Consider the following 55835-nt stretch of genomic DNA (forward strand, 5'->3'; position numbering starts at 1 on the left):
GGGGGTATTTACGGATCAGGGCCGGACCCCGCAAGGGCTTTTTTGGAGAAAGATGACATTTTTTTAGCGCCCGCGCGAAAACCCAAGAAAACAAGGGGTTTGCCGCGCCGTTTTTTCTTCACGGCGGCGCGAGGACGGACTTCTGGCCCTGGCCCCTGGCCAGAATCGAGGCGATTTGCGACTTATCCACAGACTCGGACGTAGGGTCACCCGCGGTTCCGCCCCCCGAGAATCCGGAATCGAGGCCCAGATCGCGTGAATCGGAGCGGCCGACTCCCCTGAATCGGGGCGCGCCGGCGCCAGGAATCGTCCTCAAGGGCAAAAAATCTTCGAGTCACCACCGATTCACGGGCCGGATTCGGGTGGCTGAAGGCTGATTCAGGAGTGTTGCCCCGAGTCAGGGGGCGATTCAGGCGGTGACGGCCCGCTTGCGAGGCTTCGGAATCACGCGAAGCGCCAGGATCCCCAGGATAGCGCCCATGTAGAAGAGCGGCTCCGCCTGCCAGCCCTTCGCCAGCCACACCCAGTGCAGGCCGCCCAGCAGCACGGCCGGGTAGACCAGCTTGTGCAGCTTGCGCCACCGCGCACCGAGTCGGCGGACAGAGAGGGTGTTGGAGGTCACCGCCAGCGGAATCAGCAGGACGAACCCGATGAAGCCGATGGTGATGTAGGGCCGCTTGACGATGTCGCCGAGGAGCTGGCCCCAGAGCAGCGACATGTCGAGCACAAGCCAGGTAAGGAAGTGGAGCAGGACATAGAAGAATGCCACCACCCCGACCGCACGCCGGAACTTCAGCAGGTTCAGCCCGGCCCACTTTCGGAGCGGCGTGATTGCAAGCCCCGCGATCAGCAGCTGAAGTGCAAACTCGCCCAGGCTGTGTTCCAATGCCTTGATCGGCTCCGGCCCGCTTGCCCCGGTCGCGCCTTGCCACAGCCAGAAGGCTGCCGGAAGCGGGGCCACAAGGTAGGTGATCCAGGCGGGCACCTTTCGGAGCGTGGTGTTCAGGGCGTCGATCATCGGCAGGTCAGTAGTTCTTGGCCAGGTCCATGCCGTCATAGAGCGCGGCCACGTCTTCTTCGTAGCCGTTGAACATCAGCGTGTCCTGCCGCTTGGCGAAGAGGCCACCACCGATGACCCGCTCGGAAGCCTGGCTCCAGCGCGGATGGCTCACTTGCGGGTTCACGTTGGAGTAAAACCCGTACTCGCGTGCGTTCAGCTTGTTCCAGGTCGTCGGCGGCTCGTCGGTCACCAGGCTGATCCGCACGATCGACTTGATCGACTTGAAGCCATACTTCCACGGCACAACGAGCCGGATCGGCGCGCCATTCTGGTTGGGCATCGGTTTGCCGTAGATCCCGGTTGCCATCAGCGTTAGCGGATGCAGCGCCTCATCGAGCCGCAGGCCCTCGACATAGGGGAACGGAATCACATTTCGTTTCACGCCAGGCATGTTCTCGGGCTGGACGACGGTCTCGAAGGCCACGTATCGGGCGCCCTCCTGCACACCTGCCTTGGCCAGCAGGTCTGCCAGTTCGAAGCCGTTCCACGGCACCACCATCGACCAGGCCTCGACACAGCGAAAACGATAGATCCGCTCCTCCTCGGTCAGCCCTTCGGTGAGGTCGTTCAGAGAGTAGCTGCCCGGCCGGTCCACCATGCCGTCGATCTCGATCTTCCAGTCCGAGGTGTCGAGCGCGCCTGCGTTCGCTGCCGGATCGTTCTTGCCGGTGCCGAACTCATAGTAGTTGTTGTAGCTCGCTATGTCCTCGAAGCTGTTCGGCTCAAGCTCTCCGGTCGCAGCCTGGGCCCGGCCCGCCACGGCACCGGCCATCCCGGCCGCCGTCAGACCGGCAATGATCTGGCGCCTGTTGAGCCAGATAGGCTCGGGCGTCACCTCGGCTTGCGTGAGCGTGTTCTTCCAGCGGTAGGCCATCGTCGTCTCCTTTTGTCCCCACTCACTATATAGAGTGCGAAACTTGAAACATTTTTCACGAGCCGGTTTGCTTACAGGATCGTCAGAGGCTGAAACACGGCGCGCAGCTCATTCGGGCGGCGCGTTGAAGCTGGGAAGAATTCGGTTGAACGGGATCGAGGTGCCATCGGGCTGCACCAGCCGCACATGACGCCGCCGCATCAACCGTGGCTCTGCCACGCCGACCGAATGCGCGATGGTCTCGACCTCCTTGATGACCGCCTTGGCATATTGCGCCACCTTCTTGTCCTTGTCCTCCACCACCAGGCCCTTCTGGAACCGCGGGTTATGAGTGGTAATGCCCGTCGGGCAGGTGTTCCTGTTGCATTTCAGCGCCTGGATGCAGCCGAGCGAGAACATGAAGCCCCGTGCCGACGTCACGAAGTCGGCGCCGAGCGCCAGCGCCAGGGCAACGTCGCCCGGGTTTACCATCTTGCCGCTCGCCACGAGGCGAATGCGCTCCTTCAGACCGAACTCGTCGCGCAGGTTGTTGAACACGGGCAACGCCTCGCGGATCGGCATGCCGACAAGATCCATCAAGGGCATCGGCGCCGCGCCGGTGCCACCCTCGCCACCGTCCAGCGTGATGAAGTCGGGCGCCGCCTCCTCGCCCCGCTCCTCGATCAGCCGGAACAACGGCCGCCAGACCTCGACATTGCCGATCACCGTCTTGAAGCCCACCGGCTTGCCGGTCACCTCGCGGACATGGGCGATATGGTCGAGCAGGTCGGCCCAGTCGTCGATCTCGGGGTGCCGGTTGGGCGAGATCGAATCCTCCCCCGCCCGGATGCCCCGGATCTCGGCAATCTCCGGCGTCACCTTGGCGGCGGGCAGAATGCCCCCCTTGCCCGGCTTCGCCCCCTGCGCAAGCTTCAGCTCGATCATCTTGATCTGAGGGTTCGCGCCAAGCTCCCTCAGCTTTTCGTCCGAGAGGTTCCCGTCATGGTCGCGCACACCGTATTTGGCAGTGCCGATCTGGAACACGAGGTCACAGCCCCCCTCGAAGTGGTAGGGGCTCACCCCGCCCTCCCCCGTGTTCATCCATATCCCCGCCATTTTGGCGCCCCGGCTCAGCGCCCGGACGGCAGGCTTGGAGAGTGCGCCGTAAGACATGCCGGAGATGTTGAAGATCGACGGCGCGATGTAGGGCTCGCGGCAGTACGGGCCGATCAGCATCGGCTCGGTCGAGGCAAACTGGTCATCGAGCGGCGGAAAAGCGGCGTTGACGAAGAGCGGCGTGCCGACAACGCTTATGTTGCGCGTCGACCCGAAGGCCACGGTGTTCGACGCACCCTCGCTCGCATGTTTCACCCAGTCCCGCTGCGCCCGGTTGAACGGCAGCTCCTCGCGGTCCATCGCAAAGAAATACTGCCGGAAGAACTCGCCCAGCGTCGAGAAGAGATGCCGGAACCGGCCCAGCACCGGGTAATTGCGGCGGATGGCATCCTGCGTCTGGGTGATGTCGGTGATATAGAGGACGGCAGCGCTCAGGATGATAACACCGATCGCCACCAGCAACCCGAAGGCCAGCACCTGAAGCGCCCAACCCGCCCAATCCATGAACCACATCGCCCTGCCCTCCCGGTTTTGCGGCAAGGATGCGCCGGGGCGGCTCCGGGAGGCAAGCGATCAGACCAGAATACCCAACCGCTTGCCGAGAAACGACAGCCGCCAGGCCGGACCGATCAGCAGGAACTGCACATCCTGGAAGAACTAGAGCGTCTTGCCCCCCACCTTGTGGTCCGAGAACTGGCCGAACCACGCCAGCACGTAAGCGGGCCCCCGATCTGCCAGACAGGAATATCGGTTACCGTGTCGAGCGGCAGCGTCAGCCAGTAGCACAGCCCGGCGTAGGCCGCGAAGCCCACGGTCCGGGTCGGCAAGAGGATGACTCGGTATAATAGAGAGAGCGCCAGAACGATCGTCAGCCAGTTGAGCCAGGCGATCCCCGCCATGAAGTCCGGCGCCAGAGGACGTGCCCCGTATTCCGACGGGAGCGCGTGGATCTTGCGTACCATCGCAGCCTCCTATCTGACGCGGCACCAAAGCGCCTATCGCGCCAAGCCCGGGCCCCGGCGAGGTTGGACCCGCCGCGATGGCAGGCCGATGTCGCACGCAGCTCCTGAGAGCACCGCGCCCATCGTCTTGCTTCCCATGCAAAAGGCCCCTCCCGTCCAGAAGGGGCCTCGATGCGCTTGGGCGGGCGGGCCACCTGCATCAAAGGTGCTCAGTGAACCACGGCATCATCCGGGCGGGGCCGGTTGGAGCCGGTGACCTTGTCACCGATGATCAACCCTTCGGCCCCGGCACTCACCGTCACGGTATCGCCATCGCCCACGTCACCGGCGAGCAGCATTTCGGCCAGCTCGTCCTGCAACGCGCGCTGGATCACCCGCTTCAGCGGACGGGCCCCGAATACCGGGTCATAGCCCTCGTCGGCCAACCACTTCTGCGCGCCCTCGTCCAGCTCCAGCCCGATGTTGCGCCGCGCGAGCCGCTTGCGCAGGAGGCCGAGCTGGATCTGCACGATACCATCCATGTCGCCCCGGCTCAGGCGGTCGAAGATGATGGTCTCGTCCAGGCGGTTCAGAAACTCGGGGCGGAAATGCGCCCGCACCGCATCCATCACGTCGCGCTTGGCCTGACCGGCATCGGCCCCGTCCGGCAGCTGACTAAGCGCCTGTGCACCCAGGTTGGAGGTGAGCACGATCAGCGTTTGCTTGAAGTCCACCGTGCGGCCCTGGCCGTCGGTCAGCACGCCATCATCGAGCACCTGCAGGAGCACGTTGAACACGTCCGGATGCGCCTTTTCGACCTCGTCGAACAGCACGACCTGGTAGGGACGCCGCCGAACCGCCTCGGTCAGCACGCCGCCCTCGTCGTAACCCACGTAGCCCGGAGGGGCACCGATGAGCCGGGCAACGGCGTGTTTCTCCATGAACTCGCTCATGTCGATCCGCACCATGGCGCTGTCATCGTCGAAGAGGAACTCGGCGAGCGCCTTGGTGAGCTCCGTCTTGCCCACGCCGGTCGGCCCGAGAAAAAGGAAGCTGCCCAAGGGACGTGCCTCGTCATTCAGCCCGGCACGCGCCCGACGCACGGCGTTCGAGACCGCCCGCACCGCCTGGCGTTGGCCGATGACGCGCTTACCGATCTCATCTTCCATGCGCAGCAGCTTCTCGCGCTCGCCTTCCAGCATCCGGGCAGTTGGAATGCCCGTCCAACGCTCGACGACCTCGGCAATCTGCTCCGGCCGGACGGCCTCCTCGACCATCACGTCACTTTCCGAAGCTTCGGCCTCGGCCAGCTGCTTCTCGAGGCCCGGAATGACGCCATAAGAGAGCTCACCTGCCTTGGCGAGGTTGCCCTCGCGCTTGGCCTGGTCGAGCTGGGCGCGGGCGTGGTCGAGCTGCTCCTTGATCTCACGGGCCGACTCGAGCTTGTCACGCTCGGCCTGCCACTGCGCAGTCATCTCGGCGGATTTCTCCTGCACCTCGGCCAGCTCCCTCTCGAGCTTCTCGAGACGGTCCTTGGAGGCCTGGTCGTCTTCCTTCTTCAACGCTTCGGCCTCGATCTGCATCTGCAGGATCTGCCGGTCGAGCGCGTCGAGCTCCTCGGGCTTGCTGTCCACTTCCATCCGCAAGCGCGACGCCGCCTCGTCGACAAGGTCGATCGCCTTGTCGGGCAGGAAGCGGTCGGTGATGTAGCGGTGCGACAGCGTCGCCGCAGCCACGAGGGCCGAGTCGGAGATGCGCACACCGTGGTGCAGCTCGTATTTCTCCTTGATGCCGCGCAGGATCGACACGGTATCTTCCACCGTCGGCTCCTCAACCATCACCGGCTGGAACCGCCGGGCCAGAGCGGCGTCCTTCTCGACGTGCTTGCGATACTCGTCGATTGTGGTCGCACCGATGCAGTGCAGCTCACCGCGGGCCAGCGCAGGCTTCAGCAGGTTGGAGGCGTCCATCGCGCCATCTGCCTTGCCGGCCCCCACCAGTGTATGCATCTCGTCGATGAACAGCACGATATCGCCCGCCGCGGCCTCGATCTCCTTCAGGATCGCCTTCAACCGCTCCTCGAACTCGCCGCGATACTTGGCACCGGCAATCAGCGAACCCATGTCGAGCGCCATCAGGGTCTTGCCCTTCAGGCTCTCCGGCACGTCGCCGTTGATGATGCGAATGGCGATGCCCTCGGCGATGGCGGTCTTGCCGACACCGGGCTCACCGATCAGCACAGGGTTGTTCTTGGTCCGGCGCGATAGCACCTGCATGGCACGGCGGATTTCCTCGTCGCGCCCGATGATCGGGTCGATCTTGCCGTCGCGGGCCCGTTCGGTGAGATCGAGCGCGTATTTCTTGAGGGCGTCATAGCCCTCCTCGGCACTCGCGGTATCGGCCGTGCGACCCTTGCGGATGTCATTGATCGCGCCATTGAGGTTCTGGGCCGAAACCCCGCCCGCCTCCAGCGCCTGCTTGGCGCCCGAGCGCACGACGGCCAGCGCCGTCAGAATGCGCTCCACCGGCACAAAGCTGTCGCCCGCCTTCTTGGCGATCTTGGACGCCTCGTCGAGCACCTTGCCGGTCTGGCTGTCGAGATACACCTGCCCTGCATCGCCCGAGACCCGGGGTTGCTTGGCCAGCGCCGCATCGAGCGCCTCGACCACGCGAGAGGGATTGCCGCCCGCACGTTTGATGAGGTTGGAAGCCAGGCCCTGCTCGTCGTCCATCAGGGCCTTCAAGAGATGCTCGGGCACCATCCGCTGATGGTCTTCCCGCATCGCGATAGTCTGCGCCGCCTGGATGAAACCGCGAGACCGTTCCGTGAACTCGTTCATGTTCATCGGTCATTCTCCTTTGTTAAGCGCCCAGTCATGAGGTCTGCCCGCCCGGCGGCACAGACCCGTTTCGGGCCTTCGGGTTCTATTTGGGGATGGCTGTTGCGGGTCTCAAGGGGGCCATGTTCCGACGAATCACTGTTTCGTGACGCCCTGTGGAAAACTTTCTGGAACCACCCCACATGTAGTTGCGTTCTACTATCGAACCACAGGATGAGGAGGCAGAGATGCCGATCACCGGACCACAGATCGACCACGTCATCTACGACCCGGCCCTGCGCCGCTTCGAGGCCGACGTCAGCTTCACGACCGGCACGCCACTGCGCCGCAAGGTGCATGTGTCGATCCCCGGCCACGTGCAGTGGGGGCACCAGAAGATGGTCTCCGAGCTGGTCGCCGCCGGCCAGCGGGCACTTCAGGGCCGCTAGAGTTTTTTGACGCGGGTCTGCCCGGGCCCGCCATATGGCGATGGGTTGCTGCCTGGCCCATCTCCTGTCCCGGCCCGTCTTCGCATGTCCCCTACAGCGAAGGCGGGCCTCTTTTTTTCTCAGGCGAGGTGATCGACAACCATCAGGTGCTGGGCCGTGGTGTGCACGCGGTCGAGCCAGCGGGTCACGAGGCGCGGGTCGGACGGCGCGGCGCTCACGCCCGGCGCGATCTCTCGGGCCAGCACGGCTTCGACCGCCAGCGCCACCGTGTCGCTCACCAGCCGCGCCATCGCCGATCCGCGGGCATCGCCCCAGGCATCCATCGCGTAGGTCTTGTGATAGACCGGCACGCCGTCGCTCAGCGCTTCCAGCGCCACGCACAACACCACCCGGTCGGGCTCGCCTTCGTCATAGGCGTGCTTTTCCCAGAACTCGGCGGCCATCTCCGCCAGCCGCGCATCGAGCTCGGGCTTGCCTTCCAGCCGCTCGACCTCGGAAAATACACCCTTCCAGGCCTCAGCCCAGCCGATCAGCCGCAACGTGCCGCGCACGAAATCCTTGACGGTCCAGCCCGGCTCGAAGCCGTATTCCTGCATGAAAGGCAAGCTGTCGCGGTTGGGATAAACTTCGAAGCTCTCGGGTGTGGCGAGAGGCGCATCATAGCGGCTGAGCGCATCCCACGGGCGCGAAACCCGCAGTTCCGAATGGCTGCGGATCGAGACCGAGGGCGATTTGAGCGCCTTCAGCACGCCCAGCGGCGACCAGCTGAACTTGTAGCGGAAGGCATTGGGCACTTTCGGGATGCCGCCGCAATAGCTGATGAAACTCAGCACGTTGTCGGGGCTGAAGCTGTTGGACGCCCGGTAGTCGGCCATCAGCCAATGGGCCATCAGGTGGTCGATCCCCGGGTCGAGGCCCACTTCGTTGACAAGCCGCAGACCCTTCTCCGTGGCCATCCCGTCCAGCGCCCGCATCTCGGGGCTGATGTAGGACGAGGAGACGAAGTTGGCGCCGCTCTCGAGGCAGAGCCTGGCAAGCGGCACGTGATGGTCGCCCGGCAGCATCGACACGACGACATCGCCTTCGGCCAGCACCGCTTGCAGCGCGGCCATGTCGAAAGTGCGAATGTCTTCGGTCAGGTCGCCCACCGCCGCGCGGGCCTTGGCCTCGGTGCGGTTCCAGACTGTCACGTCGTCGCGCTCGGACAGCAGCCGCCTCAAGCCGGGAATGGCCGAAAGGCCCGTGCCACACCAGTGAACCGTCATGCCATATGGTCCATGAAGGTTGCTTCTGCCCGGCCCCAGACGCCCTTGTCGGTGTCCGAGAGCCGCAGGAGGTGGGGCAGCATCTGTCCGGCAAAATCCTCGCTCGACTCCTTGGGAAGCAGCGAGGGCAGGTTGTCGATCGCCATCACGTCGAGCACCGGGGTTTCGGCCACCCGGCGCACCGGCGCGGCCCAACTGGTGACCGCGTCGTAGACGGGCACCGGGTTGAAATCGCTCGTGGGGTCGCAGGAGATATCGCCGATCGCGGTCAGCCCGCGCGGGCAGGCTGCGGCCTCTCTCGGCACGAAGATGGGCGTATTCGGCCCGGCCAGCACGCAATTGAGAAAGATGTCGCGCCGCAGGATCTCGGGAAATGGGCCACCCGCGGCGGTATCGGCAATGTCCCAACGCAGCGGCTCGATGCCGATTGCCGCACACATGTCGCCCGCCCCGGTGCCAACGCGACCCAGCGCGCCGACGATGAGCGCCTGCGGCAGGCCGAGCCCGTCGAGTTCGCCCGCGACCTCGCGCACCAGCGCCCCCTGCTCCTCCCATTCCTTAACCGGCCCGCAGATTTCGCCGCGCTGCGCGGCCGCCCAGGCCTTCAGCGTGACAGCCGCGCCGACAAAGCCGGCCCAATAGCCGAAGGCCGCCACGCGGCGGCCGGTCTCGTCGGTCAGGTACTCGAGATCATAGAGCATGCCGCCGCCCGCGCCGAAGCGCTTCAGCAGCGCTTGCCCGGCCGGCTGGCCCTTGTAGGCATGGCCAAACATGATGTGGCGATGGGCCAGCGGCGTGCCATCCTCGGGCAGTTCCTTCAGCCCGTAGATCAGTGCATCGGCGGGTGCCTCGCGCCAGCTGCCGCGCGGGGCGATCTCGGCACCGGCTTCTCGGTAGTGCGCGATCGGGATGATGCGGTCGGGGCTTTCCTCCACTGTCACGTGAATGCCCTGCGCCTTTAGCACTTCGACGCCCTCGGGCACGAGGCCCACGCGCCGTTCGTTCTCGCGCTCTTCGGCACGGACCCAGAGGTGAACCATCAGACTTCCCCGCAAGTTGCCGCCCGACATAACCGCCTTGCGCCGCCGGGCGCAATCGAGTCGCCGCTCAGAACAGCCCGCGCAGCGCCGGAAGCACCCCGGCTGCGACGAGCCCGACGAGCAGACCCAGGCCGAACCGGGCCGGCATCCGCCAGTGGACCGGAACGAAGCCGGCCAGCAGGCCGCAAACAACGGCGTAGTAGGCGAGTGAAACACCGTCCAAGCGTCAGGTCCTCCCCAGTTTCGGAACCGCGTTTCGCATGTATTGAACAGTCGTTCAAAAAATCATTTGACGCATGCCCCGTGCCTTGCCCATAGTATCGGCCAATCAACGTCGGGCCAATGGCCTGGTGCCTGGGGAGAGGCACCTTCTGGGAGGAGACATTGACGGTGACGGCAACGCCCGAGGGCGACTTGAAATCCATACCTGCGCTTCTGGCGCGAAACGCGCGCCAGTTCGGCGGCCGCCCGGCCTTCCGCGAGAAGGAGTTCGGGATCTGGCAGAGCTGGACCTGGGCCGAGACCGCCGAGGAGGTGGAGGCGCTGGCGATGGGGCTCATCGCGCTGGGGCTGAAGCCGGGCGACCACCTTGCAATCATCGGCCGCAACCGCCCTGCCCTCTACTGGTCGTTTGTCGCCACGCAGAAGTGCGGCGCTGTGCCGGTGGCGCTCTATCAGGACGCGAATGCCGAAGAGATGGCCTATGTGCTGGAGCACTGCGGCGCGCGCTTCGTGATCTGCGGCGACCAGGAGCAGGTCGACAAGGTGATCGAGGTGCAGGAGACCGTGAAGGGCATCGACCAGATCATCTACGTCGACAAGCGGGGCCTCAGAAAATACGACCACACCCACATGAACGCCTATGCCGACGTGCAGGCCGAGGGTCGGGCGGGGCACCATCGGCTCGAGCCGATCATGCGCGAGCGCGAGGCCGGGCTGGGCTATGACGACACCTGCGTGATGCTCTACACCTCCGGCACCACAGGCAAGCCCAAGGGCGTGGTGCTTTCCAACCGCAACATCATCGAGACCTCGAAGAACTCCGCCGGGTTCGACAACCTGACCGAGAAGGAAGAGATTCTCGCCTACCTGCCGCTGGCCTGGGTGGGCGATTTCATCTTCTCGGTGGGGCAGGCCATGTGGGCCGGGTTCTGCGTGAACTGCCCCGAGAGCGAAGCCACGATGATGACCGATCTGCGCGAGATCGGTCCGACCTACTACTTTGCACCGCCTCGGGTGTTCGAGACCCAGCTGACCAACGTCATGATCCGGATGGAAGATGCCGGGCGGCTGAAAAAATGGTTGTTCGACAGGTACATGGCCCATGCCCGCAAGGTCGGGCCTAAAATTCTCGACGGCAAGCCGGTGAGCGCGGCGGACCGGCTGAAGTACCGGCTGGGCGAGCTCTTCATCTACGGGCCGCTGAAGAACACCCTGGGCTTCAGCCGGGTCCGGGTGGGCTACACGGCGGGCGAGGCGATCGGGCCGGAGATCTTTGATTTCTATCGCTCTTTGGGGATCAACCTGAAGCAGCTCTACGGCCAGACGGAGGCCAGCGTCTTCATCACCCAGCAGCCCGACAACGAGGTGCGGGCCGACACCGTGGGGGTGGCCTCGCCGGGGGTGGAGCTGAAGATCGCCGAAAGCGGCGAGGTCTACTACCGCTCGCCGGGCGTTTTTGTGGAGTACTTCAAGAACGCCGAGAGCACGGCCTCGACGAAGGATGCCGAGGGCTGGGTCGCCACCGGCGATGCCGGCTTCATCGAGCCCGACACAGGCCACCTGCGCATCATCGACCGCGCCAAGGACGTGGGCAAGCTGGCCGACGGCCGGATGTTTGCCCCCAAGTACGTGGAGAACAAGCTCAAGTTCTACCCCAACATCCTCGAGGCCGTCGTGATCGGCGCCGGCCGCGACCGCTGCTGCGCCCTGATCAACATCGACCTCGGCGCGGTGGGCAACTGGGCGGAGCGCAACAACATCGCCTATGCGAGCTACCAGGAGCTGGCGGGGCACCCGGATGTGCTCAATATGATCCAGAAACACGTGGAAGAGGTTAACGCCTCGGTCGCGCAGGACGAGATGCTCTCGGGCTGCCAGATTCACCGCTTTCTGGTGCTGCACAAGCAGCTCGATGCGGATGATGGCGAGCTGACCCGTACGCAGAAGGTGCGGCGGGCGGTGATCGGCGACAAATACGCCGACCTGGTGGCCGCGCTCTATGACGGGTCGGAGTCCGTCTACACCGAGACGGAAGTGACCTACGAGGACGGCCGCAAGGGCAAGATCAAGGCCACGCTGGAGCTGCGGGACGCCAGGGTGCAGCCCGCAGGCGGCACCGCAAAGGTGGCCGCGGAATGAGTGATTTTCGGCGCGAAATCGGGGAGTTGACCCATGCTTGACGGGCAGGAGAGCACCACCACCGCCGACGGGCGCACGATTGGCGGCGTCATGATGGAGATGCGCAACATCACCCTGCGCTTTGGCGGGGTGGTGGCGATCAAGGATATCTCCTTCGACATCCGCGAGGGCGAGATCCGCGCGATCATCGGGCCGAACGGGGCCGGAAAATCCAGCATGCTCAACGTGATATCGGGGTTCTACAACCCGCAGGAGGGGGAGGTCTGGTTTCATGGCGCCAAGCGGCCTCCGATGCGGCCCTATGAGGTGGCGCGGCAGGGAATTGCCCGGACATTTCAGAACATTGCGCTGTTCGAGGGCATGTCGGTGCTCGACAACATCATGACCGGGCGTCTGGGCTTCATGAAATCCGGGATGCTGGCCCAGGCGATGTGGTGGGGCAAGGCCCAGAGAGAAGAGACGGAGAACCGGGAAGCCGTTGAAAAGATTATCGACTTTCTCGAGATCCAAGCCATTCGGAAGACCCCGGTGGGCCGCCTGCCCTACGGGCTGAAAAAGCGCGTGGAGCTCGGCCGGGCGCTGGCCGCCGAGCCCAAGCTGCTGCTGCTCGACGAGCCGATGGCAGGCATGAACGTGGAGGAGAAGGAGGACATGAGCCGCTTCATCCTCGACGTAAATGACGAATATGGAACGACAATTGCCCTGATCGAGCACGATATGGGCGTGGTCATGGACCTCTCCGACCGGGTCGTGGTGATGGATTACGGCAAGAAGATCGGGGATGGCACGCCCGACGAGGTGCGCAACAACCAGGACGTCATCGACGCCTATCTCGGAGTTGCGCATGATTAGAGAGTCCGTCGCGTTAACCGGCGCTCATGTGCGAGGACGTGGGATACACAACCCATGCACAACCCATGCACAACCCATGCATACGCGTTTTGCGCTGGCCGGACTCGTCGCGGTGTTAACCTCTCTGTACGGTGCCCCGGCGCGCGCGGCGGAGTTTTCGGACTATCTGGCCTATTGCACCGAGGCCATCGCCACCGGCGACCCGACCGGCCCGCGCCTGCCCGAGGCCGTCGAGGCCAACGAGGCGGGCGCGATGATGGCGGGTGACGGGCCGCTGCCCCACTTCCGCCTGCGCCGCGACAACCGCGGCGACTGGGTGTGCGAGGTGGGCGGCGCCTCGGCCACCGAACTGAACCGCCGGCTCGAGGACTTTCTCGACGAGGTAAACACGGTCGACCGCTACCGCTCGACCTTCGGCGAGAACCCCTATGTGGCGGCGACCGTCTGCGTCGGCCCCAATGCGGTGGCGGTGATCGTCAACGGCCCGCTCAGCGACGAGCTGAACATGGGCACCGCCGTGTTCTCGGGCGGCATGGTCAGCGCGGGGTGCGCGGCGTGAGGCTGGCGGCACTCCTCCTCGCCGCGACGGCGGCCCCGGCGGCGGCCAACCCGGCGGCGATCGGCGAGGCGCTGGCGCTCTGCATCGAGGTGGTGAAGGAGGAGAGCCCGCAACCGCTGCTGGATGCCGGGCTCGAGGTACTGACGCGGCGCGACGCGCCGCCGCAATGGTCGATCTCCGCCGTCTCGCCCGCCGGGATCGGCGAGATCCGGGCTGGAATGGACGAATACGGCGGGCAGGCGCAGACCGAGGAGTACTATTGCTACCTCCACCTCCCCGCCGCCAATGGCTCGGAGGCGATGCGCTGGGAGAAGCTCGGGCTGGGGCCGGTCATGGCGCTGACGGGCGAGGGTTTCGAGCAGTATGACGGCTCGCCGGTCGCGCCGAGGCTGAAATCCTGCGCCTGGCTGAGCAAGCCGATCTACCTGAACTTCTACCATTCGGAGAACGTCGGGGCCGTGCGCGCGCAGGTGACCGACATGGCCCCGCGCGACCGCGAGCCCTGCAAGGAGTGACCTGATGCCCGATCAGCTGTTGTTTGCCATGGAAGTCACCCTGAACGGGCTGATGGCGGGCGTGATGTATGCCCTGGTGGCGCTGGGGTTCGTGCTGATCTTCAAGGCCAGCGGCATCTTCAACTACGCGCAGGGCGTGATGGCGCTCTTCGCCGCGCTCACGCTCGTTGGCCTGCAGGACGGGCAGGTGCCGTTCAGCCACCTGATCAACGCGATCTTCGGGACCGACCTGCACCACTTCGGCTGGCACCTGCCCGCGATCGTGGCGATCGTCGGCACGGTGCTGATGATGGTGCTCTTTGCCTGGGTGGTGAACCATCTGATCCTGCGGCACCTGGTGAACCAGGAGCCGATCATCCTCTTCATGGCGACGATCGGCCTGGCCTACTTTCTGGAAGGGTTCGGCGACATGATGTGGGGCTCCGACATCAAGAAGCTCGACGTCGGCCTGCCGCAGGGGATCAACCTGTGGATCGACGAGACCACCTTCAACTGGTTCGGCTACGGGTTCTTCATCGACAACCTCGACATCGTGGCAACGATCATCGCGGCGCTGCTGGTGACGGGGCTCGTGCTGTTTTCGCAATACACCAAGCAGGGCCGGGCGCTGCGCGCCGTGGCCGACGATCACCAGGCCGCGCTGAGCGTGGGCATCAGCCTGCGGTTCATCTGGGTGCTGGTCTGGGGCATTGCCGGGTTCGTGGCGCTGGTCGCCGGCATCATGTGGGGCACCAAGTCGGGCGTGCAGTTCAGCCTGAGCCTGATCGCGCTGAAGGCCCTGCCGGTGCTGATGCTGGGCGGCTTCACCTCGATCCCCGGCGCCATCGTCGGCGGGCTCATCATCGGGGTGGGCGAAAAGCTCTTCGAGTTCCTGGTCGGGCCGCTGGTGGGCGGGGCGACGGAGAACTGGTTTGCCTATGTGCTGGCGCTCATCTTTCTCGTCTTCCGGCCGCAGGGGCTGTTTGGCGAGAAGATCATCGAGAGGGTGTGACGGATGGCCAGGGTTATCGCGGTTCTCAACGTCATCGCCTGGGGCGGGTTCTGGGCCTTCGGCTACATCGCGCTGACGACCGAGCCCACCGAGACGCGGCAGATGATGATCGCCCTGGTGCTGGCGGTGGCCGGTGCGGGCGTGGGGCTCTGGGCCTACCTGCGGCTGGTGCGCGAGAGCGAGCGGCGCGGCTATGCCCGCCCGCGGCGGCACGTTCTGCCCGAGCACGAGACACCACCGGGCACGGAGGGCGGCGCGTGAACGGCGCGGCCTACTCCTGCCCCTGCGTGGCGGCAACAAACACACCCAGGGCCACGGCCCCGAGGCCGAGCAGGATGATGGCCGCCTGGGAGGAGACCCCGAAGAACACCGCGATGGCCACCAGAAGCACGGCGGAAACGATGATATATGGCATCAGCCCGCGGATGACTTCGGTGCAGGCGGCGCAGATCCGGTCGACGCAACGGCCAAAGACCCCCTTGGGGGCCTTCTTGGGCTCTTCCTTTACTGCCGGCAGCTCTTCCAACGGGTCGATCTGGGCCTGCGGCGGCAGCGGAACGAAGCGATTCTTCGAATCCGGCATCTCTGTCCTTTCGGCAGCCCGGTTCAGGGCCGATCCACGAAATTTGAACAAAGATTGCGGCAGCCGCGGGGCGGCATTGTCTCGAAAGCAAGAAAACATCGAAGCGCGGGGCGCGCAGACTGGCCCGTTTCCGCGCGGAAGGGGAGGCCACTGATGCTTTACCGTGAGGCCGGCGACTTCAAGACCAGCTACGCCGAAGACAACCAGACCTTTCCGATCAAGTTTGACCGGTGGCGCTACTACGCGGTGCTGGCCATCGCCTTCGGGGTGATCCCTTTCCTGATCAACGACTACTGGGTGAACGCGGTCTTCCTGCCCTTCCTGATCTATTCCATCGCGGCGATCGGGCTGAACATCCTCACCGGCTACTGCGGACAGGTGAGCCTCGGCACCGGCGGGTTCATGGCGGTGGGGGCCTATGCCTGCTACAAGCTGATGACCGCCTTTCCCGAGATCAACATCTTCTTCCACGTCATTCTCGCGGGCGGGATCACGGCGGGCGTCGGCATCCTCTTCGGGCTGCCCTCGCTCAGGATCAAGGGCTTCTACCTCGCGGTGGCGACGCTGGCGGCGCAGTTCTTTCTCGTCTGGCTCTTCAACCGGGTGCCGTGGTTCTACAACTACTCGGCCTCGGGTCAGATCTCGGCGCCCGAGCGCACCGTCTTCGGGATCGAGGTGACCGGCCCCAACACGCAGGCCTGGGCGAGCTACCTGTTCTGCCTCGTCTTCGTGGTGGCGCTGGCCTGGCTCGCGCGCAACCTGACCCGCGGCACGGTGGGCCGGAAGTGGATGGCGATCCGAGACATGGACATCGCCGCCGAGATCATCGGGGTGAACCCGCTGGGCGCCAAGCTCTCGGCCTTCGCGGTCTCGTCCTTCTTCATCGGGATCGCGGGGGCGCTGTTCTTTTCGGTCTACCTCGGCGCGGTCGAGGTGGGGGAGGCCTTCGGGATCAACAAGAGCTTCCTGGTGCTGTTCATGGTCATCATCGGGGGCCTGGGCTCGATCTTCGGCTCCTTCGCGGGGGCGGCCTTTCTGGTGTTGCTGCCGGTGCTGCTGAAGAACATCCTCGTCGGCACGCTGGGCTGGCCCACGGACCTCGCGGCGCACCTGGAGTTCATGATCGTGGGCGCGCTCATCATCGTCTTCCTGATTGCCGAACCGCACGGGCTGGCGCAGCTTTGGCGCGTGGCGAAGGAGAAACTGAGGCTTTGGCCCTTCCCGCACTGAGCGGGGCGGGCGGTGGGCAGGTTGCCCACCCCGCGGATGCCCGCACCAGCGGGCGACGGGCTGGCCCACCGCACGGGCCGAAGAGGAGGAGACCGGGGCAAACCCCGGCGCAACGGAACATTGGACCAACCAAGGGAGGAGACCCCGATGAAGAAGACACTCATGACGCTGGCGCTGGGCGCGGTGATGGCCGCCGCTCCGGCGATGGCGGAGATCACCATGTCGGCGCTCAGCTACCGCACCGGCCCCTATGCCGCCAACGGCATCCCCTTTGCCGACGGCTACCAGGACTACTTCACCCTGCTCAACGAGCGGGACGGCGGCATCGGCGGCGAGAAGATCAATCTCGTCGAGTGCGAGACCGGCTACAACACCGAGAAGGGCGTGGAGTGCTACGAGGCCACCAAGGGCCAGAGCGTGCTGGTCTACCAGCCGCTCTCGACCGGCATCACCTACCAGCTGATCCCAAAGGCCACCGCCGACGGCATCCCCATGCACACCATGGGCTATGGCCGGACCTCCGCCAAGAACGGCGCGGTCTTTCCCTGGGTGTTCAACTACCCGGCCAACTACTGGGACGGCGCCTCGATCGCGATCACCCATATCCTCAACGAAGAGGGCGGTGACCTGAACGGCAAAAAGGTGGCGCTGGTCTATCACAACTCCGCCTATGGCAAGGAGCCGATCCGCACGCTGGAGGAACTGGCCAAGAAGCACGGCTACGAGCTGATCCTGCTGCCGGTGGATCACCCCGGCCAGGAGCAGAAGAGCCAGTGGCTGCAGGTGCGCCAGCAGCGCCCCGATTACGTCATCATGTATGGCTGGGGCGTTATGAACCAGGTCGCCATCCAGGAGGCCGTCAACATCCGCTTCCCGATGGACCACTTCATCGGCATCTGGTGGTCGGGTTCGGAGAATGACGTGCTGCCCGCCGGTGACGGCGCCAACGGCTACAAGGCGCTCACCTTCCACAACCTCGGCAAGGACTACCCGGTCTATGCCGATCTCCAGACCCATGTCGTCGACAAGGGCCTGGCGGCGGGTGCGGGCGACCAGCTCGGTACGGCACTCTACAATCGCGGCATGTATGCGGCGATGCTGGCCGCCGAAGCCATCAAGACCGCGCAGGAGATGACCGGTGCGACCGCCATCACCCCGGCGCAGATGCGCGACGGCATGGAGAACCTCGAGATGACCGAAGCCAAGATGGAGGCCCTCGGCCTGCCCGGCTTCGGCCCCGAGTTCAAGGTGAGCTGCGAGAACCATGGCGGCAACGGCTTTGGCGCCGTGGCCCAGTGGGATGCCGCCGCCGGGAGCTGGAGCCTGATCACCGACTACTACCAGTCGGACCAGGAGGTGATCGCGCCGCTGATCGAGGAAGACAGCGCCGCCTATGCCGCGGAAACCGGCATCGAGGCCGGCTGCATGTAGGCCAAGCTTCCCCGGCCGTGGCGCTGGCTGCGGCCGGGGATCAACTGAGTGTTCTCGGCAAGGAAATGGGGCAGGACGGCGCCCCGGATGCGAAAGGTGGATCATGTTGGATGGGCCGGACCAGGGCAGCGACACGCTTCTGGAAGTGAACAACATCGAGGTGATCTACAACCACGTGATCCTCGTGCTGAAGGGTGTGAGCCTGAAGGTGCCCAAGGGCGGGATCACCTCCCTGCTGGGCGGCAACGGCGCGGGCAAGACCACCACGCTGAAGGCCATATCCGGCCTGCTGCGCTCGGAGCGGGGCGAGATCACCAAGGGCTCGATCAGCTATCGCGGCGAGCGGCTCACCGGCGAGGACCCGGCGGCCCAGGTGAAGGCGGGCATCATCCAGGTGATGGAAGGCCGGCACTGTTTCGAGCATCTGACGGTGGAAGAGAACCTGCTGACCGGCGCCTACACGCGGCGCGACGGGCGCGGTGCCACCGAGGCCGACCTTCAGATGGTTTATGACTATTTCCCGCGGCTCAAGGAGCGGCGGAAGAGCCAGGCGGGCTATACCTCGGGCGGCGAGCAGCAGATGGTGGCCATCGGCCGCGCGCTGATGAGCCGGCCCGAGACGATCCTGCTCGACGAGCCCTCGATGGGCCTTGCGCCGCAGCTGGTGGAGCAGATCTTCGGCATCGTGAAGCGGCTGAACGAGGAGCAGGGCGTGACCTTCCTGCTCGCCGAACAGAACACCAACGTGGCCCTGCGCTTTGCCCATTACGGCTACATCCTCGAGAGCGGGCGGATCGTGATGGACGGCCCCGCCGCCGAGCTGCGCGAGAACCCGGATGTGAAGGAGTTCTACCTCGGGATGAGCGAGGAAGGCCGGAAGAGCTTCCGCGACGTGCGCAGCTATCGCCGCCGCAAGCGGTGGCTCGCCTGAGTTGGGCGACCGCGTCTGGTACATCGCGCGGCCCGGCCCGACGCCCGAGGATGCAGAGGCCCGGATCGCCGGGCTGATCTCGGCCATGAGGGACGCCGGGCTGATCGCGGGCGAGGAGGCTCCGGAGGCGATTCTCGGGCCGCCGGAAGGGCCTGTCTATTGGCCTGGTCCAAGGGCCGAAGACGGGTTGCCCGAAGGCCTCGGGCGGTTCACCGATCTCGATTGCTGCGGCGTCGAGTTCATTGCCCGACCGATCTTCAACTGGGGCCCGCTGAATGTGGATGCCTTCACCGCGCCCTGCTGCAGCGCCGAGCTTGCGGCCTCCGAGGTGATCGACCGGCTCGGCACGGCGGCGGGCGCGAACCGGGATTTTTCAGCCACGGCCATTGCCTGCCCGCGGTGTGGCGCGGCCAGCGGCGTGAACGACTGGGTCAGGGGCGGCTTCCTCCTCGCGCGCTGCGGGGTGGGACTGTGGAACTGGCAGGTTGCGACGGGCGTGCTGGAGCCGGTGCGCAGGCTGGCGCGCGCGGCCTTCGGGCCCGAGCTGGTCGAGGCCGGCTACAAGATCTGAGCCTACCGCGTGTTCGAGGCCTCGGCCTCCGCCCGCATCTCGGCGATGCGCTCCAGCGCCTCGGCGCGGGTGTTGCGGATGTTGGGCTCGAAGTCCTGGCTCTCGGAGCGCAGGCGGATATCGGCCTCGGTTTCGCTGCCGGGCGCGTAGCGCACCGATCCCAGCGAGGCGGCGAGGTTGAGCCGCTTGCCGCGCGAGGCGTAGCGGACCCAGGCGGCGGGCTCGATGCGGCAGTTCTCGTAGTTCACCAGGAAGAACCACTTGCGGTCGGTTTCGGTGATTCTCTCCTCGATATGGTCGTAGACATCATCGACATCGCGCGAATGGGCGAAGGTGAAATCCTTGAAGTCGACCTCCATCACCAGCGCGTCGGGGTCGAAGGTGATCCGGGCGCGGATCTCCTCGACGCTGTGGTTGGGCTGGTGGACAACGCGGCGCTGGCGGGCGTTCCTGAACGTCTTCAGCCGGGCAAGCGCCGCCTCCCGGTCGGGCTGCAGGTTGGCATCGAAGTTCTCGGTGCCCGCCGACCGCTCGATCTGGGCGCGGGTGATCTCGCTCACGTCGAAGCGGACGGTGCCCATGGAATAGGCCAGGTTCAGCGCCCGGCCTCGGCGGGCGAAGGCGATCCAGGCGTCGGGGTCGATCCGGTTGTCGGAGTAGTTGACGAGAAAGAACCACTTGTCCTCGCCGGTCGCGGCGATGCGCTCCTCGATCCGGTCGTAGAAGCGGTTGACCGCGCGGGAGCTGGTGAAATGGAGCCCGGAGAAATCGGCCTCCATGATCGCCTCGGCCTCGTGAAAGGTGATGCGGGCATCGAGAAACTCGTCCGACAGGCGGGCGGAGGTTGCGGTGAGCTGTGGCATAGGCCGGGGCCTTTCTTCATACAGGATCACTCGCGCGCAGGGGGAGTATGGCACGGGACGCCGAAAGAAGAACCGGGCAGAGTGCCGCAACGGCAAGGCGTTGCGGTTCTCCGCTCATCGGCCCGGGTCGGGGCCCGGGTCGGGGCCCGGGTCGCGGTGTGTCAGCGGGCGTCGGCCATCTCTTCGAGGGTGTCGAGCGCCTCTGCCACGGTGTCCCTGTTCCAGCCGCGCGAGGTCAGGTAGGTCAGCGCCGCGTCGCGCCGGGCCTGCCAGGTGGCGCTGCTGCGCACGGTGGGCGAGAGCACGCCCGCGAGCTTGAGCACGACGAGGAACGACATGCTGCCGGGCGTATGGCCGCGCGCGATGCGGCCTTTGGTGACCGGCGATTTGGTCTGCCGCTTCTCGATGCCGCCCCCGGAGCGGTTGGCGCTCTTGTCCACCACCTCGAGCCGGATGAACTGGCCCGCCGCCGCGGTGGACTTGGCGCGCAGGTGATCCACGTCGAGCCCGCCGGGAATGGAGGGGTTGGCCAACCCGTAGGCCTGCTTGATGAAGCGCAGGTAGGCGTCGCGGTAGGAGCCGTAGCTCGGCACCGCCCAGACGCTGGAGAGCGTGGGGTTGGTGGGATGGATGAAGAAGGCCGAGGAGCCCTCGACATCGGTCACGAGGCTGCCGCCCCAGACGCGGGCATTCACCTGGAGCAGGTCCCAGGGCAGGTTGACGGCGGGCGGGTTGGCGGCGGTGTGAAACTGATGGAGCAGGTGGTCGGCCCGTGTGGACACGATCTGGTGCATGGATTGGGTCATTGGAAATCACCTTTGTGAAGAACGTCTAATGCGTCTCAGTAGAGCGCATGCCGGGAGGGCGCTCAACGATTCCATGGCTGCCGCCTTGCCCGCGCGGCGCGGCTGGGGTGGAATGGGGGCCACACGCAGTGGGGAGGAACGGTGTATGACGGACGGACCGGAGTGGCGGAGCGCAGAGGCGCGGGCGGCGGCCCTGGCAGAGGCCCTGCCAAAGCAGGTGGCGCGGGCGCAGGGCTTGCCGGGATACGCCGCGCTGGCGGGCGTGGAGGCGGGCGCGATCACCGATGGCGCGGCGCTGGCCGGGCTTCCGGTGCTGCGCAAGGCCGCGCTGATGGAGGCGCAGGCGGCGCGGCGGCCTCTGGGCGGGCTGGCCACGGTGGAGCCCACCGGCTTTACCCACCTGTTCCAGTCTCCCGGCCCGATCTACGAGCCGGGCATGACCAGCGCCGATGACTGGTGGCGCTTCGGGCCGTTCCTGCGGGCGGTGGGCATCGGCGCGGGAGACGTGGTGCAGAACTGCTTTTCCTATCACCTGACCCCTGCGGGGCTGATGTTCGACAACGGCGCGCGGGCGGCGGGGGCGGCGGTGATCCCGGCGGGCACCGGGCAGACCGAGTTGCAGGTGCGAGCCGCCGCCGACCTTGGCGCCACCGCCTATGCCGGCACGCCGGATTACCTCAAGGTGATCCTCGAGAAGGCCGACGAGATGGGAGTGAAGCTGGGCTTCACCCGTGCGGCGGTCTCCGGCGGGGCGCTGTTTCCGTCGCTGCGGGAGTGGTACGGGGCGCGCGGGATCACCTGCCTGCAATGCTATGCCACCGCCGATCTGGGCAACATCGCCTACGAATCCGCGCCCGACTCGGGGATGATCGCCGCCGAGGGCGTGGTGGTCGAGATCGTGACGCCGGGCACGGGCGAGCCGGTGCCCGAGGGCGAGGTGGGCGAGGTGGTGGTGACCACGCTCAACCCCGATTACCCGCTGATCCGCTTTGCCACCGGCGACCTCTCCGCCGTGCTGCCGGGCCAGAGCGCCTGCGGGCGGACCAACATGCGGATCAAGGGCTGGATGGGCCGGGCCGACCAGACCGCCAAGATCAAGGGCATGTTCGTGCGGCCCGAGCAGGTGGCCGAGCTCGTGCGCCGCGTCGGCGCGGCCCGTGCGCGGGTGACCGTGACCCGGGCCGAGGAGCGCGACGTGATGGCGGTGGCCTTCGAAACCGAGGGTGGCCAGGAGGACACGCTCGCCGCCGCGGTGCGCGAGATCCTGAAACTTTCCGGTGAGGTCAGCATTCATCCCTTGGGAAGCCTGCCGAAAGACGGCAAGGTTATTGATGACCAGAGGTCTTATGACTGACCGGAGATCGCGCGGCAGAAGGCCCGCACTCCGAGGTTCGGGTCGCGCATGAGCGCCGCGGGACGGCGCGGGAGGTAGGCATGAAACGAGCAATCCTTCTGGTGCTGGCGCTCACCGCGCCCCCTGCGCTGGCCGACCGGGCACTGATCCTGGGTCAGCCCGAGGGGGGGCGGGGGATCTTCGGGGCGAGCCCGCCCGACCTTGCGGCGGCCTATGAGGACGCGGGCTTTACCGTGATCGGCGGAAGCCCGGCCACGGCGCAGCTGATGCGCGAGGGGCTCGCGCGGTTCCTGCAGGGGATCGAGGGCGAGCGGCGGCTGGTGATTCACCTCTCCGGGCCGATCGTGCACGCGGGCTCCGACTCCTGGCTGCTGGCCGATGACGCCGAGCGCCCGAACCTGGCCAGCGTTGCCGGTCAGGGGCTGGCGCTTTCGACCGTGCTGGAGATCGCCGCGGCGGTGCCGGGGCAGTCGGTGGTGCTCATCGGGGCCAGCGCCGCGCCCGACCAGCTCGGGCCGGGCTTGGCCGCCGGGCTGGGGCTGCTCGACGTGCCGCAGGGCGTGACCGTGATCCGCGGCCGCTCGGCGCAGGTGGGCGCCTTTGCCGTGGGGCCGCTGCTGGAGCAGGGCCGGAGCCTCGCCGCGCTGGTGGAGGGCACCGAGGCCGTGACCGGCGAGGGATATCTCTCCGACGCCACGATCTGGCGGCCCGAGGGCGAGACCAGCGAGGCCCCCGCGACCGACGACGCGCCGGTGGCCGATGCGGCAGACGTGGAGCGCGCCGTCTGGGAGAGCGCGGTGGATGCCGACAGCAAGGAGGCCTACCTGGGCTACCTCGCCCGCTACCCGCTGGGGCAGTTCGCGGCGCAGGCCCGCAAGGCGATTGCCGAGATCGAGGCAGAGCCCTACCGCGCCGAGCGCAAGGCCGAGGAGGCGCTGGAGCTGAGCCGCGACGAGCGCCGGCAGATCCAGCGCAACCTGACGGTGCTCGACTACCGGCCGCGCGGGATCGACGGCATCTTCGGCCCCGGAACGCGGGGCGCGATCAAGGCCTTCCAGGAGAAGAACGGCTTTCCGCCCTCGACCTACCTGACCCGCCAGCAGATCACCCGGCTGGCCGAGCAGGCCGAGCGCCGCACCGCCGAGCTGGAGGCCGAGGCCGAGCGCCGCCGCCTGGAGGCCGAGCGGCAGGACCGGGCCTATTGGGAGGTGACCGGGGCCGCGGGCGACGAGGCGGGGCTACGGGTGTACCTGAAGAAGTACCCCGACGGGATCTACAGCCAGATCGCGCAGGAGCAGCTCTCGATCATCGAGGAGGACAAGCGCCGTCAGGCCGCCGCGCAGGACCGCGCGGCCTGGGACGTGGCGGTGCAGGGCAACACGGTGGCGAGCTACCGCGCCTATCTCGTGGCCTATCCGCAGGGCGCCTTTGCCGAGGAGGCCCGCGCCCAGATCGACAGGCTGACCGAGGAGGCCAGCCCTGACCGGCAGGAGGCCGAGGCGCGCGAGGAGGCGCTGGGCCTGCCGCAGTTCACCCGCGTGCTGGTCGAGCGGCGCCTCGCCCAGCTCGGGCTTGAGCCGGGGCCGACCGATGGCGAATTCGACCAGCAGACCCGCCGGGCGATCCGCCGCTTCCAGCGCGACCGGGAGCTGGAGGTGACGGGCTATCTCGACGAGGCCACGGTGAGCCGCATGCTGGCCGACGCGGGCGTCAGTATCATCCGCAGGCCCTAGCGAGCCAGGCCACCCCGCTGCCCGGCGTCCGGCGCGACGGCGCGCGGCTGGCCTGCGCCGGGAGCCTGTTTGCGGAGCCAGTCGCTGGGGCTTTCGCCCGCCACCCGCAGGAACTCGCGGTTGAAGTTGGACTTGGTATTGAAGCCTGACGACAGCATGGCGTTGGTGATGCTCTCGCCGCCCATGAGCGCCCGCTGTGCCGCCTCGACCCGTGCCTTGTTGACGAATCGCGAGACGTTCTCGTCCGTCGCGCGGTTGATCGTGGTCGAAAGCACCTTGGCGGGCACGCCGAGCCTGCGGGCCAGCCTTGCGAGGGTCAGGTCGGGGTCGAGATAGGGCCGACGCTCTGCCATGTAGGCGGTGACCCGGCTCCAGACCTCGGCATCGGGCTCGGTGCCGGGGGCCTCCTGCGGGGCCTCGTCTTCGGCGCCGGTTTGCAGGTGGGACGACAGGCTGACGATGCCGATCACCAGCAGGTTGCCGACCGAAAAGAGGCTGATGATCCAGGGTTGCAGGTGGCCGTAGCCGCTGGCCTGCGCGGCGAGGATCAGCCCATCGCTCAGGGCCGAGGCCACCAGCGCCAGGCCGATGATGAGCCAGATCAGCGAGGGAATGCTGCCGTTGGACAGAACGGCGCGCGGCTGGGCGTCGGGCCCTTGCAGGGAGCGCAGAAGGAGCGCCGCGCCATACCCGAGGAAAGCGCCGGGCAAGGCCAGGTCGAGCAGGCGGGGGGCCGTGAGCAGGGCGAGGAGCGCGCCGAGGGGCACGAGCGCATGGGCGAGGTCCGCCCAGGCGGCGCGGCGCACGGCGGTGAGTTGAAAGGCGAGCCAGGCGGCGACGGGGATCAGGGTGGCGGTGATCGGCTGGAGGTGGCGCATCCCCGGCAGGGCGTAGTGCTGGGCGAGCGCGATGATGAGCGACTGCGCGGCGCAGATCGCCAGCAGGGCGGCGAGCGGGCCCAACCGCCTGTCGGACAGACAGAGCCGCAGGCAGGCGAAGAGCAGGACGAGGGCGACGAAAACGGGAATCGGGAAGGTCGGCATGGGGGCGCTGCGCTTGGTGCGGTGTCCGGCCTCGTTAGACCAAGATCGCGATCCGGGCGACCTGAAACCGGTTCGAGGTCGCGCAGGCCGGGACGCGGGGCGCAGGGTCGGGCCAGCAGACTTCAACCCGAGGAGAGACCCGATGACCCCTGCACATAAACTCGCTGCCCTGCTCCTGCCGATGATCTCGGCGGCCAGCTTCGCCACCGCCGAGCCCGCGGGGCTGACGATCGAGAGCATGTTCATGCCGCACCACGCAAAGGAGACCCGCGCGGCGATCTGGTATCCGTCGGGCGGCGGCGGCGCGGTGGAGCCTTATGCCGACAACCCGGTTTTCGTGGGCCTGGAGGTGGCAATGGGGGCGGAGATCGCGCCCGGCCGCCACCCGCTGGTGCTGCTCAGCCACGGCATGGGCGGGACCGACAGGGCGCTGGCCTGGCTGGCCTCTGACCTCGCCGCGCGGGGCGCCATCGTCGCGGTGGTGAACCACCCCGGCACCACCTGGGGCGATCACGACATGGCGCGGGGCGTGCGGCACTGGACAAGGGCCGAAGACATGCGCGCGGCCCTGGATGGGCTGCTGGAAGACCCGCGCTACGCCCCCCGGATCGACCGCAGCCGGATCATGGCGGCGGGGTTCTCCTACGGCGGGTGGACGGCGCTTTCGCTCGGGGGCCTGCGGGGCAACCATGCCGGCATCGTCGCGGCCTGCGAGACCCACGGCGCGGCGATGGAGGCCTGCGAACTGCTGCTCTCGGAGGAGGTGCGCCTGCAGGATCAGGACCCGGCTCTGTGGAACGCCTCGCGGCGTGATGCGCGCGTGACACAGGTGGTGGCGATCGACCCGGGGTTCGTCTGGGGGCTGGAGGCCGGAGACGTGGCCGGGCTGGAGGTGCCCGCGGTGATGGTGGGGCTTGGCGGCGGCGAGGACAGGATGCTGGCCACGGACTTCGACCGGAGCGGGCTGGCGGCGCTGTTGCCCGGGGTGACGGTGCTGCGCCATGACCCGGCCAATCACTTCACCATGATGCCGATCTGCAAGCCGGAGGGGGCGGCGCTGCTGCAGGCGGAAGATGACGACCCGGTCTGCACCGACCCCGAGGGCAGCGAGCGCGCTGCCCTGCACGCAGAGATCGCCGGGATGATCGCGGGAGCGCTGGGGCTCTGACCGGCGCGCCCGCCCGAAAACAAAAAAAGGCCGCCCCGAGGGGCGGCCCTTCCTGTCTAGCGCGCTGAAGCGTCTCAGCCCTGACGGGCCTTGTAGCGGCGCTGGGTCTTGTTGATGACGTAGACACGGCCTTTACGGCGGACCACGCGGCAATCCCGGTGCCGGTTTTTCAGCGAGCGGAGCGAGTTGCGAACTTTCATCGTCTCTTTCCTCTCTTGCGGCCCCTAACGCGGCAGTTGGGTGCCAAGTTCAACATGACCCTGGAAGGGTCGGCTCATATGGTGGGCGATACTGGGATCGAACCAGTGACCCCTTCGATGTCAACGAAGTGCTCTACCGCTGAGCTAATCGCCCTGTCCTCCTCGAATCGCCCCGTTCTCAAAGCAAAAGACGCGGGGCGGTCCGCGTCGGTGCGGTGCGTATAAAGTGAAGCCGCGCATGGTTCAAGGGCTTTTGGCATGGCTTGCTTTGAAGCTATAGTCGCGGCCATGAACGAGAGCCAGGCAAGGGCATACCGGATCGAGCGGCCGCGCGTGCGGACGACCGGCGCGGTGTTTGCCTCGCCGCACTCGGGCAGCGAGTATCCCTGGGCCTTCCTGCGGGCCTCCGTGCTCGACGAACGCAGCATCCGCAGCTCCGAAGACGCCTTTGTGGACGAGCTTTTCGGCACCGCGCCCCAGCATGGCGCCGTGCTGCTGGCCGCCTCGGCCCCGCGCGCCTACATCGACCTGAACCGCTCGGCCGACGAGCTCGACCCGGCGCTCATCAGCGGCGTGGCCACGGTGACGCACAATCCGCGCGTCAGCTCGGGGCTGGGGGTGATTCCGCGCGTCGTGGCGGGCGGGCGGGCGATCTACCGGGGCAAGATCACGCTCGACGAGGCCCGCGCGCGCATTGCCGAGGTCTGGCGCCCCTATCACCGCGCCCTGCAACACGAGATCGACGAGGCGCGCGCCGAGTTCGGCCGGGCGATCCTGATCGACTGCCATTCGATGCCGCATGAGGCGATCGACGCCGCCGGCAGCCGCAAGGGCCGGGGCGCGGCGGCGCGTGTGCCCGAGATCGTGCTGGGCGATCGTTTTGGCGCGGCCTGCGGCGGCGAGGTGATGGACCACGTGGAGGCAGCCTTTGCCCGCGCCGGCTTTCGGGTTGCCCGCAACGCCCCCTTCGCCGGGGCCTATGTGGCGCAGAGCTATGGCCGCCCGGCCCGGGGCCAGCATGCGGTGCAGGTCGAGATCGACCGCGCGCTCTACATGGACGAGGCCACCATCACGCGCGGCCCGCAGTTCGGCGAGATCCGGGCGCGGCTGGGCGAGGTGATCGCCGAGATCGCGGAGATCGGGCGCGGCGCCGCGTCAATGCCGCTGGCCGCCGAATAGGCCGCTCCCCCTGTCCGAACGTGACGTAAGGTTTGACGCGGGCCCGCACGGGCGCATCCTGAAGCCCGGCAGGCAGGGGAGGTTCGGATGCTGACACGAGATGAGGCGCAGGCGATTCTCGATGCGCAACCGTTCTCCCGGCTGGTCGGCGCGGAGCTCGAGAGCTTTGGAGAGGGCCGCTGCGTTGTAGAGGCGCCCTTCCGCGAAGAGCTGAAACAGCACATGGGGATCGCCCATGGCGGCGTGATCGCCACCCTCGCCGACATGGCGCTGACCTTCGCCGGCGGCACGGTGCTGGGGCCGGTGATCACCTCGGAGATCAAGATCAACTACATCCGCCCCGCCGCGGGAGACCGCCTGATCGCGCGGGGCGAGGTGGTGGGCCATGGCCGCCGGCAGGCGGTGACGCGCTGCGACATCTTCTCGGTGACGGACGGAGAGGAAAAGCTCTGCGCCGCCGCGCAGGGCACCATCGTGAAGGTCGAGGGCCAGGCGCGCTCCTCCGGCCCCTCTACCTGAGCGCCCTGCCCTTCAGGATGGCATCCTTGCCGAAGCGGGCGCGGATCGTGTCGGTCGCCCGCTCCGCCCTGGCGCGGGCGCCTGCGCCGGGATCGAGCAGATCGCCCGAGAGGTCGGCGGCGGCCTCCGGCGCGAGGTCGGAGAGGCCCACGCCGATGAGGCGGAAGGGGCCGTCGCTCCCGGCATGGTCGAAGAGCTCGCGGGCGGTGCGGTAGATCCTGTCGGCGATCTGGGTCGGCTCGCGCAGGGTGGTGCGGCGGGTCAGCAGCTTGAACCTGGCCGTCTTCAGCTTGAGCGTGACCGTGCGCCCCGAGAGCTCCTTGGCCTTGGCGCGGGCCGAGACCTTCTCGGCAAGGCGCCAGATGTGGCCGTCGAGAATGTCGGCGCTGGCGGTGTCTTCGAAGAAGGTGGTTTCGTTGCTGATGCTCTTGAGGCCCGAGTCGCGGCTCACCCGGCGGCTGTCCTGCCCCCGCGCGAGATGCCAGAGCCGCGCGCCCGAGGCGCCGAAACGGGCGGCCAGCTCCTTCTGCTCCCAGCGGCGCAGGTCGGCGAAGGTGCGGATGCCCGCGCCCTCGAGCGCGGCCTGAAACGCCTGCCCGACGCCCCAGATCATCCGCACCGGCTTGTCGCGCAGGAACGCCTCGGTCTCCGCCACCCCGATCACCGAAAAGCCCTGCGGCTTGTCGAGGTCCGACGCGATCTTGGCGAGAAACTTGTTGTGGCTGAGCCCGATGGAGCCGGTGACGCCCAGCTCGGTCTTCATCCGTTTCACCAGCCCGGCGAGCATCACCGCCGGCGGCTGGCCATGCAGGCGCGCGGTGCCGGTGAGATCCATGAAGGCTTCATCCAGCGAGAGCGGCTCGATGGAGGGCGTCAGATCCTCCATCATCGCGCGGATCTGGCGCGAGACCTCGACATAGACCTCCATCCGCGGCTTCACCACCACCGCCTCGGGGCAGAGCTTGAGCGCCTGGAACATCGGCATGGCCGAGCGCACGCCCTTGATCCGGGCGATGTAGCAGGCGGTCGAGACCACCCCGCGCCGGCCGCCGCCGATGATGACGGGCTTTGCCGCCAGCTCCGGGTTGTCGCGCTTTTCGACCGAGGCATAGAAGGCGTCGCAATCCATGTGGGCGATGGAAAGGCTGAAAAGCTCGGGGTGCGCGATCACGCGCGGCGACCGGCAGGCGGGGCAGCGGACGCCGTTTTCGAACGGGGTCAGGCAGTCGCGGCAGAGGGCGGGCATGGTTTGTGGCACTCGTCAGGCGCCCGCATGGTAGCGCCGCGGCGGCGCGTGTCCAAGCGGTCACGCTCTGCCCGGCGACGGGGGGCTATGTCGAAAAACACTTCAAAACGGCGTGAGCGATCCACATATGTGGAGAGGCAGGGGCAGTTTTTTACAGGATTTGGGCATGAACTTCATGGATTTCCTTCCGAGCGTCGGCGGCGGCACCATCGTGGTCGGCCTCCTCGCGCTCTTCGTCATCATCTCGATCTTCCTCGGCGTGCGGGTCGTTCCGCAGTCGGAGAAATACGTGGTCGAGCGGTTCGGGCGCCTGAAATCGGTGCTTGGACCGGGCATCAACCTGATCGTCCCCTTCATCGACCGGGTGCGGCACAAGATTTCGATCCTCGAGCGGCAGCTGCCGAACTCCAGCCAGGACGCGATCACCGCCGACAACGTGCTGGTGCAGGTCGAGACCTCGGTGTTCTACCGGATTCTCCAGCCGGAAAAGACGGTCTACCGGATCCGCGACGTGGACGGCGCCATTGCCACCACCGTGGCCGGTATCGTCCGCTCCGAGATCGGCAAGATGGAGCTGGACGAGGTGCAATCGAACCGCTCCGCGCTGATCGCCTCGATCAAGAGCCTGGTCGAGAGCGCGGTGGATGACTGGGGCATCGAGGTGACCCGCGCCGAGATTCTCGATGTGAACCTCGACCAGCAGACCCGCCAGGCGATGCTGCAGCAGCTCAACGCCGAGCGCGCCCGCCGGGCGCAGGTGACCGAGGCCGAGGGCAAGCGGCGCGCGGTGGAGCTTGCCGCCGACGCCGACCTCTACGCCGCCGAGCAGAAGGCCAAGGCCCGCCGGGTGCAGGCCGATGCCGAGGCCTATGCCACCGGCGTGGTGGCTGCGGCGATTGCCGACAACGGGCTGGAGGCGGCGCAATACCAGATCGCCCTGAAGCAGGTGGAGAGCCTGGTGGCGCTGGGCGAGGGTGACGGCAAGCAGACGATCATCGTGCCGTCCGACGCGATCCAGGCCTTCGGCAACGCCTTCAAGATGCTGCGGGGTGGCGCGTGATGGCAGAGTTCTTCACCACCTGGTGGGCCTGGCTCGCGCTGGCCGTGGTGCTGGCGATCCTCGAGCTCTTCGCCCCCGGCTTCATCTTCGTGGGCTTCGCCATCGGCGCGGCGATCACCGGCGTGCTGCTGGCCCTGGGCATCAGCTTTGGCGGCAGCCTCGCCTGGCTGGCGCTGTTCTTCGCCGTGGTCTCCGTGGTGGCCTGGGTGGTCTGCTACAAGACCTTCGGCGGCAAGGGCCGCCAGGTGCAGACCTTCGACGAGGACATCAACGAGGGCTGAGCTGCGCCCGAAGCGACAAAACGAAAAGCCGCCCTCCGGGGCGGCTTTTTGCTTGGGCCATCTGGCTCAGGGCAGTTCGGAGACGATGGCGCGGGCGGCGGCATCCGGGTCTGCCGCCTGCCATACCGGGCGGCCCACCACGATGTGGTCGGCCCCCTGCTCCACGGCGTAGGCCGGCGTGGCGATGCGCTTCTGGTCGCCCTTGGCGCTGCCCTCGGGCCGTACGCCGGGAGTGACGATGAGCTTGCCCGCCGCGCTCGGCAGCGCCCGGATCGCTGCCGCCTCATGCGGCGAGGCGATCACCCCGTCGGCCCCGGCCTCGAAGGCCCGCGCCGCGCGCTCGGTGACGATCTCGGCCACATCGCCCGCTCGGATCAGCCCGGCATCGAGATCGGCCCGGTCGAGCGAGGTGAGGATGGTCACGGCGAGGATCTTCAGCTCGGTGCCGCCCTTGCCCTCCTGCGCCGCGCGCACCACATGCGGGTCGCCGTGGACGGTGAGGAAATCGAGCTCGAACTGGGCGATCCCGCGCACGGCGGCCTCCACCGTCGCGCCGATGTCGAAGAGCTTCATGTCGAGGAAGATGCGTTTGCCGTGCTCCTGCTTCAGCTCGTTGGCCAGGGCCATGCCGCCGCCGCAGAGCATGCCCAGCCCGATCTTGTAGAAGCTCACCGCCGCGTTCAGCCGCCCGGCCAGCTCCAGCCCCTGCACCGCGTTGGGCACGTCGAGCGCCACGATCAGGCGGTCGTCGGGCAGGCGGTTGTGGGCCGTGGCGGCATTGGCGGTCGCGGTGTGCATGGGAGCCTCCTGAGGATGTTTCCCCTCCCTACGCCCTGCCCCGCTGTCGCGCAAGTTTAGGGCGTTTCGCATGAGGACTTGCAGCAAGAAGATGGGGCCGGCCACGCGCCCTGTTCATTCTCTTGCTTCAGGTAACCACCAGAACCTCTCTTGGCGGGCGCTCTCAGTTCAGCACGCGGATCGAGGCGCGGGCGGCGCGGCCCTCGGCGTCGATCACGGTGAGCTGCAGAAAGCCCGGCGCGGCCCAGTCGAATTGCGCCTCGCGGTCGCGCAGGCCGGTGGCGAGCGGTGCGCCGTTGGCCAGCAGGGTGAAGGGCGGGCGGCCGTCGCGGAGCTTGACCACCAGCGCGCCGCCGGTCTCCAGCTCGGCCCCGTCGGGCGGGTAGGCGAGCTTGGGGGCATCGGGCGCAGTGGTGGAGAGCGCGGCGGAGCGCGAGGCGAAGTTGCGCAGCGGCTGGGGCAGCTCGGGGTTGGAGACCAGCAACACCGAGGGCGGCGGCGGGGCGAAGGCCTCGCGCTGGTGCTTCAGGCGGTCGAAGCTGGCAAAGAGCAGCGGGCCGGCGATGCCCGCGCCAAAGGCCCCCGGCACCGGCGTGCCGTCGGCCCGGCCGATCCAGACGCCCACCACGTGGCGGGCATCGTAGCCCAGCGCCCAGGCGTCGCGGTGGCCGTAGCTGGTGCCGGTCTTCCAGGCCATCGGGCCGTGCGAGGCGCGTGGCGGCGGCGGGAGCTGCGCGAGGATATGGGTGACCTGCCAGGCCGCCTCGGGCGAGAGCACGCGGCGCGGCGCGGGGTGCCGCGGGCTCTGCGCGGCGGAGAGCGCGATGCTCTCGCCTCCGCGGGCCAGCGCCGCGTAGAGCTGGGTGAGGTCGTTCAGCGTAACGCCGAGGCCGCCCAGCGCCACGGCGAGGCCCGGTCGGCCCTGCGGCAGCTTGGGCTCCATCCCGGCGCGGCGCATGTGCGCCAGCAGCCGCTCGGGCGTCAGCGCCTCGGTGAGCTGCACCACGGGGATGTTCAGCGATTGCCGCAGCGCCTCGGAGATCCGGATCGTGCCGCGATAGTGGTTGTCGAAGTTCTGCGGCGCATAGCTGCCGAAGGCCATCGGGCGGTCTTCGATCAGGGTTTCGGGGTGCGCCAGCCCCTGGTCGAAGGCCAGCCCGTAGACCAGCGGTTTCAGCGCCGATCCGGGGGAGCGGAAGGCACGGGTCATGTCGACCCAGCCGGCGCGGGTGTCGTCGAGGTAGCCTGCCGAGCCGATCGAGGCGAGGATCTCGCCGGTCTGGTGGTCGGCCACCACGATGGCGACCGAGATGCTCTCGCCGATCTCGCGGGCGGTCTGCGCGGCGAGCGGCTCCAGCGCGGATTGCAGGCGCTTGTCGATGGTGGTGGCGTGGCGGGTGCCGATGGGATTGGCGGCCAGCAGCTGATCCGACAGGTGCGGCGCCAGCGCCGGAAAGTCGCGGCGGCGGGCGGGCACCGGGTCGCGCAGCGCCGCTTCCGCCTCGGCAGGCGACAGCAGGCCCTTGCCTACCATCCGGTCGAGCACACGGCTGCGGGCGGCGCTGGCCGCATCGTTGGCGCGGTCTGGGCGGCGGCGCTCGGGACTTTGCGGCAGGGCCACCAGCAGCGCGGCCTCGGCGGGGGTCAGGCGGCGCGGCTCCTTGCCGAAATAGGCGAGCGAGGCGGCGCGGACCCCTTCGAGGTTGCCACCGAAGGGTGCGCGGTTGAGGTAGAGCTCTAGGATCGCCTGCTTGCCCAGCCGCCGCTCCATCGCCAGCGCCAGCCGGACCTGCCGGATCTTGCCCTCCCACTGGCCGGTGGGCCCGTCTTCAAGGATCCGGGCGACCTGCATGGTGAGCGTGGAGCCGCCCGACACCACCTCGCCGTGCCACACCGCCTGGGCCACGGCCCGCAGGGTGGCCCGCCAGTCCACGCCCGGATGCGACCGGAAGCGCTTGTCCTCGTAGGCCAGCAGCATGTTCACATAGCGCGGGTCGACATCGGCCGGCGTGGCATGCAGCCGCCAGCGCCCATCGGAGACGGTATAGGCCCGCAGCAGGCTGCCGTCGCGGGCCAGCACCTCGGGCGAGGCCTCGGCCACCAGCGGCGGCAGCACCGTGCCGTCGACCCATTGGTCGAGACTGTCGCGCGCCAGCCCGAGGGCGAAGAGGGCGATGGCCAGGCCCACCGCCAGCCGCCCGATGAGCCGCTCACGCAACATCGACCGCCCCCTCCCAGAGACCGGGATAATGGGTGACAAAGCCCGTGGGGTGCACCGTCAGCTCGGCCTCGAAGCCCGGCGAGGCATAGGCAAAACGGCCCGCGCCCTTCTGGGTGTAGCGCTGGGGCAGGCGCTCCAGCGTGCCGTCCTGCTCCTCGCGGAACCAGGCCGCCGCCACCTCCTCGGTGCCCTCGAAGGCCAGCCGGCGCAGCGGCAGGAGGTTGGTGGCCGGGGTGAAGGCGAGGTCGACATCCACGCAGTCCTCCAGCGCCGCCGGGCCGTCGCCGAGGCACCAGCCGGTGGGGCCGCGCAGCAACCGCCAGGCCACCTCCTGCCCGCCGATCAGCCCGGTCACATCGGCCGATTGCGCCTCCCACATGGCGTTGCAGCGCACCAGGTAATCCAGCGCGGTGCGCTGGCCGCCGTGGTCATAGCGGGCGTGGCCGCAAAGCATCCAGCCGCCCGGTTCCTCGACCAGGCGGCAGGTGTCTTCGCCGGGCCGGTCCAGCCGGCGCCAGCGGGCGGTGGCGTGGGGTTTGCCGTTCTTCACCGGCGCCCCCGGCCCTATTCCACCACCGTCACCCGGCCCGCATCGGTGCGGGCGCGGTAGGCGGGGCGATACATGTCTTCGACCGAGGCCGCCGGGTGGTGATAGCTGCCCGGCGAGATGGCGCGGACGATATAGGCCAGCCGGAACGGCTTGTCGGACCGCCAGTTGACCGCCGAGAGAAACCGCTCCTGCCGGAACTCGGAGTGTTCGGCGGAGGTGGTCTGGAGCCAGTTGAGCTCGCGGATGTCGCCGGAGCGGATCAGCGAGGGGTTGTCGATCTCGAAGCCTGCGGGCAGGGCATCGTCCACCATCAGCCGGGCATCGCGGCGGCCGAAGGGGGTGACGGTGAGCACCACCACCATGCGCTCGCCCGCAGGCACCGCGCCGAGATCAACTCCGAAGCCCTCCATCGTGTAGTACTGCCGCTCGATCGCATAGCCGTTGCCACCGGCGGGCTCGGGCTCGGAGGGCACGCCGAAGGTGGTGAGGGTCAGGGTCGTCTGCGCGCCGCTGTCGTTGCGGATCTCGACCGGCTGCGCTGCCGTCTCGTCGGCCAGCACCTCGACCAGCGGGCCGGTGACCGGCTGGCCGTTGCGGGTGAAGCCGTCGCGCGGGGCAGCGTCGATCAGCGCCTTGGCGGCCATCAGGGTCCAGACCTTCTCCTGCGTCGAGGTGTGGCCGGTCTGCCCGGTCACGCGCACGGCCAGCGCCTCGCGGTTGACCGTGTTGCTCCCGGCCTCGGCGGAGAGCGCCAGAACGGCGGCGGCATCGCGCAGGTTGGTGCCGTAATCGTCGCGCCAGGAGGTGGCCTGCTCCTCGCCGGGGGTGGCGGCGAGCTGGGCGGCGGCGCGGGCAAACATGGCGTCGGCCCGGGTCGGGTCGCCGTAGAGCGCCAGCGCGGTGCCGAGCTGGGCCGCGCCAAGCGGCGTGGTGAAGGCCTCCGGCTTCACGTCGGCATAGTAGCGCAGGTCGCCCATCGAGGCCGCGCCCTCGCGGGCCAGCACCATCAGCGCATAGGCGATGGCCTCGCCGCCGCTGTCGAAGTCGGCGGCGTAGTTGACCTGGTTGCGCAGGTTGTCGAGCGCGTTGCGGAAGGCGATGGCGGGCACCTCGTAGCCCTGCGCCCGGGCCCGGCTAAGGAAGTCGGTCACATAGGCGTCGAGCCAGAAGTCGCCGTCGGAGGCATACCAGAGGCCGAAGCCGCCCGAGGCCGCCTGGCGGGCGAGGATGCGGGTGATCGCCCCCTCCACCCGTTGCCGGGTGTCGGCCTGCTCCTCCAGCCCCATCGCGCGGGCCACCTCGTCGAAGTAGAGCAGCGGCAGGGCGCGCGAGGTGGTCTGTTCGGTGCAGCCGTAGGGGTAGCGGTCGAGCGAGGCCAGAAGGCCCGGCACGTCGAACCGGCCGAGCGGGCCGAGCGCCAGCGTGGCCTTGCCGGTGCCCGGTTGCAGGCCGGTGAACACGTCACGGGTGAAGCTGAAGCTCTGGCCCGAGGCCAGCTCGAAGCGCGAGGTGCGCGAGACTTCCGGATCGTTCAACTCGATGGGCAGGTTCAGCGGCTTGTCGAGCACCTCGCCGGAGGGCGTGGTGAGCGCCACGTTGATCCGCGCGAGGCCGGGATCGCCCGCGACCACGGTGAGCGGCAAGCGGATGGTCTGGCCCTGCGCCAGCTCCATCGTGGAAGCCGCGCCGGTGGGCAGGGTCACGCCGGTGCCGGTGACGGAAAGGCCGATCTGGCCGGTCTCGCCGGAGGCATGGGTGATCTCCAGCAGCAGCCGGCCCTCGTCGCCCGGCGCCATGAAACGCGGCAGCGAGGCTTGCAGCACGATGGGGTCGCGCACCAGCACATCGGCGGAGGCCTGCCCCACCCCGGTCTTCGACCAGGTCACGGCCATGACCTTCACCGTGCCGTTGAAGGAGGGCATCTCGAAGGAGGTGCGGGCATAGCCATCGGCCCCCACCTCGAGCGGGCCGGAGAAATAGGCCACCAGCTCCTCGGTCGGCGGCGGCGACTGGCGGGAGGCCGAGGCGGCATCACCGCCCGAGCGGATCTCGCCCACTGCGCCGTTCATCCCGTCGATCAGCCGGCCGTAGATGTCGCGCATCCCCATGCCGAGGCGGCGCTGGCCGAAGTAGTGGCCCGAGGGGTCGGGCGGGGTGAATCCGGTGAGGTTGAGGATGCCCTGGTCGACGGCGGCGAGGGTGACATGGGCGGTTTCGCCCGGCAGCACGCCCTCGACCTTCACGGCGACCTCGAGCGGGCCGCGCGGGCGGATCTCGGCGGGGGCCTCGATGCGGGCGGCAAGCTGGTGCGCGCCCGGGTCCACGCTGGCGTGGCTGAGGCCCAGCGCGCGGGCCGGGCCGCGCTTGTCGGCCACGTCCATCGGGCGGATCAGCGTGGCGGTCACATAGGCGCCCGCGCCCCAGTCGTCGGTCACGGGAAGCTGCACCAGCGTGTCGGTGCCCTCGGCCACCTCGACCATCTTCATGTCGATCAGGCGGTTGGAGACGACCGTGACCAGCGCCTTGCCGGCATAGCGCGGCACGATCCGCAGGGTCGCAGTGTCGCCCGGCCTGTAGCTCTCGGCATCGAGCGAAACCTCAAGCGTGTCGGGCGTGGAGGACACGTCGACCGGCGCATACCAGCCGGCGTAGAACTCGTAGGAGGCCGAGACATACTCGCCGTCCAGCCGCTCCACTACCAGCTCGTAGGTGCCCCAGTCGACCTGCCCCGCCACGGCGAGCGGGTCGGCCCCGAGCCGGCCCTCGCCCACGGCGATGCGCTCCCGGCGGGTGATCGGCTCCCAGTTCCAGGCGCCGTACTCACTGTACCACTGGTAGCTGCGGGTGACGCGGTTCAGCGTCCATTTCACGGCCATGTCGGCGGGCGCGAGGTCGGCCCCGAGCGCGATCACCGAGAAGCCGGCCTCGGTGCCCTCGGGCACCACGCCCTCAAAGGCGGGCTTGATGCCGATCATCGGCTTGCCCGGCCCGGTCACCACTGCCTCGCGGCGCTCCACCGGGCGGCCCGAGCCCTCGGCCACGCGCACGGTGAGCCGCGCCTCGATGGGGCCGTCGAAGCCTTCCATCTCGTCGGGCATGGTCAGTGCGAGCCGGGCCTTGCCGTCGTCATCGGTGCTGGTGCTGTCGAGCCAGGAGGTTTGCGGGCCGTTGGCGTTGTTCTGCGAGCCGAAGTGGTAGCCCGGAAACGCCTCGAGCTGGCGGCGCGCGGAGATGCGCAGCTCGCCCTCCACGGGCAGGCCCGCGCCGGGTGCGCCGAAGAGGTAGCGCACGTCGATCTCGGCCGTGGCCTCACCCTCGGTCAGCCCCTCGGTCGGCAGGGCAAGGGTGAAGTCGATCCGCTCGGGGAGGAAATCCTCCACCAGCACGGTGCGCGTGGCGAGCGGCGGCGCCTTCGGGTCGGCATGCAGGGCGAGGCTCCAGGCGCCGCGCGGCGCGACCCCGGAGACGGGCATCGAGAACACATGGCCGCCGTCCACCCCGCCGGGAGAGAAGTGGCGGGCATATTCCACCCCGTCGGGGCGGGTGAGGATGGCGGTCAGGGGCAGCCCGTCGATGGCCTCGGCCTGGCCGTCGCGCACCAGAGCGGTGGCATAGATCGTTTCGCCGGCGCGATAGGCGCCGCGATCGGTGGTGAGGAAGGCATCGACCGCGCCCGCGGGCTCCCGGCCCTCCACCCCCCGGTCGGAGAGGTCGAAGGAGGGATCGGTGAGCGACAGGAAGCCCATGTCGTCCTCGCCCTGCTTGACCAGCACCATCGCCGGTGCCGCGCCGCCTCGCCCGAGGGTGAGGCCCGGCTCGAACATGGCATAGCCCTGCGCATCGGTGGTGGTCTGCCCCAGCTCGCGGTTGGAGCGCGAGAGCAGCGTGACCTCGAGCCCCGCCATCGGCTCGGCGGTGGTGAGGGAGCGGGTGAAGACATGCAGCCCGTCGGCGCCCGACATCGAGGCCAGTCCGATGTCGGAGATCACGAACCACTGGGTCGCCGGGGGCGTCTCGTAGGGGTCGGCGCCGCGAATCCCGGCCTTCAGGGCATAGACGCCCGCGGGCAGGTCGGCGATGGCCTCGGCCATGGGCAGGCGGGTGGTGACATCCTCGTTCAGGCGCCGCTCCATGTGGCCGGTGCCCTCCCAGACCGTCTCGGCGATGTCGCCTTCGAAATAGTCCACCTCCCACTCGTTCAGCGGGCGGCCGAAGTAGCTCTCCTGGATCACCCGGAGCAGGTTGCGGTCGGAGACGCGGTGCAGCGACAGGTCCACCTCCTCGGTGTTGACCGTCACGATCGGCACGGCGGCATCCTCGGTCCTGGGCAGCACGTAGGCCCGGCCGGGGAAGCGCACCTGCGGGTCGCGGTCGCGGACGTAGAAGGAGAGGTCCACGTCCTTGATCATCTTCTCGCCGGTGGCCGAGGGCAGGCCGGCGCGCAGCAGCACCCGGTAGCGCTCGCCGTGCATCAGGCCCTCGATGCAGAGCTGGCTGCCCGAGGCCTCGGCGGTAAAGGAGGTGCCGGGCAGCGACACGTAGGGCGCGTAATCGGTGCCGGTTTCGGCCAGCCGCTCGGAGAACGAAACGCAGACGCGGGGGGTGGCGGGGTTGGGATCCACCTGGTGCTCGGTCACGCGGAAGCCGTATTTGCCCAGCGCGTCATCGAGCGCGGCCTGGGTGCCTGCGTTGGGCAGCACCTGCTGCGCCAGCCGCAGCGCCGGGATCATGTCGCGCCCGCGTCCGGCCCGCTCCAGCGCGGAGGCCAGCAGCCGCAGCGCGGCGGACTGGTCGACCCCGGAATCGGCGCGCAGGTAGGCGTTGATCGAGGCCATCAGGGCGCGGCGCTCGTATTGCCGCTTCTCGGAGCTGTTGTCGCCCGGCGCGTCGAGCGCGTAGCGGGCGTAATCCACCCATTGGTCGTCGCGGTCGGCGATCACCACCGCCGGGCCGACCCAGATCATCGCCTCGCGGAAATTTCCGTTGCGCGAGGCTTCAAGCGCCCCGGCCTCGAGCCGGTCCAGGGCCCAGCCGGCGGGGGAGTGCAGGCTGGCCATCTCCTCGGCAAAGCTGCGGGCCGAGGTCAGATCACCGGAGCGGAGGAATTCCAGCTCGGCGGCGCGGCTGCGGGCCAGCGCGAGCCGCTCGCTGCTTTCGGTGACCACGGTGGCCGATTGCGCGCCCTCATAGGCCTCGCGCCGCTCGACCCCGCGCTTGGGGAAGCAGGCGTTGGAGCGGGCATTGAAGGTGAAGGCGGTGCAGGCGGAATCGGCAACGCAGGCCGCGCGGCAGGCATCATAGGACGTGTCGAAGAGCGCGCGCAGGTCGGCACCGTAGAAATCCACGTCCTTCTCGGGCACCAGCCGCCGCTCGGGGATCGGCGCGGGCTGGCCCGGCCCCTGCTGTGCGGCGGCAGGCAGGCCGGCCGAAAGGGCAATCAGCAGGCAGAGGAAGGGCGCGAGAAGGCTGCAACGCATGTGAAATGTCCTCGGTTCTTAAATGCGGTGAATCCGCGATGATCGTGACATGGCCCCGCCGCGCGAGTCCAGTGGGGCGACCCAGAAGTGAATGCCGATTTCACGTTAAGGACGTTTAAAGACAAAGCGGGCAAAACCGGGGTGCGGCCGCTCTTAACCATGAGTCCCCCAGCCGGGCAGTGCGGGCCGCCGGAGCGACGGGGAGCCCTGGGATGTCACTGACCGACAAGCTGGCGAGAGAGAGGCGGGGGCGGCTCGCGGCCGAGCGGATGCTGGAGCTGAAGAGCCGCGAGCTGATGGCCGCCAACCGCAAGCTCTCGGACCATGCGCTGAAGCTGTCGGACACCATCATCGCGCAGCGCGAGGTGGTCGCCACCACCCGCGCCCAGGCCCATGCCCTGAAGGAGGAGGCCGAGACCATGAAGGGCGTGGCGCAGGAGACCCGCGCCAACCTGGAGAAGGCCGAGAAGGCCGCCACCATCGCCGAGCGGCGGCTGTGGGATTCGGTCGAGACGGTGACCGACGGCTTTGCCGTCTTCGACGCCGAAGACAGGCTGGTGGCTGCCAACTCCGCCTGGCTCTCGCTCTTCGAGGGGCTCGAGTCGATGGCCCCGGGCATCACCTACATGGACTTGCTGCGCCTTGCGGTGGAGGAGGGGCTGGTGGACCCGGGCGAGGCCAACCCGGGCGACTGGATCACATCCATGCTCGACCGCTGGGACACCGAGACCATCCCCGACATCACGATCCGCCTCTTCGACGGGCGCTACCTGCGGCTGCACGACCGGCGCAGCGCCAATGGCGACATGGTCTGCCTCGGCATCGACATCACCCACAACATGCGCCAGCAACGCGAGCTGAAGAAGGCGCGCGACGCCGCCGAGGCCGCGACCCGCGCCAAATCGGCCTTTCTGGCCAAGATGAGCCACGAGCTGCGCACGCCGATGAACGGGGTGGTGGGCATGGCCGACCTGCTGCTCGACACGAGTATCGACGAGGAGCAGGCGCTGTTCATCCGCACCATCCGCAATTCCGGCGAGGCGCTGCTGGAGATCATCAACGACGTGCTCGACTTTTCCCGTGCCGAGGCCGAGCGGCTGGAGCTCTACCCGGCCCGGTTCGACCTCGAGGCGATGCTCTGCGAGGTGGTCACGCTTTCGATGCCGGTGGCCCGCGAGCGCGGGCTGGACCTGATGCTCGATTACGCTCCGAACGCCCCGGTGATGGTCACCGCCGACCCCAAGCGCCTGCGGCAGGTGGTGGTCAACCTGCTGGGCAACGCCATCAAGTTCACCGAAACCGGCTATGTGCGGATCGAGGTGCGGGCGGCCCCGCCCCGCGCCGAAGGCGAGCCCTGGAGCCTGCGGATCGCCGTGGAGGACACCGGCATCGGCATCCCGCCCGAGTTGCAGGAGCATATCTTCGGCCAGTTCAACCAGGTGCAGGACGAGGGCAACCGGCGCTTCGAGGGCACCGGGCTCGGCCTTGCGATCACCCGACAGCTGGTGGAGCTGATGGGCGGGCGCATAGGCCTGCGCTCGCAGCCCGGGCAGGGCACGACCTTCACGCTGGAGCTGTCATTTCCGGCGGAAGCGCCCTGCACCCCGGTAGGCCGATGGCCCGAGGGGCGCGCGCCGCGGGTGATCGTGGCCACCTCCACCCGCGCCGGGGCCGATACCGCCCGGCACCGCTCGGAGGTGGTGGGCCTCGAGGTCGAGCTCGCCCGCACGCCGGACCTGCTGCACGCGCTCATCGAGAGCGGGCCGGAACCCGACCTGCTGGTGATCGACGGCGCCTTTCTGGGCGAGGATCCGGCCGGGCTGGTGCGCGGGCTGCGCGCGGTGCTGCCCCGCAGCCAAATCGCCTGCATCCTGCGGCACGGCAAGGCCGCCGTGCGCCAGGCGCTCGCCGGAACCGGAGTGGATCACATGGTGACCTACCCCTATCGCAACGCCGACATCGCCGCGGTGATGGCCACCCTGCCCGCCGTGCCGCTGCGCTTTTCCGCGCAGGAGGCCGCGCTGCCCGCCCCGCGCCCGGCGCCGGCACGGGTGATGCGGGTGCTGGCCGCGGAGGACAACAAGACCAACCGGCTGGTGTTCGCGGCCATGCTCAAGGGTCTCGCCCTGGAGCTGAGCTTTGCCGAGAATGGCGCGGAGGCTGTCGATCTCTACCGCACCACCCGCCCCGATCTCGTGTTCATGGACATCTCCATGCCCGAGATGGACGGCAAGGCCGCAACCCGCGCGATCCGCGCGCTGGAGGCAGAGCACGGCTGGCCCCGGGTGCCGGTGGTGGCGATGACGGCCCATGCCATGGCCGGAGACGCCGAGGCGATCCTCGCCGCCGGACTCGACCACTACCTGGCCAAACCGCTGAAAAAGCAGCTCATTCACGAGCAGCTCGCGATTCACGCGCCAGAGGGGGCCGAGCCCTTCGGCCCGGCGCAGGCGACAGCCGAAACCGGAGCGGCGCGGGCGGGCTGACCCGGTTCAGGCGGTGGTGTCGGGCCGTGAGAAGGTGGGCGCGTCGGGCTCCGACAGGTCGGGGCGGAAGCGGTAGCCGCCGGTGTCGAAGGCCTCAAGCGCCGCGGCATCCTGCAGCCGGCGCTGGATGATGAACCGTGCCATCGCCCCGCGCGCCTGCTTGGCGAAGAAACTCACCTGCTTCGCGCCGCCCGGCTTTTCTTCGAGAAACCGGGGGGTGACCACGCGCAACCCGTCCAGCGCCCCGGGCGCGACCGCGCCGAAATACTCCTGGCTGGCGCAGTTCACCAGCGTTTCGGTGCCCAGCGCACGCGCCTCCCCGGCCAACCGCTCGGCCAGCTTGTCGCCCCAGTAGCCGTAGAGGTTGGCCGTGCGCCCGACCTTCAGCCGTGACCCCATCTCGAGCCGGTAGGGCTGGATCGCGTCGCGCGGGCGCAGCAGCCCGTAGAGACCCGACAGGATGCGCAGGTGATCCTGCGCCCAGTCCAGCTCGTCGGGATCCAGGGAGGCGGCCTCGAGGCCCATGTAGGTGTCTCCCGCGAAGGCCAGCGCGGCGGGGCGGGTGACCTCGGGCGCGGGCTCGGGCGCAAAGGCGCGGAACCTGTCCTGGGTCAGCTTCGCAAGGTCGGGCGAAAGATCCATCAGCTTCTGGATCGCGGGGCGCGAGAGCCTGGCACCGGCGCGGGCCAGCCTTGCGGCATCTTCGGGAAAGGCCGGGGCGGTCTGGTCGGTGTCGCGCGGCTGCCAGTCGAGCCGCTTGGCGGGGGAGATCACGATGAGCATGGGGGGCTTTTAGCCGGGGTCGCGGGCGAGGGAAACACCCGCAAGGACGCCTCGAAGGGCGGGCGGGGCGGGCCCGGCCGCTCTTCGGCGCTTCGCCCTGTCATCGCAGCGGGCAGGCGCGCTACTCCGGCGCCAGCGCCTGGAGAAAGGCGCCGCCGAAACGCTCGACATGCCGCTCGGACATGCCCTGAACCCGCCCCAGCGCGTCGAGGCTCGCCGGATGGGCCTTCACGATCCGGCGCAGCAGCGCGGTGTCGCAGGAGAGCGGCTTGGCCGTGCCGTCCGCGCCCCGGTAGAGCCCCTGGGCCACCTCCTGCAGCCGGTCGAAGGCCTCGCCCTGCCCGCGCGCGGCCAGGGCACGCCGGGCCGGGTGCATCTCGGGCGTGGTCGCGCCGGTGAGCACGGCCAGGAAGGCCGCGCCGTATTGCTCCAGCTTCTTCGCCCCCACGCCGCTGACCTGGGCCATCTGGTCGAGCGTCTCGGGGCGTTTCTCGACCATCTCGATCAGGGTGCGGTCGGCAAACACCACATAGGCCGGCACCCGCTGCGCCTCGGCCAGCGCCCGGCGCTTGGCCTTCAGCGCCGAGAGCAGCGGCGCGTCCTCCTCGCTGACCAGCATCTTCACCGCCGGGCGGCGGGCGGTATCGGCCTTGTCGATGGAATCGCGCCGCAGGGTGATCCGGGCCTCGCCGCGCAGGATCGGCCGGGCGGCCTCTGTCATCCGCAGCGCGCCGTGGCGCTCGGGGTCGGGGCGCATCAGGTCGAGCCCCATCATCTGCCGGAACACCGCCTGCCAGACCTTGCGGCTGTGCTTTGTGCCCACCCCGAAAGTGGGCAGGTCGGCGTGGCCGCGGGCCTTCACCTTCTCGGTTTCGATGCCGAGCAGGATATCGGTCAGGTGGCCCGCGCCGAACCACTCGCCGGTGCGCAGCGCGGCGGAGAGCGCCATGCGCACCGCCTCGGTACCGTCGAACAGCTCGGGCGGCTTGTCGCAGAGGTCGCAGTTGCCGCACTCGCCGCTCTGCTCGCCGAAGTAGCCCAGCAGCAGCTTGCGGCGGCAACCCTGCGCCTCGGCCAGCCCCAGCAGCGCGTTGAGCCGCCCGTGGTCGGCGGCGCGGCGCTCGGGCGGGGCGAGCGACTCGTCCACCTGCGCCCGGCGCAGGCGGATGTCGTCGGGCCCGTAGAGCGTGAGCGTGTCGGCGGGCAGGCCATCGCGCCCGGCGCGGCCGATCTCCTGGTAGTAGCTCTCGATCGACTTGGGCAGGTCGGCGTGGAGCACCCAGCGGATGTCGGGCTTGTCGATGCCCATGCCGAAGGCGACCGTGGCCACGACGATCAGCCCGTCCTCGGCCTGGAAGCGGCGTTCGACCTCGCGGCGCGGTTCGGCCTCCATGCCCGCGTGATAGGCCACGGCGGCGTGGCCCTCGGCGCTGAGGGCGGCGGCGATGCTCTCGGTCCGTGCCCGCGTGCCGCAATAGACGATGCCCGCCTGCCCGCGCCGGGCGGCGGCGAAGGCGAGCATCTGGGCGCGGGGCTTGTCCTTGGCCTCGAAGGCGAGCCGCAGGTTGGGCCGGTCGAAGCCGCGCAGGAAGGCGCGGGGCGGGGTGCCGCCGAAGAGCCGGGTGACGATCTCCTCCTGGGTCTCGGCATCCGCGGTGGCGGTGAAGGCGGCGAGCGGCACGCCCATCCGGGCGCAGAGCGGGCCGATCTCGAGGTAATCGGGGCGGAAGTCATGGCCCCACTGGCTGACGCAATGGGCCTCATCCACCGCGATGAGCTGCACCCCGGCGCGGCGCAGCAGACGCTCGGTGCCCGAGGAGCGCAGCCGTTCGGGGGCCATGTAGAGAATTTTCAGCGTGCCCGCGTCGATCGCGCGAAACACCGCGTCGGTCTCCTCCTCGGTGTTGGCGGAGCAGAGCGCGCCGGCCTCCACGCCAAGGCCCTTCAGGGCAGCGACCTGGTCGCGCATCAGCGCGATGAGCGGCGAGACCACCAGCGTCGCTCCCTCGCGGCACAGCGCGGGAAGCTGGTAGCAGAGCGACTTGCCGCCGCCGGTGGGCATGATCGCCAGCGTCGGCGTGCCCGCCAGCACGGAGGCCACGATCTCCTCCTGCCCCGGGCGGAACTCGGGAAAGCCGAAGATGGAGTGGAGAAGGTCGGACGGGTCGGGCATCGGGCTCGGGTCGGCTGCGGTGTGCCGCCACCCTTACCCCCGGCCCCGCGCCAAGTGAACCCGCAGCGGGCGCCGGCGCGCCCGCCCCGACGTCAGCTGTACATGATGGTTTCCGTCACCAGCGACCAGCGCCCCACGGTGGTCATGGCCGAGGCCCCGCCGCCGAAGCTGATGCCGATGCTGTCCTGCGAGTTGAACAGGAAGCCGCCCCAGTTGAAGGCCGTGATCGCGGTGGTGCCGACCCCGGCGCCCAGCGCGGCGCCCATGCAGCTCAGCCGCCCGGCGCTGCCGTCGAGATCGTCGGCCGAGAACCAGCGCTCTCCCTTGATCTTCGACCAGTTGAAGCCGCCGCGCATCATGTCGGGCGCCGAGGCGCCGCCGGACGAGCCGCCGACGGCAAGGCCGAGCCCCGCGAAGGTGAAGACCCCGCAGAACTGCGCCGTCATGCTCTTGAACATGAAGCCGAAGACGCCGCCGCCAACCGCGGCGCCACCACCGGCCTGCATCAGGCCGGCCACCTGCCAGTCGTTGGCCATGGTTTCTGATTTCTTGGACATGAAAGTGATCCCCCATGAATGAATTGATTGAACATATCTGGTCGGAGGAACGGCCGAAATTTCCGCTCCCATGCGTTCAATATGGGGATTGGCCGCCCGATTTGCACCCGGGCGGCTATAATAAATGACGTAGGGGCAGGCTCAGACGAGCTGCTGGAAGACGCCCGGCAGGATGATGTTGCGCAGCGCGATGACCACGATGAAGGCCACCAGCGGCGCGAGATCCAGCGCGCCGGTATCGGGCAGAACCCTGCGGATCGGGCGGTAGATCGGCTCGAGCAGGCGGTTCAGCCCGTCCCACAGCTGGTAGACGAAGGGCTGGCGCAGGTTGAGGATCTGGAAGGAGATCAGCCAGCTCATGATGACGTGCACCAGCATGATGAAGAACACCACGCCAAGCACGAGGTCGAGCAACTGGTAGAGCATCAGCATGGCGGGTCGTCTCCGTCTGGTCCGCTGGTTAGGTATTCATGCCGGGGACCGGTTGCAACCGGGTTAACCGTGCCGTGACGTCGCGCTTGACCATGCCGCGCTGCGGCGCAACCTGCGCTCCATGTATCCCTTCATCCGCATGGCCAAGGAGCTCTGGCTCGCCGGCCGCCAGCCCGCCCTGCCCTTTGACGGCACCCACATCAGCCACCACCGCTGCTGGCCGTGGGATCTGGATTTCTGGATGGAGCTGAACAACGGCCGCACGCTCACGCTCTACGATCTCGGGCGCATCCCGCTGGCCCGCCGCACCGGGCTGGTGCCGGTGCTGCGCAAGAACCGCTGGGGCCTGACCATCGCGGGCTCGGCGGTGCGCTACCGCCGGCGGATCACAGCGTTTCAGAAGTTTTCCACCCAGAGCCGGCTGATCGGCTGGGATCATCGCTTCGTCTACATCGAGCAGAGCATGTGGCGCGGCGAAACCTGCTGCGGGCAGGCCGTCTTCCGCAGCGCCGTGACCGGGCCCAAGGGTATTGTGCCGCCGACGGAGGTGATGGAGGCGCTCGGCCTGGCCGACCAGCCTGCCAAGATCCTGCCCGAGTGGGTGCAGGCCTGGATCGCCGCCGAGGATTCGCGCCCCTGGCCGCCGGAGCGGGTGGGGTAGCGCACCTCGGGGGTCAGTCGGCCTTTCCCGCCGCTCCTGGCGCCTTCGCCTTCGAATCGGAGGGCTGGGACGGGTCTTCGTCGGCCAGCATCCGCACCTCGCGCTGCGGGAAGGGAATGGAGATGTTGTGCTCCTTGAACGCATCCCAGAGCGCCAGAAACACGTTGCCGCGAATGTTGGTGAGGCCGCCTGTCGGGTCTTCGATCCAGAAGCGCAGGATGTAATCCACCGAGCTGTCGCCGAAGCCGACGATGTGGCACACGGGCGGCCGCCAGGTCAGCACCCGATCCACGCCCTTTGCCGCGTCGATGGCGATCTTGCGCACGACATGCGGGTCGTCGTGGTAGGCGGTGCCGAAAAAGATATCGAGCCGGACGTAGTCGTTGGAGTGCGACCAGTTCACCACCTGCCCGGTGATGAGATCCTCGTTCGGGATCAGGTATTCCTTGCCGTCGCGGGTGACCACCGAGACGTAGCGGGCGCCCAGCGAGTTGATCCAGCCAAAGGTATCGCCCAGCGAGATCACGTCGCCGGGCTTGATCGACTTGTCGAGCAGGATGATGACGCCCGAGACCAGGTTCGACACCACCTTCTGCAGGCCGAAGCCGAGGCCGATACCGATGGCACCCGACAGCACCGCCAGGCCGGTGAGATCGAAGCCCACGGCCTTGAGCCCGAGGAAGAAGGCCGCGCCGAAGAGCACCACCTGCAGGACCTTGATGATCAGCTCCTGCATGGAGGGCGAGATATCCTTGTTGGTGCGGATCTTGCCTTGCGCGCCCTTGTGGATGACCCGCGCGAAGAAGAAGAGAAGGCCGGTGATGATCAGCGCCTTCAGCAGGCCGAGGATGGACAGGCGGAACTCGCCCACCTCGAGCGCCACGCTGTCGAGCAGGGCCTCGGTGCTGCCCCAGATGCCCAGAAAGTAGAGCGTGACCCAGATCCAGGCGCTCCAGCGGATCAGCTTTTGCAAAAAGGTGTTGCGGATGAAGCGCGTGACGAGGCCGATGAGCAGCCAGGCGGTGGCGATGGTGGCGATCAGCCCGACGATGTAGCTGCGCGAGGGCCATGTCAGCTCGCGCATGATCGCGACCGTGCCCCAGGCCATCAGCACGAAGAGGATGAGCCGGAGCCGGTTGAGCAGGATCAGGAGAGTGCGGAGCTGCCACTTGGGGCGGCCCTCCAGGGTGCGGATCCGCTCCTTGTAGCGGGGGCCCAGCCAGAGCCCGAGCACCCAGGCCAGCACCGCCAGCGCCACGATGATACCGATCTGGTAGAGCCGCCAGGGCTGGAGCATCGACGCCAGAAAGGTCTCGGCCTGGCCGAGCAGACCGCTGATCTCGGTCTGTAGCTGGAAGAGTTCTCCCGACTGCTGATCCGGATCCATTGCCGCGTGCCTCCCCCTGCATGGTTGCATGGGGCTGGCCGCTCCGGCAAGTGCCCGCGATAGCGCATCTTTTTTGTAACGCGAGCTTGAAGGCGCGTGTCAGCGGCAGGGGCCGAGGGTGGCGCCGGGGCCAGCCGCACGGGTGATCTCGGCCACCGTCAGGCCGCGCAGCAGCGGCATGAAGCGGGTGCCGCCGTCGAGGCTGAGGTCGGCCGCCACCTCGCCCTTGGGGTTCGGCCCCGCGCCGGTGGCGCAGCCGGTGAGGCTGAGGGAGAGCGCGCCGCCGCTCGCCTCCGGGGCCTCGGCCTTCCAGCCGGCGATCCTGTGCTGGACCGAGCGGAGCGCGGCTGCATCGACGGCGGAGAGCCTCCAGGCCGCCCCGCGCCGCTCCAGCACATAGGCCTCGTCCAGCGCCTCGCCTGTATCCTCGCGCCTGGCCGAGAGGCGCAACACCGCGCCGCCGGGCGCAACCGCCAGCCCCTCGGGAAGGTGCAGCCGTGCCACGAGGGCGGCAGGGTCGGCGGTGAGCGGGTCGAGCCGGGAGAGGCGCGCGGCGGTCACCGGGTCGAGCGTGGTGCACCCCGGCAGGGCGGCGGCAAGGGCGAGGCAGAGGGCGGCGATGGGATGGCGCAAGGCGATTCTCCTTGATTCGAGATATTTTTATTGTATTACGATAAACAAACGCCGTGAAAAGAGGTTTTCTCGATGGCCAACACCCCCTCTGTCCGCCGCTGGGCGGCTGCGCTCCGCATCCTCACGATTCTCGCCATGGTCGTTCTCGTGGCGGCGCTGGTCTTCGGCATCGCGCTGGCCGGTCTGCCCGACGAGTTGCGCCGCGCCGCCGCTCTGGCGCCCGACACGGCGCTTGCGCCGCTGCACCGCGCTGCCGTGGCCGCCTCGGGCGCCATCCCATCGCTCGCCCTGCTCTACGTGCTCAGCCAGATGGCGCGGCTCTTCGGGCGCTACGCCGGGGGCGAGACCCTGAGCCACCACTGCGCCGGGCATATCCGGCGCATCGGCGCGGGGCTGCTGGTGGCGGTTGCGCTCGACCTCGTGGCCCGTCCGCTCCAGGTTTTGCTGGCGAGCCTGGCCAACCCGCCGGGCGAGCGCGTGCTCTCGCTCTCGCTGGGCACCGCCGACCTCGGGCAGGTGCTTGCGGGCGGGCTGATGGTGGTGATCGGCTGGGCGATGGGCGAGGCCGCGCTGGTGGCCGAAGAGAACCGGGGCTTCGTCTGATGGAGATCGTGGTGCGGCTCGACGTGATGCTCGCCCTGCGCAAGATGCGCAGCCGCGAGCTGGCCGAGCGGGTGGGCATCACCGAGCAGAACATCAGCCTGCTGAAGTCGGGCAAGGTGAAGGGCATCCGCTTCGAAACACTGGCCCGCATCTGCGAGGTGCTCGACTGCCAGCCCGGCGACCTGCTGGAGGCGGTCCCGACCCCGTGAGCCCCCTTGCCGCACGGGGGCCGCAGGTGTATCTCCCCCGGTCATGAGAGTGGTTTTCGATATGGACGACCGGGCCCGCCTGCCGTGGCGGTTCTTTGGTGCAAGCCTGACGATCCTCGCCTCGCTATGAGGCGCGGCGCCGACGCGCGCCCTCCGCAATCGAACCCCCACGCACATCAAGGGAGAGGACTCATGTCCCCCAAGACACTGTATGACAAGATATGGGATGCCCACCTGGCGCATGAAGCCGAGGACGGCACCTGCCTGCTCTACATCGACCGGCACCTGGTGCACGAGGTGACCAGCCCGCAGGCCTTCGAAGGGCTGCGCATGGCCGGCCGCAAGGTGCATGCGCCCGACAAGACCATCGCCGTGCCCGACCACAACGTGCCCACCACCGAGGGCCGCGACGACCCGGCACAGATGACCGAGGACAGCCGCATCCAGGTGGACGCGCTCGACAAGAACGCCAAGGACTTCGGCATCCACTACTACCCGGTCAGCGACATCCGGCAGGGGATCGTGCACATCGTCGGCCCCGAGCAGGGCTGGACCCTGCCCGGCATGACGGTGGTCTGCGGTGACAGCCACACCGCCACCCACGGGGCCTTCGGGGCGCTGGCGCATGGCATCGGCACCTCCGAGGTGGAGCACGTGCTGGCCACCCAGACGCTGATCCAGCGCAAGGGCAAGAACATGAAGGTGGAGATCACCGGCAAGCTCGCGCCGGGCGTCACCGCCAAGGACATCACCCTTGCCGTCATCGGCAAGACCGGCACCGCCGGCGGCACCGGCCACGTCATCGAGTATTGCGGCGAGGCGATCCGCTCGCTCTCGATGGAAGGCCGGATGACCGTGTGCAACATGGCGATCGAGGGCGGCGCCCGCGCCGGCCTGATCGCGCCTGACGAGACCACCTTCGAATATGTCAAAGGGCGGCCGCACGCGCCGAAGGGTGCCCAGTGGGAGGCCGCGCTGGCCTGGTGGAAGACGCTCTACACCGACGAGGGCGCGCATTTCGACAAGGTAGTGACGATCCGCGGCGAGGATATCGCCCCCGTCGTGACCTGGGGCACCTCCCCCGAGGACGTGCTGCCGATCACCGAGGTGGTCCCCGACCCGGCGAGCTTTTCGGGCGGCAAGGTCGAGGCGGCGCGCCGCTCGATCGAGTACATGGGCCTGACCCCCGGCCAGAAGCTCTCGGATATCGCCATCGACACCGTGTTCATCGGCTCCTGCACCAACGGCCGGATCGAAGACCTTCGCGCCGCGGCGGCCATCCTGAAGGGCAAGAAGATCAAGGACGGCATGCGCGCCATGGTGGTGCCGGGCTCCGGCCTCGTCCGCGCGCAGGCCGAGGAAGAGGGGCTGGCCGACATCTTCCGCGATGCCGGCTTCGAGTGGCGCCTCGCGGGCTGCTCCATGTGCCTGGCGATGAACCCCGACCAGCTGGCCGAGGGCGAGCGCTGCGCCTCCACCTCGAACCGCAACTTCGAGGGGCGCCAGGGCTACAAGGGCCGCACCCACCTGCTCAGCCCCGCCATGGCGGCGGCGGCGGCGATCACCGGCAAGCTGACCGACGTTCGGGAGATGATGTGATGGAAAAGTTCGACAAGCTCACCGGCATCGCGGCGCCCATGCCGCTGGTCAACATCGACACCGACATGATCATCCCCAAGGTGTTTCTGAAGACCATCAAGCGATCCGGCCTCGGCGTGAACCTCTTCGACGAGATGCGCTATGACCGGCAGGGCAACGAGATCCCCGATTTCGTGCTGAACAAGCCGGCCTACCGGGACGCCAAGATCCTCGTCGCGGGCGACAACTTCGGCTGCGGCTCCTCGCGCGAGCATGCGCCCTGGGCGCTGGCCGATTTCGGCATCCGCTGCGTGATCTCCACCAGCTTCGCCGACATCTTCTACAACAACTGCTTCAAGAACGGCATCCTGCCGATCGTGCTGCCGCAGGAAGATGTGGACAAGCTGATGGACGATGCCGAGCGCGGCGCCAACGCGGTGGTGACCGTGGATCTCGAAGCGCAGGAGATCACCGGCCCCGATGGCGGCAAGGTGACCTTCGAGCTGGACGCGTTCAAGAAGCACTGCCTGCTGAACGGGCTGGATGACATCGGCCTGACGATGGAGAAATCCGCCAGCATCGACGCTTTCGAGCAGAAGGCGGCGCAGGCGCGGCCCTGGGTCTGAGCCCCGCGAAAGAGACGAGAAAGGGGGCCTGCGCGGCCCCCTTTGCTTTTTCGGCGGTGTCCCGTCAGGCGGCCAGCGCCACCGGGGTCCGCTCGCCGCCGAAGTGCTTGGCGTTGAGTTTGAGCACCAGCGCGATGGTGGCGACCTGCAGCAGCAGGGCGGGCGCGGTCGAGGCCCAGTAGACGGCCGAGAACTTCTCGATGATCCCGGCGCCCACCAGCCCCTTGTTCACGAAGAACTGGAGCATCACCGAGAGCGCCACGCCGGGGCAGACCAGCGCATAGCTGGCGGGCGACCGCTCGGGCCCGGTGATGTAGCGGGAGAAGTAGCCCTGCGCCCTCATCACCGTCAGGCCGAAGAGCGCGGTGACGAGTTGCAGCACGAAGAGCGGGAGCAACAGGGTGAAGCTCGCGGCCGCACCGCCATGGACATCGAGATGCACGTGCATCCCGTGGCTCTGACGCAACCATGCGATGGCAACGACGGTGAGCAGCGGGATCGCGATGAGCAGGGTCGGCGCGGCCTCGGGGTTGGCGCCATGCTCCATCATCGCCCGCAGGCCCATGATCATGGTCACCAGCGCGATCACCAGCGCCAGCAGGATGAAGAAGCTCGACAGCATGAGCGAGACGGCGACCGTCGCCTTGACCGCGCTCATGGCGGCGGGGGCGGCGAGGCCGACGCCGGTCATGGCAAAGGCGAAGGCGGGCAGCGTCTGGGAGAAGCTGTTGTTGGCGGCGCAGTCGATCCCGGCCTTGCCGATGCGCTCGGCGAGGAACCGGCCATAGAGCCGGAGGCCGTAGCCGCCGATGACGACAAAGGCGATGATGGCGAGCGGAAACAGGTATTCGACCACGCTCCACAGCCCCGGCACGAAGACGAGGCCGAGGATGAAGCCGCCGTTCACCGCCATGGCCAGGGCCAGCGGCACCGCGAGGAGCTGGCTGCCGGCGTTGGAGCCCATGAGCTTTTCGTAGCCCGGGGTCGCCCGGAAGGCGGCGAGGGTGCGCAGGTTCCAGACCAGCGAGCGGATCATCAGGAAGGCGAAGGCAGCGATGCCGGCCCAGGCCGTGACGATCATCGCCTGGGTCAGGGGCGATCCGGCGGTAAGGGCGGCCATGATGTCTTCGAACACCGGCACGGACTGGCCGGGGTGCGGCACCCAGAACATCAGGTAGAGGAAGAAGGTGACCATCAGGCCACCGGCGCCGAGCGCGGAGAGAAAATAGAGCGGCACGTAGCCCGTGCGGGATTGGGGTTGCATGGTCGGGTCTCCTTGAATGAGTCTTGCCGACAATACATTCATATTCGTGAATGTGATTTGATCCAGATCAACCAGGCAGTTGGGGGGCCGACGGCTCTCCCCCTGATTCACCCTATGCGTGTCCCGCTCCGACCGCGTTAACACTCGCCTTGCGGTGAATTTATCAACGGCCACAATATGTTGCGTTTCAGACCCCCACGGCCACTTTTCTGCCGCCAACTTGATGCAAAGCCGCACCAGTTGGCACCTGAAACCGCCAGATTGATTTAGTTAACCTTAACAGAACCTTGTGGCGGCAAATGAAAGACGGCAAAAATTGGGCAAGTTTGAGGCAAACCGTCACAATCGGCGGAACACCGCGGAAACGGGCCTCCGGCAATGCACCGGGGCTGGCCGTCGGAAAGGGATCGAGCAGTGATCACACGGATCACAGGCGCCGTCGTGCGCGCAGGCCTTGTCGCGTTGCTCATTGCAACGCCTTCGATGCTGTTGCCCCGCATCGGCCCGGATGCCGCGCAGGTCACCGCCCTGCTGGCGCTCTTTGCCGCCGGCCTCACGATTTTCGAGTATGCGTCGAACTACCCGAGCCTCGTGGAGTTCCGCGATGCGCCGCCGTTCAACCGGCTGCGCTTCATCACCCTCTTCGTCACCGTCTTCCTGCTGACCATGCTATGCCGTGGCCAGGTGGAAGAGAGCGGCCTGACCATCTTTACCGAGGCGGTCGGGCGGGTCATCGGCGATGCGATCGACTTTCCCTACAGCCCGGTGCAACTGGTTCTGCTGAGCCTGCCCAGCTCGGTGAGCCCCGAGCACGTGGACCTCGTCCGCTCGGCGGCGGGCATTGCCTATCTCACCTCGCTGATCTCGCTGGCGGTCTTTGTCATCTACATCCGCGCGGGCGGCTGGCCGACCCGCTCGGGCGCCTTCAACGTCTGGGTCAACCTGCCCACCTTCGACCCCACGACCGGCGGCGACGTGGTGGACCGGCTCAACCGCGACGCACGGCTCAACATCACCCTCGGTTTTCTGCTACCCTTCGTGGCACCGGCGATGGCCAAGATGGCCGCGGTGGTCTTTACCCCGCTGGCCATGGAAGCCCCGCAAACCCTGATCTGGACGATGGCAGCATGGGCCTTCCTTCCTTCCTCGCTCTTCATGCGCGGCATCGCCATGGGGCGGATCGCCTCGATGATCGAGCAGAAACGCCGCCGCACCAGCGAGGCCAAGCAGGACGACGTGGTGGACACGCTGGCCGCCGCCTGACCCTTGCCGCGCTTGCCGCGCTGCTGACCGCCCCGCTTCACGCCGAAACGATCCGCGTTGCAACCTGGTCGCCCGAGCTGACCCGCAAGGGGCCGGGGCTGCTGCTGCGCGACATCGTCGAAGGCGAGGCGCAGGTGGAGGCCGTGGTGGCGGTGATCCGCGCCGCCGAGGCCGACGTGCTGCTGCTCACGGGCATCGACATGGATCTCCGCGGCGCAACACTGGCCGAGCTGGCCAACCGGCTGGAGGCGGCGGGCGCGCCCTACCCTCACCTCTTCACCGCAGCCGGCAACACCGGCCTGCGCAGCGGGCTCGACCTCGATGGCGACGAGCGGCTCGACGAGCCGGAAGATGCCCAGGGCTTCGGCCGCTTTCCCGGCGAGGGCGGCATGGCGCTGCTCAGTCGCCTGCCGCTGGGCGAGGTGGTGGAGCTGACCGGCACCCTCTGGCGCGACTTGCCGGGCGGGGACCCCTGGTTTGCCTCTGCGGCCGCGGCCGAGGCCCAGCGCCTCTCCTCCGTCGCCCATTGGGACGTGCCGGTGCTCACCACGGCCGGCCCGCTCCACCTGCTCACCCTCGCGGCCGGCCCGCCGGTGTTTGACGGCGAGGAGGATCGCAACGGCAGGCGGGCGGAGGACGAGCTGCGCCTGTGGCAGGTCTACCTGGATGGAGCTCTGGGTGGCCCGCCGCAGGGGCCAGCCGTGGTGATCGGCAAGCTCAACGTCGATCCGGTGGACGGCGAGGGGCGGCGCGCGGTGTTCGCGGCGCTGACCGGCGGCCCGCTGCAGGACCCCGCCCCCGAGGGCCCCGGCGGCGCGGCGGAGGCCGATGCCACCCACGAGGGCCCGCCCGCGCAGGACACGGTGGATTGGGACGGCCCCGGCAACCTGCGGGTGGATTACATCCTGCCGCAATCCGGGCTGACGGTGGCCGCCTCGGGTGTGCTCTGGCCCGAGGAGGCCGCGCCGCTAGGCGGGCTGAGCCTTGCGACGGTGCGGGCAGCGTCGCGTCACCGGCTTGTCTGGGTCGACCTGGTGCTGGATGGCGAGTGACAGCGCCTCGACCAGCCGCGTCGGCCTGAAGCCGGGCAGCAGATCGGCGAGCGGCGCGGCATC

General features: G+C 68.2%; 51 protein-coding genes and 1 tRNA gene (1 of these 52 cut by a window edge). 26 read left to right on the forward strand and 26 right to left on the reverse strand.

All coding sequences use genetic code 11. The features are described 5' to 3' along the window. Positions 1-409: 409 nt before the first annotated feature. The 4 genes from msrQ to clpB all read right to left on the reverse strand — a co-directional run bounded on the left by msrQ (position 410) and on the right by clpB (position 6816). Complete coding sequence (msrQ, locus tag BUR94_RS15140) at positions 410-1018, reverse strand: protein-methionine-sulfoxide reductase heme-binding subunit MsrQ (protein WP_074257016.1); 609 nt, start codon at positions 1016-1018, stop codon at positions 410-412. Positions 1019-1025: 7 nt separating this feature from the next. After that, positions 1026-1934, reverse strand: coding sequence for a protein-methionine-sulfoxide reductase catalytic subunit MsrP (gene msrP / locus BUR94_RS15145; RefSeq protein WP_074257017.1), 909 nt, complete (start codon positions 1932-1934; stop codon positions 1026-1028). A 108-nt stretch (positions 1935-2042) separates the two neighbouring features. Continuing rightward, complete coding sequence (locus tag BUR94_RS15150; RefSeq protein ID WP_074257752.1) at positions 2043-3533, reverse strand: FMN-binding glutamate synthase family protein; 1491 nt, start codon at positions 3531-3533, stop codon at positions 2043-2045. 667 nt (positions 3534-4200) lie between these two features. Beyond that, positions 4201-6816, reverse strand: coding sequence for an ATP-dependent chaperone ClpB (clpB, locus tag BUR94_RS15160; RefSeq protein ID WP_074257019.1), 2616 nt, complete (start codon positions 6814-6816; stop codon positions 4201-4203). Positions 6817-7037: 221 nt separating this feature from the next. Between clpB and BUR94_RS15165 the strand changes: the two genes are divergently transcribed. Next, positions 7038-7238 (forward strand): hypothetical protein, encoded by a 201-nt coding sequence (locus BUR94_RS15165; protein ID WP_074257020.1) that lies wholly within the window; start codon positions 7038-7040, stop codon positions 7236-7238. A gap of 119 nt (positions 7239-7357) precedes the next feature. Here the strand turns inward: BUR94_RS15165 and BUR94_RS15170 are convergent, their stop codons facing one another. The 3 genes from BUR94_RS15170 to BUR94_RS20765 form a co-directional block, all read right to left on the reverse strand. Then, positions 7358-8503: a saccharopine dehydrogenase family protein gene (locus BUR94_RS15170; protein ID WP_074257021.1), complete on the reverse strand. Its 1146-nt coding sequence runs from the start codon at positions 8501-8503 to the stop codon at positions 7358-7360. Beyond that, the gene (locus BUR94_RS15175; protein ID WP_074257022.1) at positions 8500-9543 is read right to left on the reverse strand and encodes a saccharopine dehydrogenase; all 1044 of its coding nucleotides are present in this window, start codon (positions 9541-9543) and stop codon (positions 8500-8502) included. The genes BUR94_RS15170 and BUR94_RS15175 overlap by 4 nt, the downstream gene beginning before the upstream one ends. A 67-nt stretch (positions 9544-9610) precedes the next feature. Next, entirely contained in the window at positions 9611-9766 is a 156-nt protein-coding gene (locus BUR94_RS20765; protein ID WP_175570480.1) for a hypothetical protein, read from the reverse strand. A gap of 119 nt (positions 9767-9885) precedes the next feature. Between BUR94_RS20765 and BUR94_RS15180 the strand changes: the two genes are divergently transcribed. The 6 genes from BUR94_RS15180 (at position 9886) to BUR94_RS15205 (ending at position 15082) form a co-directional block, all read left to right on the forward strand. Further along, positions 9886-11904, forward strand: coding sequence for an AMP-binding protein (locus BUR94_RS15180; RefSeq protein ID WP_084193061.1), 2019 nt, complete (start codon positions 9886-9888; stop codon positions 11902-11904). A 33-nt stretch (positions 11905-11937) separates the two neighbouring features. After that, positions 11938-12756, forward strand: coding sequence for an ABC transporter ATP-binding protein (locus BUR94_RS15185; RefSeq protein ID WP_074257024.1), 819 nt, complete (start codon positions 11938-11940; stop codon positions 12754-12756). Between the two features lie 76 nt (positions 12757-12832). Beyond that, complete coding sequence (locus BUR94_RS15190) at positions 12833-13315, forward strand: hypothetical protein (RefSeq protein WP_074257025.1); 483 nt, start codon at positions 12833-12835, stop codon at positions 13313-13315. Next, entirely contained in the window at positions 13312-13830 is a 519-nt protein-coding gene (locus BUR94_RS15195; protein WP_139301295.1) for a hypothetical protein, read from the forward strand. The genes BUR94_RS15190 and BUR94_RS15195 overlap by 4 nt, the downstream gene beginning before the upstream one ends. A 4-nt stretch (positions 13831-13834) precedes the next feature. Beyond that, positions 13835-14821: a branched-chain amino acid ABC transporter permease gene (locus BUR94_RS15200; RefSeq protein WP_074257027.1), complete on the forward strand. Its 987-nt coding sequence runs from the start codon at positions 13835-13837 to the stop codon at positions 14819-14821. 3 nt (positions 14822-14824) lie between these two features. Next, positions 14825-15082 (forward strand): hypothetical protein, encoded by a 258-nt coding sequence (locus BUR94_RS15205; protein WP_074257028.1) that lies wholly within the window; start codon positions 14825-14827, stop codon positions 15080-15082. Between the two features lie 10 nt (positions 15083-15092). Here the strand turns inward: BUR94_RS15205 and BUR94_RS15210 are convergent, their stop codons facing one another. Next, complete coding sequence (locus BUR94_RS15210) at positions 15093-15404, reverse strand: hypothetical protein (RefSeq protein ID WP_074257029.1); 312 nt, start codon at positions 15402-15404, stop codon at positions 15093-15095. Between the two features lie 153 nt (positions 15405-15557). Here BUR94_RS15210 and BUR94_RS15215 point away from each other — a divergent pair, with 153 nt between their 5' ends. The 4 genes from BUR94_RS15215 (at position 15558) to BUR94_RS15230 (ending at position 19567) form a co-directional block, all read left to right on the forward strand. After that, on the forward strand, positions 15558-16634 hold the full coding sequence (locus BUR94_RS15215) for a branched-chain amino acid ABC transporter permease (protein WP_074257030.1): 1077 nt from the start codon (positions 15558-15560) through the stop codon (positions 16632-16634). Between the two features lie 147 nt (positions 16635-16781). Beyond that, positions 16782-18065 (forward strand): ABC transporter substrate-binding protein, encoded by a 1284-nt coding sequence (locus tag BUR94_RS15220; protein WP_074257031.1) that lies wholly within the window; start codon positions 16782-16784, stop codon positions 18063-18065. 103 nt (positions 18066-18168) lie between these two features. Then, the gene (locus BUR94_RS15225; RefSeq protein ID WP_074257032.1) at positions 18169-18996 is read left to right on the forward strand and encodes an ABC transporter ATP-binding protein; all 828 of its coding nucleotides are present in this window, start codon (positions 18169-18171) and stop codon (positions 18994-18996) included. Between the two features lies 1 nt (position 18997). Then, positions 18998-19567 carry a hypothetical protein gene (locus BUR94_RS15230; RefSeq protein ID WP_074257033.1) on the forward strand — a complete coding sequence of 190 codons (570 nt, stop codon included), beginning with the start codon at positions 18998-19000 and terminating at the stop codon, positions 19565-19567. A gap of 2 nt (positions 19568-19569) precedes the next feature. Here the strand turns inward: BUR94_RS15230 and BUR94_RS15235 are convergent, their stop codons facing one another. Together BUR94_RS15235 and BUR94_RS15240 are read right to left on the reverse strand one after the other, a co-directional pair. After that, positions 19570-20430 (reverse strand): hypothetical protein, encoded by an 861-nt coding sequence (locus tag BUR94_RS15235; RefSeq protein ID WP_074257034.1) that lies wholly within the window; start codon positions 20428-20430, stop codon positions 19570-19572. 161 nt (positions 20431-20591) lie between these two features. After that, entirely contained in the window at positions 20592-21236 is a 645-nt protein-coding gene (locus BUR94_RS15240) for a hypothetical protein (RefSeq protein WP_074257035.1), read from the reverse strand. 145 nt (positions 21237-21381) lie between these two features. Here BUR94_RS15240 and BUR94_RS15245 point away from each other — a divergent pair, with 145 nt between their 5' ends. Beyond that, positions 21382-22590 carry a phenylacetate--CoA ligase family protein gene (locus BUR94_RS15245; RefSeq protein ID WP_074257036.1) on the forward strand — a complete coding sequence of 403 codons (1209 nt, stop codon included), beginning with the start codon at positions 21382-21384 and terminating at the stop codon, positions 22588-22590. Positions 22591-22670: 80 nt separating this feature from the next. Beyond that, positions 22671-24323, forward strand: a complete 1653-nt coding sequence (locus BUR94_RS15250; protein ID WP_074257037.1) for a peptidoglycan-binding domain-containing protein — start codon at positions 22671-22673, stop codon at positions 24321-24323. Here BUR94_RS15250 and BUR94_RS15255 read toward each other — a convergent pair. Next, positions 24320-25366 (reverse strand): helix-turn-helix domain-containing protein, encoded by a 1047-nt coding sequence (locus BUR94_RS15255; RefSeq protein WP_074257038.1) that lies wholly within the window; start codon positions 25364-25366, stop codon positions 24320-24322. The genes BUR94_RS15250 and BUR94_RS15255 overlap by 4 nt on opposite strands. A gap of 142 nt (positions 25367-25508) precedes the next feature. Between BUR94_RS15255 and BUR94_RS15260 the strand changes: the two genes are divergently transcribed. Further along, positions 25509-26534: an alpha/beta hydrolase family protein gene (locus BUR94_RS15260; protein WP_074257039.1), complete on the forward strand. Its 1026-nt coding sequence runs from the start codon at positions 25509-25511 to the stop codon at positions 26532-26534. A 74-nt stretch (positions 26535-26608) separates the two neighbouring features. Here the strand turns inward: BUR94_RS15260 and ykgO are convergent, their stop codons facing one another. Both ykgO and BUR94_RS15270 read right to left on the reverse strand, forming a co-directional pair. Further along, on the reverse strand, positions 26609-26734 hold the full coding sequence (gene ykgO, locus BUR94_RS15265) for a type B 50S ribosomal protein L36 (protein ID WP_043868284.1): 126 nt from the start codon (positions 26732-26734) through the stop codon (positions 26609-26611). A gap of 79 nt (positions 26735-26813) precedes the next feature. Then, a tRNA-Val gene (locus BUR94_RS15270) sits at positions 26814-26888 on the reverse strand. 134 nt (positions 26889-27022) lie between these two features. On the opposite strand from BUR94_RS15270, the gene BUR94_RS15275 reads away from it, so the two are divergent. Together BUR94_RS15275 and BUR94_RS15280 are read left to right on the forward strand one after the other, a co-directional pair. Continuing rightward, complete coding sequence (locus BUR94_RS15275; RefSeq protein ID WP_074257040.1) at positions 27023-27913, forward strand: N-formylglutamate amidohydrolase; 891 nt, start codon at positions 27023-27025, stop codon at positions 27911-27913. Positions 27914-28000: 87 nt separating this feature from the next. Beyond that, a complete protein-coding gene (locus tag BUR94_RS15280; RefSeq protein ID WP_074257041.1) occupies positions 28001-28432 on the forward strand; it encodes a PaaI family thioesterase in 432 nt (143 codons plus the stop codon). On the opposite strand, the gene BUR94_RS15285 is transcribed toward BUR94_RS15280, so the two are convergent. Next, positions 28425-29678 (reverse strand): DNA polymerase IV, encoded by a 1254-nt coding sequence (locus BUR94_RS15285; RefSeq protein ID WP_074257042.1) that lies wholly within the window; start codon positions 29676-29678, stop codon positions 28425-28427. The genes BUR94_RS15280 and BUR94_RS15285 overlap by 8 nt on opposite strands. 166 nt (positions 29679-29844) lie before the next feature. Here BUR94_RS15285 and BUR94_RS15290 point away from each other — a divergent pair, with 166 nt between their 5' ends. Both BUR94_RS15290 and BUR94_RS15295 read left to right on the forward strand, forming a co-directional pair. Further along, complete coding sequence (locus tag BUR94_RS15290; protein ID WP_074257043.1) at positions 29845-30738, forward strand: SPFH domain-containing protein; 894 nt, start codon at positions 29845-29847, stop codon at positions 30736-30738. After that, on the forward strand, positions 30738-31019 hold the full coding sequence (locus BUR94_RS15295) for an NfeD family protein (protein WP_074257044.1): 282 nt from the start codon (positions 30738-30740) through the stop codon (positions 31017-31019). Before BUR94_RS15290 ends, BUR94_RS15295 begins: the two co-directional genes overlap by 1 nt. Before the next feature lie 66 nt (positions 31020-31085). On the opposite strand, the gene pyrF is transcribed toward BUR94_RS15295, so the two are convergent. From pyrF to BUR94_RS15315, 4 genes are all read right to left on the reverse strand, one after another. After that, a complete protein-coding gene (gene pyrF / locus BUR94_RS15300; RefSeq protein WP_139301296.1) occupies positions 31086-31817 on the reverse strand; it encodes an orotidine-5'-phosphate decarboxylase in 732 nt (243 codons plus the stop codon). 163 nt (positions 31818-31980) lie between these two features. Further along, on the reverse strand, positions 31981-34038 hold the full coding sequence (pbpC, locus tag BUR94_RS15305) for a penicillin-binding protein 1C (RefSeq protein ID WP_074257045.1): 2058 nt from the start codon (positions 34036-34038) through the stop codon (positions 31981-31983). Continuing rightward, the gene (locus tag BUR94_RS15310; RefSeq protein WP_084193062.1) at positions 34028-34588 is read right to left on the reverse strand and encodes a putative glycolipid-binding domain-containing protein; all 561 of its coding nucleotides are present in this window, start codon (positions 34586-34588) and stop codon (positions 34028-34030) included. The genes pbpC and BUR94_RS15310 overlap by 11 nt, the downstream gene beginning before the upstream one ends. Before the next feature lie 14 nt (positions 34589-34602). Further along, positions 34603-40065 carry an alpha-2-macroglobulin family protein gene (locus BUR94_RS15315; protein ID WP_074257047.1) on the reverse strand — a complete coding sequence of 1821 codons (5463 nt, stop codon included), beginning with the start codon at positions 40063-40065 and terminating at the stop codon, positions 34603-34605. Positions 40066-40277: 212 nt separating this feature from the next. Between BUR94_RS15315 and BUR94_RS15320 the strand changes: the two genes are divergently transcribed. Then, positions 40278-42551 (forward strand): ATP-binding protein, encoded by a 2274-nt coding sequence (locus BUR94_RS15320; RefSeq protein ID WP_074257048.1) that lies wholly within the window; start codon positions 40278-40280, stop codon positions 42549-42551. A gap of 6 nt (positions 42552-42557) precedes the next feature. Here BUR94_RS15320 and yaaA read toward each other — a convergent pair whose 3' ends face one another. From yaaA to BUR94_RS15340, 4 genes are all read right to left on the reverse strand, one after another. Further along, positions 42558-43334, reverse strand: a complete 777-nt coding sequence (gene yaaA, locus BUR94_RS15325; RefSeq protein ID WP_074257049.1) for a peroxide stress protein YaaA — start codon at positions 43332-43334, stop codon at positions 42558-42560. A gap of 121 nt (positions 43335-43455) precedes the next feature. Further along, positions 43456-45507 carry a DNA helicase RecQ gene (recQ, locus tag BUR94_RS15330; RefSeq protein WP_074257050.1) on the reverse strand — a complete coding sequence of 684 codons (2052 nt, stop codon included), beginning with the start codon at positions 45505-45507 and terminating at the stop codon, positions 43456-43458. A 92-nt stretch (positions 45508-45599) separates the two neighbouring features. Continuing rightward, positions 45600-46064, reverse strand: a complete 465-nt coding sequence (locus tag BUR94_RS15335) for a hypothetical protein (RefSeq protein WP_074257051.1) — start codon at positions 46062-46064, stop codon at positions 45600-45602. A gap of 141 nt (positions 46065-46205) precedes the next feature. After that, on the reverse strand, positions 46206-46496 hold the full coding sequence (locus BUR94_RS15340) for a YggT family protein (RefSeq protein ID WP_074257052.1): 291 nt from the start codon (positions 46494-46496) through the stop codon (positions 46206-46208). 121 nt (positions 46497-46617) lie between these two features. Here BUR94_RS15340 and BUR94_RS15345 point away from each other — a divergent pair, with 121 nt between their 5' ends. After that, complete coding sequence (locus BUR94_RS15345; RefSeq protein ID WP_074257053.1) at positions 46618-47157, forward strand: acyl-CoA thioesterase; 540 nt, start codon at positions 46618-46620, stop codon at positions 47155-47157. 13 nt (positions 47158-47170) lie between these two features. On the opposite strand, the gene BUR94_RS15350 is transcribed toward BUR94_RS15345, so the two are convergent. Further along, the gene (locus tag BUR94_RS15350; protein ID WP_074257054.1) at positions 47171-48544 is read right to left on the reverse strand and encodes a mechanosensitive ion channel family protein; all 1374 of its coding nucleotides are present in this window, start codon (positions 48542-48544) and stop codon (positions 47171-47173) included. A 99-nt stretch (positions 48545-48643) separates the two neighbouring features. Then, positions 48644-49177 carry a hypothetical protein gene (locus BUR94_RS15355; RefSeq protein WP_074257055.1) on the reverse strand — a complete coding sequence of 178 codons (534 nt, stop codon included), beginning with the start codon at positions 49175-49177 and terminating at the stop codon, positions 48644-48646. Between the two features lie 72 nt (positions 49178-49249). On the opposite strand from BUR94_RS15355, the gene BUR94_RS15360 reads away from it, so the two are divergent. From BUR94_RS15360 to leuD, 4 genes are all read left to right on the forward strand, one after another. Beyond that, a complete protein-coding gene (locus BUR94_RS15360; RefSeq protein WP_074257056.1) occupies positions 49250-49780 on the forward strand; it encodes a DUF2975 domain-containing protein in 531 nt (176 codons plus the stop codon). Next, a complete protein-coding gene (locus BUR94_RS15365) occupies positions 49780-49989 on the forward strand; it encodes a helix-turn-helix domain-containing protein (protein WP_074257057.1) in 210 nt (69 codons plus the stop codon). Before BUR94_RS15360 ends, BUR94_RS15365 begins: the two co-directional genes overlap by 1 nt. A 192-nt stretch (positions 49990-50181) precedes the next feature. After that, positions 50182-51588, forward strand: a complete 1407-nt coding sequence (leuC, locus tag BUR94_RS15370; protein ID WP_074257058.1) for a 3-isopropylmalate dehydratase large subunit — start codon at positions 50182-50184, stop codon at positions 51586-51588. Next, complete coding sequence (leuD, locus tag BUR94_RS15375) at positions 51588-52193, forward strand: 3-isopropylmalate dehydratase small subunit (RefSeq protein ID WP_074257059.1); 606 nt, start codon at positions 51588-51590, stop codon at positions 52191-52193. The genes leuC and leuD overlap by 1 nt, the downstream gene beginning before the upstream one ends. A 64-nt stretch (positions 52194-52257) precedes the next feature. Here the strand turns inward: leuD and BUR94_RS15380 are convergent, their stop codons facing one another. Then, positions 52258-53457: a TsoY family (seleno)protein gene (locus BUR94_RS15380; protein WP_074257060.1), complete on the reverse strand. Its 1200-nt coding sequence runs from the start codon at positions 53455-53457 to the stop codon at positions 52258-52260. Between the two features lie 483 nt (positions 53458-53940). On the opposite strand from BUR94_RS15380, the gene BUR94_RS20960 reads away from it, so the two are divergent. After that, entirely contained in the window at positions 53941-54720 is a 780-nt protein-coding gene (locus BUR94_RS20960) for a hypothetical protein (protein ID WP_342745209.1), read from the forward strand. 104 nt (positions 54721-54824) lie between these two features. Beyond that, positions 54825-55772 carry an endonuclease/exonuclease/phosphatase family protein gene (locus tag BUR94_RS15390; RefSeq protein WP_342745215.1) on the forward strand — a complete coding sequence of 316 codons (948 nt, stop codon included), beginning with the start codon at positions 54825-54827 and terminating at the stop codon, positions 55770-55772. Here BUR94_RS15390 and BUR94_RS15395 read toward each other — a convergent pair. Continuing rightward, positions 55689-55835 carry the 3' end of a Rossmann-fold NAD(P)-binding domain-containing protein gene (locus tag BUR94_RS15395; RefSeq protein WP_074257062.1) on the reverse strand. It continues 774 nt past the right edge of the window, so 147 of the gene's 921 nt are visible here — the last part of the coding sequence; its start codon lies beyond the right edge, outside the window; its stop codon occupies positions 55689-55691. The genes BUR94_RS15390 and BUR94_RS15395 overlap by 84 nt on opposite strands.

It is taken from the genome of Vannielia litorea (assembly GCF_900142295.1).
GTDB classification, from domain to species: domain Bacteria; phylum Pseudomonadota; class Alphaproteobacteria; order Rhodobacterales; family Rhodobacteraceae; genus Vannielia; species Vannielia litorea.

Bases quoted from the DNA above. Each gene is read 5' to 3' on its own strand.
- msrQ (WP_074257016.1), bottom strand. From the start codon at position 1,018: ATGATCGACGCCCTGAACACCACGCTCCGAAAGGTGCCCGCCTGGATC.
- msrP (WP_074257017.1), bottom strand. From the start codon at position 1,934: ATGGCCTACCGCTGGAAGAACACGCTCACGCAAGCCGAGGTGACGCCC.
- BUR94_RS15150 (WP_074257752.1), bottom strand. From the start codon at position 3,533: ATGGATTGGGCGGGTTGGGCGCTTCAGGTGCTGGCCTTCGGGTTGCTG.
- clpB (WP_074257019.1), bottom strand. From the start codon at position 6,816: ATGAACATGAACGAGTTCACGGAACGGTCTCGCGGTTTCATCCAGGCG.
- BUR94_RS15165 (WP_074257020.1), top strand. From the start codon at position 7,038: ATGCCGATCACCGGACCACAGATCGACCACGTCATCTACGACCCGGCC.
- BUR94_RS15170 (WP_074257021.1), bottom strand. From the start codon at position 8,503: ATGACGGTTCACTGGTGTGGCACGGGCCTTTCGGCCATTCCCGGCTTG.
- BUR94_RS15175 (WP_074257022.1), bottom strand. From the start codon at position 9,543: ATGGTTCACCTCTGGGTCCGTGCCGAAGAGCGCGAGAACGAACGGCGC.
- BUR94_RS15180 (WP_084193061.1), top strand. From the start codon at position 9,886: ATGGCCTGGTGCCTGGGGAGAGGCACCTTCTGGGAGGAGACATTGACG.
- BUR94_RS15185 (WP_074257024.1), top strand. From the start codon at position 11,938: ATGCTTGACGGGCAGGAGAGCACCACCACCGCCGACGGGCGCACGATT.
- BUR94_RS15190 (WP_074257025.1), top strand. From the start codon at position 12,833: ATGCATACGCGTTTTGCGCTGGCCGGACTCGTCGCGGTGTTAACCTCT.
- BUR94_RS15200 (WP_074257027.1), top strand. From the start codon at position 13,835: ATGCCCGATCAGCTGTTGTTTGCCATGGAAGTCACCCTGAACGGGCTG.
- BUR94_RS15205 (WP_074257028.1), top strand. From the start codon at position 14,825: ATGGCCAGGGTTATCGCGGTTCTCAACGTCATCGCCTGGGGCGGGTTC.
- BUR94_RS15210 (WP_074257029.1), bottom strand. From the start codon at position 15,404: ATGCCGGATTCGAAGAATCGCTTCGTTCCGCTGCCGCCGCAGGCCCAG.
- BUR94_RS15215 (WP_074257030.1), top strand. From the start codon at position 15,558: ATGCTTTACCGTGAGGCCGGCGACTTCAAGACCAGCTACGCCGAAGAC.
- BUR94_RS15220 (WP_074257031.1), top strand. From the start codon at position 16,782: ATGAAGAAGACACTCATGACGCTGGCGCTGGGCGCGGTGATGGCCGCC.
- BUR94_RS15225 (WP_074257032.1), top strand. From the start codon at position 18,169: ATGTTGGATGGGCCGGACCAGGGCAGCGACACGCTTCTGGAAGTGAAC.
- BUR94_RS15235 (WP_074257034.1), bottom strand. From the start codon at position 20,430: ATGCCACAGCTCACCGCAACCTCCGCCCGCCTGTCGGACGAGTTTCTC.
- BUR94_RS15240 (WP_074257035.1), bottom strand. From the start codon at position 21,236: ATGACCCAATCCATGCACCAGATCGTGTCCACACGGGCCGACCACCTG.
- BUR94_RS15245 (WP_074257036.1), top strand. From the start codon at position 21,382: ATGACGGACGGACCGGAGTGGCGGAGCGCAGAGGCGCGGGCGGCGGCC.
- BUR94_RS15250 (WP_074257037.1), top strand. From the start codon at position 22,671: ATGAAACGAGCAATCCTTCTGGTGCTGGCGCTCACCGCGCCCCCTGCG.
- BUR94_RS15255 (WP_074257038.1), bottom strand. From the start codon at position 25,366: ATGCCGACCTTCCCGATTCCCGTTTTCGTCGCCCTCGTCCTGCTCTTC.
- BUR94_RS15260 (WP_074257039.1), top strand. From the start codon at position 25,509: ATGACCCCTGCACATAAACTCGCTGCCCTGCTCCTGCCGATGATCTCG.
- ykgO (WP_043868284.1), bottom strand. From the start codon at position 26,734: ATGAAAGTTCGCAACTCGCTCCGCTCGCTGAAAAACCGGCACCGGGAT.
- BUR94_RS15275 (WP_074257040.1), top strand. From the start codon at position 27,023: ATGAACGAGAGCCAGGCAAGGGCATACCGGATCGAGCGGCCGCGCGTG.
- BUR94_RS15280 (WP_074257041.1), top strand. From the start codon at position 28,001: ATGCTGACACGAGATGAGGCGCAGGCGATTCTCGATGCGCAACCGTTC.
- BUR94_RS15285 (WP_074257042.1), bottom strand. From the start codon at position 29,678: ATGCCCGCCCTCTGCCGCGACTGCCTGACCCCGTTCGAAAACGGCGTC.
- BUR94_RS15290 (WP_074257043.1), top strand. From the start codon at position 29,845: ATGAACTTCATGGATTTCCTTCCGAGCGTCGGCGGCGGCACCATCGTG.
- BUR94_RS15295 (WP_074257044.1), top strand. From the start codon at position 30,738: ATGGCAGAGTTCTTCACCACCTGGTGGGCCTGGCTCGCGCTGGCCGTG.
- pyrF (WP_139301296.1), bottom strand. From the start codon at position 31,817: ATGCACACCGCGACCGCCAATGCCGCCACGGCCCACAACCGCCTGCCC.
- pbpC (WP_074257045.1), bottom strand. From the start codon at position 34,038: ATGTTGCGTGAGCGGCTCATCGGGCGGCTGGCGGTGGGCCTGGCCATC.
- BUR94_RS15315 (WP_074257047.1), bottom strand. From the start codon at position 40,065: ATGCGTTGCAGCCTTCTCGCGCCCTTCCTCTGCCTGCTGATTGCCCTT.
- BUR94_RS15320 (WP_074257048.1), top strand. From the start codon at position 40,278: ATGTCACTGACCGACAAGCTGGCGAGAGAGAGGCGGGGGCGGCTCGCG.
- yaaA (WP_074257049.1), bottom strand. From the start codon at position 43,334: ATGCTCATCGTGATCTCCCCCGCCAAGCGGCTCGACTGGCAGCCGCGC.
- recQ (WP_074257050.1), bottom strand. From the start codon at position 45,507: ATGCCCGACCCGTCCGACCTTCTCCACTCCATCTTCGGCTTTCCCGAG.
- BUR94_RS15335 (WP_074257051.1), bottom strand. From the start codon at position 46,064: ATGTCCAAGAAATCAGAAACCATGGCCAACGACTGGCAGGTGGCCGGC.
- BUR94_RS15340 (WP_074257052.1), bottom strand. From the start codon at position 46,496: ATGCTGATGCTCTACCAGTTGCTCGACCTCGTGCTTGGCGTGGTGTTC.
- BUR94_RS15345 (WP_074257053.1), top strand. From the start codon at position 46,618: ATGTATCCCTTCATCCGCATGGCCAAGGAGCTCTGGCTCGCCGGCCGC.
- BUR94_RS15350 (WP_074257054.1), bottom strand. From the start codon at position 48,544: ATGGATCCGGATCAGCAGTCGGGAGAACTCTTCCAGCTACAGACCGAG.
- BUR94_RS15360 (WP_074257056.1), top strand. From the start codon at position 49,250: ATGGCCAACACCCCCTCTGTCCGCCGCTGGGCGGCTGCGCTCCGCATC.
- BUR94_RS15365 (WP_074257057.1), top strand. From the start codon at position 49,780: ATGGAGATCGTGGTGCGGCTCGACGTGATGCTCGCCCTGCGCAAGATG.
- leuC (WP_074257058.1), top strand. From the start codon at position 50,182: ATGTCCCCCAAGACACTGTATGACAAGATATGGGATGCCCACCTGGCG.
- leuD (WP_074257059.1), top strand. From the start codon at position 51,588: ATGGAAAAGTTCGACAAGCTCACCGGCATCGCGGCGCCCATGCCGCTG.
- BUR94_RS15380 (WP_074257060.1), bottom strand. From the start codon at position 53,457: ATGCAACCCCAATCCCGCACGGGCTACGTGCCGCTCTATTTTCTCTCC.
- BUR94_RS20960 (WP_342745209.1), top strand. From the start codon at position 53,941: ATGCTGTTGCCCCGCATCGGCCCGGATGCCGCGCAGGTCACCGCCCTG.